The sequence below is a fragment of the Chitinophaga horti genome (genome assembly GCF_022867795.2).
GTDB lineage: Bacteria > Bacteroidota > Bacteroidia > Chitinophagales > Chitinophagaceae > Chitinophaga > Chitinophaga horti.
Map to the genome: position 1 here is coordinate 2,594,420 of NZ_CP107006.1, position 57,671 is coordinate 2,652,090.

Genomic DNA, 57,671 nt, shown 5'->3' on the forward strand with positions numbered 1-57,671 from the left:
AGGTCATGTACCATGATTTACCCTGCTTAAACACAGACGGACAATCCGCCAGCCGACCACTGTCGGGTGCGATTACCAATCCATACTTAAAAGGCGTTTTCACCTCCTCGTACACCTCCTGCATTCTTTCCAGGGACACGTCCCGGTGCTGGCCCTGGGCGCCTGCCATGAAAAACAGGCAAATGATCGTCCAATATCTTCTCATGTTCATCGCTTTAAAGGTAACCAAACTGCCATATCCGACCGTCCCCTGTTTGCCCAGGCATAATACGGAATAAGTGTGACGCTGACAGGTTGCAGGCTGGTATTCAATTCCCGATACAAAGTTTCCCTCCAGTTATCGGCCGGGCGGCGTTGTGCCCTGCCTACCAATGACATCACCGACCCATTTTCGATACGCGCGGGCTTTACCTCAAATTTAATATCAGCCGGGATAATAATGTCTGCCACCTTCACCTCCTGCTGATCCACAGATTCAACGCAATAAACGACAGGGCCACGTTTCACCGCTACCTGGTTACGGGTTTCTTCTACGAGCGGATGCGATTCGATGAGCGTTGCAGGCATCTCCATCACCAGCTCTATCCGCTTCGCCCGGCTTCCAGCGCCGTTTTAACGCCTGGTACCCGTTCGATACCTGTTTGGGCTGCGCCTGTCCGTTTACCCGTAAGCTATACTGCCTGCACCAGCCCGGAATCCGGAATAACACACTGTATTCTTTGGCAGGCGCGTCTTTGACATCCAGACTAACTTTTCCATCCCAGGGATAATTACTCACCTGCTCCAACCGCATGCCGGTGGATTTATCGTTGAATATATTGCCGCCATACAGATTCACGTACAGCTCATTCTCCCCTACGCTGTATACATAATCATTCACCTCCGCGATCGTGCGCACCGTATTGGGCGGGCAGCAATTCGATTTGCTGATGTAGGGAATGCGGCCGCCCTCCCAACGCAAATGGTAGGGATAGTCAGCCGATGCGGCCAGGGGATTGGTGTAGAAGTACTTTCCGCCATCCAAACTCACGCCGCTCAACACGCTGTTATATAATGCCAGTTCCAATACGTCGATATACTTTGCGTCCCCTGTAACGAGGAACATGCGCCAGTTCCAGAGCATGTTGCCGATATTGGCACAGGTCTCGTTATGGGCACTATGATTAGGGAGCTGGAAATCTCGTCCATAGGCCTGGTGTACACGTTGTACTGTGTCGGGATTGTACGCCGTACCATCCACCGAAACGCCATCATACAAAGCGCCGCAGCCTCCGGTCACATACATTTTACTGTTCACGACATTATGCCACATCTTCTCGAGCGGCCGCCAAAGGCTGCTGTCGCCGGTTTCTGCGAAGACGTCGGCCACACCGGCGAACAGGTAGTTTGCTCTTACAGCGTGCCCTACCACCTTTTGCATATCCCGGAAAGGCGCGCGATCGCTGTTATCGTCCGTACCTTCCACCGTGCCGCGAATGTCGATGAGTTTAACGACCAGGTCAAGGTATCGTTTATCGTTCGTGGTGCGGTAAAGTTCTGTTAAGCCCATGTAGTGTGAGGGGCAGATGGCATTGCGGGCTTGCTCAGGACTTGCCGTGTTGTAGAACCCGATGAGGAAGTCAGCCGCTTTGCGGGCGACCGTAAGCAAGGACGTGTCGCTTGTGGCGCGGTAATGCACACAGGCGGCCGTCATCAGGTGACCAAAATTATAGGCCTCGAAACTCAGCTTATCATCGAACGATTGCTGTTTGCCTGTTTTTCTTTGCTCAATGATGTTCTTCGTGTAAATGTACCCGTTATCCCGCTGCGCTTTTGCAATCACTGATATCGCCGTATCCATCCAGGACTTGAGGCGATTGTCGCGGGTGACCGCATATACCGCGGCTACCGATTCCAATGTCTTATAAAAGTCGCCATCGTGAAAGGACGGGCCGCGAAACCGGCCGGTATCCAAGCCGGCAGCTACCTTGAAATTTTTAAACGCATAACACATCGTTTCGCTGGTATACGTTTGCCACAGCTGGGGCATCATGGCGTCGCGGCATACGGCGAAACGGTCGGCCCAAAAGCCTTTCGTCCACCTCACAGCCTGCATATCAGGGGAATGCAGTTTAGCGTGCGGGCTGGCGCTTGTATTCACCAACCCTCCCTGCGCGAGGCTCGTGAGGCCATAGCAGCACATCATCACTGTTATCATGTATCTTCTCATCATGGCATTGCTGTATATTTCACTACATAATCCCGTCCCGGCGCCACGGGTATTTCGTACCAGTTACCTGCTTTGGCAACCGCATTCACCTCTATCCCGGAAGGTTTTGTCTTACTCCTGATACGTAAAGTGCCCTGGCCGAAAGGCGCCTTTACCTTCACTTCGCGTGTGCTTACGTATAAATCGATCTCACCACCAGGTACCGGCACCTTGCCCTGCATCCATTGCAATCCGCCCAGCACCGGCTCGATTACGTAGGTGGCATATCCTGCGGTAAGCGGTTTCACGCCGAGGTAATACTTACCCAGCAGGTAGATGGGACTGGCACCCCAGGCGTGGCAAAGGCTTTTACCGAAGTCACGGCCGTACATGGCGTAATGTTCCACGCCTTTTTTTGAAGGATCATATTCTTCCCAGAAGCTGGTGGCGCCTAGTTTTAACATGCCTCCCCAGTAGTTCTTCATTTCGTTCAGTACGTAATTTTGTTCGCCCATCGCGCACAGGGCTTCCAGTTCGTAGAAGCGCATGTACGGTGTAGTGATCTTTGGGATGCGGTCGTTCAGCAGCACAGACGTCTTCACGGCCTGCTGTTGCTCCGGGCTGAAGTATCCAAAGAAGATGGCGAACATATTGGCATAGCGGGTTACGTTTTCCGTTGGGCGGCCGTGAACGCGGCTGTGGACGAGTGCTTTTTTATCGTCATTCCAATAAATGGCAAACAGTTTTTGTTTCAAATCCGCTGCCAGTGATTTGTAACGAACAGCACCTTCTGCATCGCCTACCAGGTCGGCGCAGATGGACAAAGCCTCCAGGCTCCTGGCAAACAGCAATTGTTCGAAGCTTACTTCGCCTTCTTTGCTAAGTCCGGCCGCCCAGTCGATGAAGATCCAATCACCTGGTAATCCGGCGAGCAGCCCGTCCTTATTACGCCTGCCCAATACATAGTCGGCGAGGCTTTTCATACGATCGTAATTCTGCCGCATAAAATGTTTATCACCTGTGTAAAGGTAGTAATCATAAATGCCCAGGAACCAGTAGAACGTATAATCCATGATCGTATTGATGTGGCTCGTCACCGGATCTTTGCCACGTAAGGCGTACAGGGTGCGCGTCACGCTTTCATTATCGTTCATCAGGTAATAATTCATCAAATTGCTCTGGTACGCATCACCGCTCCATATCCAGCGATCGCGTTTGATACCGTCGATGAAAAATTCGCGGCTACAGAGGTGCAGTGTATACTTTGCTACGTCGTATATCTGGTTGATCGTCGCATCGTTGCAGGTGAAACTGCCTTTATCCGGGATATCGGCGTACTCAAACAGCATTGATACGGAGTCGAGCGATACGTTGTTGTCGGTTACAATATTCACATAGCGGAACGCTTTAGATAACGGCATGATGGAATCGCGTTTGCCGGGGAGATTCACGATCAGCCGGTCGAGCGTTTCTGCGCGCTGTTCACTCAATGCTTCTTCCTTACTTTCTCCGTAATAGATGCTCAATTTACCGTTGCCAGAGAGGCCGTGCAGTACGACGAAGCCGAAGGTTTCTTTGCCGAAATCCACCAAGCGGGAGTTGCCGTTTACCTGCGTAGTACGGGCAAACTCGGGGCGAACGGGCAGCCTGTAAGCCGATGGCAGCTGATCGGGATCGGCAAACGAACTAAAATCCGCCTGCAGCCAGCGAGTAGCCGATACATCAGACGCTTTGCCCGTTTCATCGATCCATTCCTTGTCCTCAAAGGTTACAAGCCAGCTGCTATCACTCACAATCGTCTTGCCTTTCACATAGATGGCAGGCACTGTCGCCTGTGAAAACACTTTGATATTGATCTTATGTTTGCCGGCGGGAATGGTTACCCGATCAGGCTTTCCCTCCAGCAGCTTACCGTCGAGTTTCACCTGGTACTCCCCTTCCACGGCGATGTCCAGGTCTTCGGGCTGCTGCAATTGAATGATTTTGTGGAAGTCCATTAATACGTAGTGACTGTCCATCTTCCAGAAGACAGGCAAAAAGGTGCCGCGCTCCGTACGGCGGTTCTGGAACTTGTTGCTTAGCCAGATGTCATAATCACCGGGATACCAGATCCAGCGGGCCTGCTGCCCCTGCGTGGCAAGCGCGGCTAAAAGGGGCGCAATAAGGCAAAACAGGACGAACGTTCTTTTCATATGTGGAAGATGTAATTAGAATCCGTTAAAGAAAATATACAGGCTAATCATCACAACAATCAGGGCTATCCAGACTGTCCATACCAGGCGGGTAGGCTTTTTCAGCATGGCGGCCGTATTACCCACGGGGGCAGGTGCAGGCTGACCTAACCGCGAAATCAACACCGCGAGCAAAAGGAGCACTACGAAAATATAAAATGATAGCAATAGGTAGTGCGGCCACTGTGGGTATTGATCTTTCGGGAATATCCACAAATAGCAAATGCCCGTACCCAAACTAATAGCCGATCCCCACGACAACGTGAAGTTCACTGCCTTCGTCGTCGTCCCTCTCCAGAATACTGCCAATAGAAACACCACCGACAAAGAAGGCGCGATAAAGCCCAATACTGCCTGGAATACATCAAACAAGTTCAGGCCCTTAATACTATCGATGGCGATGGCCATGCCTACGGCGAACAGGCAACCCGCTAATACCGTCATGCGGCCCATACGCACGACCTGCCGGTTATCGGCCGCAGGATGAATCTTCTTCACGTAAATATCACTCGTAAATACAGTACTTAACGCATTCAACGAAGAACCAATGGTACCCACGAGCACCGCGATCAATACGACGATCACAAGGCCGTTCAGCCCGGGCGGGAACAGTTGTGTCACCAAGGTCATATAGGCTTCGCTGGGGTCTTTTAATCCTGGGTACAATTCATAACAAATGATGCCGGGAATGATAAACAGCGGCAGTGACAAAATCTTCAGCCAACCGATGAAACTCACGCCCAGCTGACCTTGTTCCAGGTTGCGCGCGCCCAATACAGACTGCACCATCGCCTGGTCCGTACAAAAGAAGGCGATGGCCGAAACAGGGTAGCCCAGCAGGATCGCGTGCCAGGGATAACTCGCATCTGTGGCGGGATGAACCAGGTTCCAGTATTCCGGCGGGGCCTTTTCGAACAATGCGGTAATCCCCCCTACTTTATGGATACCCATCACCGTCAGCATGAGCGACACGGCGATCAGCAATATCATTTGAAATACGTTCACACGGGCAATGGCCTTTAGCCCACCGGCAAAGGTGAACAAGCCCGCAAACAGCACCAGTGCGATCACGGACTGCCACATTGGAATGCCCAGTATCTGCCGTACCAGGAAGCCGCCCGCAAACAAGCCGAGCGACAACCAGGATATCAGGATCTTGATCAAAGCATACCAGGCCAGTATGTTACGGGTACCGTCGCCGAAACGCTGGCCCATGAACTCCGGCATGGTGGTCACTTTACTGGCAATGTATCGCGGTGCAAATACCATCGCCAACAGGAAGAGGAACACGAAGGCATACCATTCGAAGTTGCCCGCTACAATGCCGGTGCTGTAACCAATACTTGCGAAGGCCAGTAACATGGACGGACCAACGTTCGTGCCCCACATGTTAAACCCGATGCTGTACCAGTTCAGCGATTTGCCGGCCAGGAACATGTCTTCGCCCGACTTACGCGCGCCAATACTGGCCCTGTAACCGATGTATAACAATACCAGGAGGTACAGTCCTACGATACCGTAGTCGAGATAATGCAGGCGGATTAGCATACGACGTTGCTTGTATCATGTAATAAAGATGCGGGCAGTCCAAACCGCGCGAGTATGTCCTTCACTTTGACAGGCAGCCCCGTAGCCAGACTCTCATCCATGGCCTGCAGTAAAGCGATCGTACCAATGCCTTCCTGTAAGTTGGGATAGGCGGTGAAGTCTTGTTCTATGGAGTCGACGAAATATTCAATATAATTCTGATACTCGCCTGCGTGGTGCTTTTGGCCTTCAAAACGGAAATAGTAATTCAGCTGCTCGTCGCCCCAGGTGATCGTCCGCTTTTCGCCGGCAGCGTCGGTTACGGCATATCGCAACTCGTGATAGTCTGCCTGGCTAGCCCCAACGGTACCCCGAAGGATACAACTCATGCCACTGTCGCGGCTCGTCGGCTGCACCGGACCTGTATACGCGCCACTCACGCGGGCAATGCGACCATCCGCAGCACGAAAGATGAAGTGCATCGTATCCTCGTTTTTCAGTCCGGCCGTTTGTCCGTTTTTACTGATCATGCCATACCCCATCACCTCTTCGATCTCGGGCAGGTACCAGCGTATGAAGTCCACCGGGTGGCTTAAGCCGCCGTACAGCCATTTGAAAGAGGCCTCCAGCGCCCATTTCTTTTCCAGGAACCAACGATGATCGGCATGGTAGTAGCTTTCGATCGTCATCAGTTCGCCGATAACGCCCTGTTCGAAGTCGGCGCGTTGTTTCCTGAACGGCTCGAAGAAACGGGAGCTTTGTCCGACAAATACTTTTTTGCCTGTTTGCTTTTGCAGGTTGATGAGCTCCGCCGCGTCGGCCAGGTTATCGATAAAGGGTTTTGTGCAGATGACGTGTTTGTTATGTAACAGCGCTCTCTTTACATGTTCGGCATGCAGGTGATCGGGCGTGTAAATGGCAATGATGTCAATGCCTTTATCGTCCAGCATTTCCTGGTAATCGGTCGTATAGTCGTAGGCTTGAAACTCGTCTGCCCGCTTACGGCATAACGCAATGTCGCGGTCGCAAATAGTTTTAAGCTTTACTTTTTCACTGTGTATGGCAGCGGAAATGGTGCTGCTGCCTTCGCCTAATCCTAAAATACCAATGGTTAGCATACGTGAAATATTAATGATGAACTGCCTGGCCCGTGGCGGCCGGCTTTATTGCTTTTAGCAGGTGTTGATACGCAGGTTGCAATCCCGCAGCGGATTTTATGCTATCTGCCACTGCCGGACCGTTATTCTCCCACACATTACCCGGCCCATTCGCGTTGCGCATTACCTTTTCGGACGGGCTCCAGTTGTTTTTCACGGTGATGTAACCGGAACCTTCGTCGAGGTAGTAGTAAAACCAATGATTGGGATCGTGCGGGTAAGGTGCTTTATAAATGGAATCGATATAGTTTTCGCTGATGACGCTGCCGGGCATGGCAGAGAGCGTGTACACCCCACCTACATCATACACGTGTTTCGCATAATGATGGACTTTATTCGCACGCACGATATTATTCCGCATCGCATTCACGGCTTTCGTCCAGCCCCAACCGACGCAGATGCCGGAATACGGCACTTCGTTTACTTCATTATGAAGGATGTGGATGTTGCGTACATAACCTGCGCTGATGCCGACACAGCCCCAGTCTTCATTCGCGACGGAGGTGATCAGGTTGTTCGTCAGCAACACATGACTGCACAACTCACGCTCATCTGCAGGATCGTATGGCAGGTGCGTTTCGAAGGCGGGATCAGAGAATACGCCGGCTTGTATGCCGGTGCCGGCGATGTCGCGGAACAGGCAGCCGGTAATCGTATCGTATTGGGTGCCTTTCTCCAAGTCCAGGCCAGTGCCTGCCAGGTGTTCAAAGCGGCAATCTTTGATGTTGATGCGATGTGCGTACGACAGTTCCACCGCGCCAGGCTGGCGCCCAATCCACGCCTGGTTTTCTAAGCCGGCTTTTGCGGGAGTACCCGATGTGTGCAGTTTATAGGCATCCAGTAAAAACATCCCCGCCTGCAGCGGCACGTGGCCCTCACGGGATGGGCGCATCCAGCCTGTATGTTGGAACGCAATGCCACTGATCGTCACATTCGCTACCGGGTTTTCAGCCGTGCCGGTGATGCGCAGCAGCGTTTCCCGGACGGGCGCGATTATTTCAGAGGAGGCGAGGTCCTGCCCTGCCTTCGGCCAGTAGTAAAGACGTCTGGCTTTCGTATCATAATACCATTCGCCCGGCTCATCCAGCAATTGGATGGCATTACTCAGGAAGAACGGAGAATTACCCGTTTCCTTTGATAGCCATGGTGCCGGCCAGGGATGTTCACTTTGTAGTTTGCTTTCGGGTTGATAAAAATGCAGCACGGCGCTGTCACCCCGAACGTCTGCCTTGCGGATACGCAGGTAAGCGATGGCCCACCATTGCTGGATGCACATCTCCAACCCATCCAGATTGCCCGCTGCCAGCGCCTTCGGGAACGGGATCACGCAGGTTTCTGCCGGCTTGTGCCAGTTAAGAATACGGTTCATGCTGTCGCCATTGCGGTCTCTCGCCCTTATGGCTTTTTCTCCGTTCACCCACAACTGGCGGAAACCATCTGCGTGTACATCGCCGTAAGGAACGTCGGCTATCCATACTTTTCCGCGGGCAATGGATGGCAATCCGGATACAGTGCTTGTCAGCTTCTTCCAGCTGGTGATGGACTGTCCGCCACTGATGACGGGCTTTTCGCCAGCGGCCGCGCGAATGAAAGTCGGGCTTTCCGGTGTACCGGCATCTTCAGGGCGCAGCCAAACGGGCTCGTATACACGATAAATGCCGTCATGTAAAATAATGTGAATACCACCTTGTATTGAAGGATCATGTAAGCGCCGTAGTTCCCGGGCCTGCCGTAATGCTGCCGCAGGTGTAGCCAGCGGGCGTTCCAGGGTGCCGGGGTTCGTGTCGGAACCTTTCGGACTAACGTGGATTTCAGTTGCATATACGCGGAATTGGCTCAGTATACCTACGGCCAACAGGAATAAACGCAATCGTTTCATCTTTGCTGTACCAGTTTAGAATACAGTTAAATATAGTTTGACTGGCCTTCCCGGAAAATGTTAGTACTGGTTATAATGATGGAGGATTTTACTATTTATCCTGGAACACGCGCTTCAGGTAAGCGGTGTTTGCACCGTAGTTGTAACGGGTGTCTTGTGGTTTGCGGGCATCGCGGCTGCGTTCTATAACCAGCCATCCGCGCCAGTTCATTTCATCCAGGGTTTGTTTCACTTTGTACAGGTCGAGCTGCGGATCATTTTGCAGCCATACGCTGTCTTTATTCGTCGCATGGATCATGGCGATGCGGTCGCGGCCGAGGGTTTTCAATTCGCTGATCAGGTTACGCCCTTCTTTCAGGGGGTTCGAAAAATTAAAATAGATCTTGATCGCAGGCGAGCCGATCTCTTTCAGTAGTTTCACTTCTTCGCTAGCGGATAATGCCGTTTCTATCGCGATCACAACACCTGCCTGCTCGGCCATGCGGCCGGCTACGCGCAGCCTGGCCACTACCGAGTCCCTCACCGCAGGCTGTTGACGTAAGTCGCATTGCACACCTAAAGGCAGGAAAGCTGTTTTCACATTCATCAGTTGCATGGTGCGGATGCAGTCGGCTATCGAACGCTGGTATTCCGCCCGTCCGCAGAAGGATTGCGCATAATAACCCGTCATCGCCAAAGAAAATATCTCTATGTCGTTCTCCTTCGCTAATTGCAAAAAGCGCTGACGTACGGAATCTATTAATAACTGGTTATCGAAAGTGGGCCTGTTGCCAAGTCCACCCATATCTACTTCTACCCCATCTGCGCCCAGTTCGGCCGTAAGTGTGATCGCACCTGTCTTTTGGCGTTTAAGCAACATCAGGTCGACGAGGCCAATTTTGTAACGCTGGTCTTGTTTCGCGCGTTGAATTTCGGCGTTGAAAACTTTTTCCAACTGCTCAAATCCTTTAACGGCATGCGCTGGTAGTCGTTCACCTTTATCGCCGAACACGTACATCGCCTGTTCCGGTTCTATAGTAATTGTGCTTTCGTCTGCTTTGGCCGTATCCAGGCGCAGATGTTTCGCCATAAAGGCATAAACGGCTGCTCTTTTATTAACGCCGAAGTCGTGCTTTTCGGTGGCCAGGTGTACGTTTTCTACGTTACCTTGTTTACCGTACCAGTTGTATATCTTTTGCAGATAAGGGAAATCATGTTCTGGCATCTTGTCTGTCCAGTCGCCGCCGTCACTTACCACCAGCTGTGGTCTTGGTGCAGCCATGGCCGCTATTTCTACGTTATCGGTGCGGCCGCCGCAGCTATGGATGGGCATGCCGCTTTCACAGGGGCATCCGCCGTAGAAATAAGAAGACAGTGATACCACAGGTGCCGATACTTTGATACGTGGATCAACAGCCGTCATCAGTACAGTGTGAGAGCCCGCGCCAGAGCCGCCCGTCATCGCCACACGGCTCGTATCTGCATCCTTCAGCGACAGCAGGTAATCGAGAATACGAATGCTACCCAATGCCTGGATCGTCATCGACAAGCTCCGGCGATGGTCCTCCGTTTTAAATTGCAGCAAGGATTCTCCCCAGGCGAAGAGGTCGTAACTAAAGGCCATAGCCCCCATTTTTGCCATTGCAGCGCAGCGATACTGGCAGTCGGCCCGGTAACGTTGTGCGGCCCAATGACCATCAGGATTTAAGATAACCGGGATTTTGCCCCTGTACTTCGCAGGCTTGTACAACGAGCCGTTGATCCAAACGCCCGGTAATATTTCGATCGCGATGTTCTCTACGGTATAACCATTGAACTTCCGCTTTGCGGTAATGATCGGTTTGGCGCCGGGCGATGCGGGCAACGGCGAGAGTTGCAGGGCTTCGCGCAAGCAGGGTTGCAATTGCGTTTTGCGTTGTTCCCATTCCGCCAGCGAACTGTATTGCGAAGCGATACGGTCCAGCTCCGCCCAGCCTTCAGCTACCGGCCAGCGATAATACTCATAGTTACTGATCTTGTACTGATTGCCGTCTTTCTTCACCTTCATTTCGAGCGGTTGCAGAATAGCGTTCAGCGTCACTTCCGCGTCCGGACGATATTTCCAGTCGGGGTAGTTCACCCATTTATCGGCTACCATCGAATCTGCATAACGAACTTTAACACTATACTTCTTCTCTATTTCGGTGAGGACTTGCTTCAATGGTTTACGATAGGCATTGTCGGAGTTCTGTGCCAACACAGGTGCAGCCAACAGCAGACAGGCAATATAAAAAACAAAGGTCTTCATCATCTCCATCTTAATTAAGTATTACTCCTCCGTGCCACCACTGGCAGCTACGGCGGCTCCCGGCCATTGCTCCTGTATGATCGGTTTGGTGTCGAGTTTCGCGGGATCGATCACTACATGTTTAATGCGTTCGCGCCGCCAGGTATACACAATATGCACCAGCCCATCGCTGGTTTGTATCACGGAAGGGTACGAATACTGGCTTACCGGCGAATCTTCCAACACCAGCGCGGCGTGCCAGTTTTTGCCATCATCCGATATGGCGACGTTTAGCGGTGTTCGGGCCCCCTTGCCGTTCTTGAGTTCCGGCGCCGGTTTAACGTGATTGTACAATAACAACTGGCGGCCGTCCTTCAAGGTCACCGCATCCGTACCGGAATTATTATTAGGCAACGCCGACGCCGTCATCGGACTCCAGGTCTTTCCCTGGTCTGTGCTCCAGCTTTCGTTTACGGTCCTGTTTTTACTGCGGCACAGCACCTGCCAGCTACCATTCGCATGTGTGAGCAACGATGGCTGAATAGCTGTAATCGTTTTGCCATCGTTGATGGGGGCCGATTTCGTCCATGTTTTCCCGAAGTCAGGCGTCATTTCAAAATGCACTTTCCAGCCTTCTTTTTCCGTGCTGGACGGACAAACCAACACGCCGTTTAACAGCAGCGGCTTGTTCTTGATCGGCCCCAGGAAACCCGCTGGTAACGCCTCCCGTTTACTCCAGGTTTTTCCATTATCCCGGGAGCGGATCAGCCAGCCGGTCCAGCCGGCGACGTTGGGACCTATCTTGTAAAATAAGAGTAATTCTTTATTCGGTGCATAAAACAATACCGGGTTATAGCAGGCGTAACGCGTAGTGTCGTTCAGCACGCCATCCGCCACCATCACAGGGGCCGTCCATTTACCTTTAACGAGATGACTGGTCCAGATGCATACATCCTTGTTCGCCTCCTTTGTGCCTCCAAACCAGGAAGCGATCAGTCCGTCCGGCGTTTCCGCGATCGTGGCGGCGTGGCTTTCGGGGAATGATGCACGATCGAAGATAAATTCATCGGTCACGATGCCGTTCTTAAACGACCACGTAGAACGGAAATCATAATTACCGGAGCCGATTTCCATTACTGCGTAACGGCCTTCCATCCGCAGGAACCTGACGCCGACGGCTGCGTTCAAAGGCCTGCCACTCTCCAGGATGCCTGCACTATCGGAAGCAGGCAGGTAAACAGTTGCGCGCGTATTGGCGGGCACCTGTATCTTCCAGTCAAAACCATTGTGAGACCGCTTCCAGGCACTGCTGATCTTACCGTACACAGAATTGTAAGTGGCGTTTACGAAGGTGAGCCCATCAATGTTCTCAGGCTTCATGACGATCCTTTTGAATGCCACTTCCTGGTTATCCGAACGGATGCCCGCTGCGTTCTCGTATAACCATATCAGTAAGTCACCCAGCAACATCACATGGTTCTGCGAGTTCATTTCCGGCCGGGCAGTGTTGCCGTTCCACAGCTCCCAGATGGTAGTCGCGCCCTGGTTGGCCATGTAGCCCCAGGACGGATACGTATTGTTGGAGGCAAGTGTGAACGCGATATCGGAACGTTGCCCGTCACTTAAGCCCCGCAGCAGCCACTGCGTTCCTATTACGCCGGTGCTGATATGCATTTTGTCGGTGATGCGGATGCGGGTATACAAGTTATTGAAAACCGCTTCCCGCAGACTGTCGGGTGTTATGCCAAAATACAATGGCAGCAGGTTGGCGGTGACCGTATTATTGTCGTAGTATTTTTTACCGGCATTATAGAAACGCTGCTGGAAAGCCTGTCGCAGTTGAGAGCGCAACGTGCTGTAAGCGGCGATGTCGGACTCATTGCGGGAGATCACCGCAAATTGTTCCATCAGTCCGAGTAAGTAATAGTAGGTCGCGCTGGCAATCAGCACCCCGTTGGTCGTGCGTGTGCTGTCCGTCGTTTTGATCATTTTCAGATCTTCGGGCGGCACGCACCAATCACCGTATTTGTCCTTCGTCATCAGGCCATCCTTCAAATACTTGCCCTTCATATAATAGATCCACTTCTTCATGGACGGATAATGCCGGATGATAGACTGCCGATCGCCGTACTGGCGGTGCAGCATGTCGGCCACCATCAGGAACGTGCCAGGCCAGGTGACGTTATCGCTGTAATAATTCCAGAAAGCCGGTGCTACGTCAGGAATAGCGCCTTGCGGAGTTTGGGAATCCGCTATGTCGTTGAGCCATTTAGCGTACAGCGCCGCATTGTTAAACAGGAAGGCCTCCCCCGCAGCACCCGTCGCCCGATCGCCTAACCAGGGCTGGCGTTCGTTACGTTGCGGACAATCGACCGGCATGCCCTTGTAATTGGACGCAATGCCCCACCAGGCATTCCTGTAAACGGCGTTGATCGTGGAATCCGAACAGATGAACGACCCGGTCGTCTCCATATCATCGTATAACATTTGTCCTTCGAAGTCCCGCAGCTGCGGCGTGCCGGGATAACCGGTTATTTCTGCGTATCGAAATCCATGGTACACAAAAGCGGGCTGCCAACTTTCTGCGCCGCCGCCTTTGAGGGTGTACACGTCCGTTACCTTCGCATCGCGGAGGTTGGCCACGTACAGGGAGCCGTCGGGCAGCAGGCTCTCGGCAAAGCGCAGTTTCACCTGGCTACCGCGCGGACCGGTAACATTCATCTTTAGCCAACCTGAAAAATTCTGACCCATATCCAGGATATACCGGCCATTACTCAACGCCTTGATGGCCACCGGCCGTATCGTCTTCATCACGTTTACGGGCGGTATTTGCTGTTCCGTAAGCGCACCCGCAGGTGCGGCCACCAGTTCAGGCGTTAACCAGTTGCGGTCATCGAAGCCGGCAACCTGCCAACCTTTCCACTCCTTTGTTGCATCGTATTCTTCACCATCATATTCATTATTCGTGCGAATCGGCCCATCCACGTTCAGCTTCCAGGTTTGATCGCTTAACACGATTTCGGTTTGACCGTTGGTGTACTCAATCTCCAGCTGCAGCAGCATTTTCGGAAAACCGAATGTGTTATGCTTTTGCGTTTTGTAGTGCTGGCGCATGGTAAAAAAGCGACCATTGCCCAGTATCGTAGTAATCACGTTATTGCCGGCTTTGATATCCTGCGTAACGTCGTACGAATTGTACAGCACTGTTTTGCGATAGTCCGTCGGCGCAGGAGTTAATGTGTAGCCCCCAATGCGTTTTCCGTTGAGGTACAAGGCATGCAGTCCGAGCCCCGACATGTACACGGTGGCGCGCTTTACAGAAGCTTTGCTGGTAAAGGCTTTACGAAAATAGCGGGCAGAAAGTGCGACCATTGCGTTACACTATCAAATGGAGAAGCTTTGTCCCAGCCGATCCAGGAGGCTTTCCAGTCGGTAAGTTCCAGTAAGCCGACACTCCAGGCAGCGGGCGCACTCCAGGAAGAAATACCCTTGTTCGTCCAAACCTTCACTTTCCAAAAGCAGGCCTGGCGGCTACTGAGCGCGACGCCGGCGTATGGAACGTTGAGCGATTGTTCACTTTTAACGACTTTGCTATTCCAGAGATCCCCCTCATCGCGGGCGAGTTTTTCTTTACTGGAAGATACGATCACCTGGTAGGCCGTTTGCAGTACACCGCGCTCCTTCGATTCCAATTGCCAGCTCAACATCGGCTTTTCGGGCGATTCGCTACGAAGCGCGGTCACCTTTACCTGGGCGAAGGCCGCCGGTGCGGCGAGCAACCATATCAGTATGTAAATACATCTTTTCATTTGCCAGAAAAATCAAAATAGAGAATCATTTTCAGTGCACGAGCCGGTTCCTTTTCATAGTCATAAAAGCCATATCGTTGTCCCATAGGCCCCGTCGTTTCATTACGTTGTGTTTTAGTGCCAATGCTGCTGATCCCCTGCAGGAAAGAGATGTCCCCGGCGGGAAACAGCGGCTCGTAATTATGCCATTGGTCAGTTTTCCACGCAGGCGTAAACAACCGTAGGAACAGGTTTTCCGTGTCGGTGAATACGCGGAAGTGGTTGCCGTCCATGTTAAACTGCGCCCAGTAGAGATGCGCGTGATATCCTTTAAACTCCGGGTATACCCATGGATATTCGCCGGTTTCTGTGTTGTTGTATGTCTTTTCCCAAACGCCAAACTGCTGCCCCTTCATCCTGTTTTTCCAAACCCGGTACGGACCGTCACCCATATATTTCACAGAGCGCATCATTTTTTCCGGGAAATGGAAGTTGATGCCGGAGAAAAATGTAAAATAGGCTTCCGGGAAATAACGCAACTCCATCTTTAGTAAGCCAGAGGGATAGATCGTCCATCTGATGGTATTGTACGCCTTTGCGCGATCAAACGTCGATTCCACTACGAGCGTACTATCCTCCCGGTGGTAAGTCAGTTTGCTGAAATGATTTTCGCCATCCTGCAACAGCGGCCCGTTCGATAAGGGAATTGGCCCACGCTCGTTGCTGATATTTGTGAGACCGCCGTTACCCAGGTGGAACGATAGGCGAATATTGTTGGCGGTGACGTGCAACAATGAGTCGGCCTCTTTTACTTCGATACTTTTAGCACCAGCGGTCGTGATCATCCGTTGCGTCACCTCGGCCGGACGGCTGATCGGCCAGGTATGCGTGAACAATTCCCGGTCGGTGTGATCGATCACCTGCAAAGACACTACATCGTAATGATACCAATTACCAGGCAAATCCAGCTGCAATGAGCCGTTTTGCAGCGGTTTAATATCCGGGGCGGGCGCTGTGCCCGAGGCTGGGGCAAGTCCGGCGAAGCTTTTCAGCGACCAGCGAAACTTACAAGCCTTCAAATTGGTGTAGTGATACCGGTTCTCCAATGTAAATGATCCGCCTCCGCCAAGGCGCGTCACCTGCACGGGGCTCCATATTTCTTTAATAGCGAAATAGCTTCCTTCCTTTTCGTGATGCGGGCCTACGATGCCGTCTGCCCCACGATGTTTATCGGTGTCCAGCGAATCGTTTTTGTCTTTACGAACCACCGCCTGGTCGGCAAAGTCCCACAGGAAGCCGCCCGCGCTCAGCGGATCGCGCCACATCATTTCCCAATAATCCTGCAGGCCGGCGCCATGGCCGCCATCGAACTGGCCGTGCAAGAATTCCGTCGGCATTACGATCTCGTTCCCCTGGTTGTAATTACCGATCCCATATTGATATTCGCGGTAGTGCTGGGTTTCTACGCCATTGTATAACTCCCAGGGATGAACCACAGGGCGTTGCTGCGGATCGAATGCGCCGAAGAGGCTATCCAGCGCTATGTTGTGACCGCCCTCGTTACCATTCGCCCAAAAGATGATGGAGGGATGATTCCGGTCGTGGGCCATTAGCTCCTGCAACAATTTGGCCCCGGTGATGGAATCATAGTTGCCGTGCCAGCCTGCGAGTTCGTCCATAACAAACAGGCCCAGTGAATCGCAGGCGTCGAGGAAGTGATCATCGGGCGGATAGTGGCTCATGCGCACAGCATTCATGTTCATGTCTTTGATGAGCTGCACGTCTTCGATGCTGTTAAGCCTACTTAATGTGCGACCGGTTTCCGGGCGGAACGAGTGACGATTAACGCCTTTCATTTTCACCTTCACGCCGTTCACGTATATTCCATCCCGTTGTCGAAGTTGCACCGTTCTGAAGCCGAATCGCTCGTAGACGGTATGTTGAATTTTTCCGTTTTTATAGCGATCGAATACTACTTTGTAAAGAACCGGTGTTTCGGGGTTCCAGGGCTGTGCGGACGGGAAGTTGCCTTTTAAATGTTGCTGGCCGGACAGGCGGCCTTGCAGCGTACCAACAGCGTCGTAAACAGCCGCAACGATGCTATCAGCGCCCGGCGCTGTGAGGGACGCTTCGAACGTTCCATCCGCCAGGGCATTGATCCGTACATCGCTGATATGTTGCGCAGGCAATACTTCCAGCCAAACCGGGCGAAAAATACCGCCGAATATCCAGAAGTCGCCGCGCCTTTCGGCAGCGTTTACCGACTCATTTGCGGAATGTTTGGCGACTGTCACTTCCAGCAGGTTATCTCCTCCGTACCGAAGCAGCCGGGAAATATCATAACGGAATGCGTAGAAAGCACCCTGGTGAACGGCGCCGGCGAGTTTACCGTTTACCTTCACCTCAGCATCCGTCATCACCCCCCCGAAAACGATGTTGATCACTTTGCCTTTCCAGGCGGCGGGCGCCGCGAAGCGATGGCGGTATAAGCCCTTTTCCTTACCGCGTGCGCTATCCTTTGCAAAACCATAATTGTATTTACCAAAGCCCTGCAACTCCCAGCACGAAGGCACAGGAATTGTCGTCCATTTGCCGGCGTTCATGCCATCTGTGCAGCGAAACTCCCAGTTCACCGCATCATCGCTGCCCGTTCCGCTCAGGTAACGTTTTTCTTTTTGCTGGCACAGGGCCACACATGGCAGCAATAACAGCAGGAACCATATGTTCAGTCGGTTACTCATAATTTAGCCGTTACGCGTTGCAGTGAGTTGGCGGCTGCCGCTTTCTTACCGTTGACCCAGACACTCAGTCCCTTTCCTTTCTTGTATTTAGTGCCGTCTTCGTCCCAGATGATGGTGATGATCTTACCGTGATACAATACATTATCAAGACAGAACCAGCGCCACTTACCGGCCGGCAGCAACGGATTTACGTCGAAGCTGTTTCCTGCCGCGGGGCGCAGGCCTACCAGTCCGGTGATGATGAGATCATTGAAGGTAGAGTGATTGTAGTAGCGGCTACGCTCCTCGTCTCCTTTCAGCCAATAGCCGGTTTTCTCATCCAGGTACTCGCCGATGTAAGGCCGGCCGCGATAGTACTGCGACTCTACATAGGTCTGCATCAGCTTAAAATAAGCACTGTCTGCGATATAGGATTGCCGTTGATCATTTAACAGGTTGCCCAATGCAGTCAGCGTCTGTGCAGTGGCAAAAGGCCACACGGCGCCATCCCATTCGCATTTACAGCAACCATGGCTGCGAAACGCGGGATGACTTCTGTCGGCGGTAGTAATACCGAACGGGGCGCAGAATGTTTTCGTATCCAGGAGGCTCGTCCACGCACTATTAAAGGCAGGATCCGGCATATGGAAATACCAGGGAATAAAACCGATTTCCTCTTTTACGTTGGATAAGGTGTCGGCCTCTTTCAGCACTTCGAAAAAGGCGTGCTCGTTGTTCCAAAGCTTCGTTGCTACCAGTTGTTTTAAGGTATCGGCCTTGCGGTTGTACAAGGTAGATTTTTCTGCAAGCCCCGCCAGCTTTGCTATTTGCGACAACGCATTTGCATTGCCATACATGTAGGCGTTGATGGAGGGGCGGGCATTTTTTTCTTTACGGCCACCACTGATCGTTTCTTCCATCGCATCACGCACATCGTATTGCCAGAAGAGGCCCGAAGGTAAACGGCGCTCCTGCTCCCAGGCGGCGTAATCCTTTTCCAGGTCGGGCAGCATATCGATGAGAAATTTCGCATCGCGGTTTACAAGGTAGCGGTTATACATCGCGTCGATGTTCCAGCTGCTGTAGAAGCGCAACTTTTTCATGGGAGCACCGTCGTTACCGCGATACCATACTTGCAGGTTGTCGTTGAGATAACGCTGATCGTGCAGCCAGCGGGCCTCGTAAATATGGTGTCCCAGTGCACTGGAGATCAGGTTGTACTTATCTGCATAACTGCGTTGCACGAGAAACTCGGTCAGCACAAATCCCTTTTCGGTCTTTTTGATATGTTTGCGTAAAGTCCACCAGCGATAATAAAACAGCTCCTCGAAATTCTGTTGCGGGCAGGCAAAAAGCGGCACATTGCGTTGCATCCAGACCCAGGCACTATCGTTGGGATAAGCCTGTGCGATGTTCTCGTCCTCCATGCTGTTAAAGTACGCAACGTAATGCCGGAAGTCGGCATGCCGCAGCACGAGCTGCGCCGATGTATTTACCGACGCCACCAATATCATTGTTATCACAAGTACGCAGCGCATATCAGGGCAATAGAGCTGTTTTAAGGTAATGAATAAGATAAGCCGCCTCTTTGTTGCGTAATTCCGCACCCGGCAAATCATAATCCTGGTCTGTTGGTGTGTCGGCGTTCGGGAACCTTACGGTCTGGCCTGTACGGAACACTATTCGCGCTACACTGGCCACCGGCGCAAAACAAATATTCAGCACCGGCTTTTGATCGTTGATCGATACATTGTAAAACCGGTTGCCTGTATTCAGTTCGATATTAATTTTCACCTGCTCACCAGCTTTATACTTACCTAGCGAACGGTTCCGGTATCCCTGTTTGGTGAGGATCGAGCCGGTGGAATCGAACAGCAATCGCAGGCAGGGCGTACCTTTCGCATCAACGACTTCTATTTCGAGCTGACCGGCATCCTGCTGCTTCGGCGTTATGGCAAACGACAGCTGCACCTTCTTCGATTCCGGGAAAACACGTTCTGCCCTGGCGTAATCGAAGGGATCACTGTCCTGCAACTGAAGCGCGTTTTCCCGCACCGCTACCTTACACCACAACGGGCTATAAATATTCCAGTATTGCAAAGCATCGCCTGCTGTAAAATTTTCGTCAACGTGATGCAGCTGCTCGTGCCGCACAGGCACCGGTATCTTACTCACCCACATGTCTTCCTTATTCATGCTGTACGTCACCCACATATGGCCGCCGGGAGGCGTACCGTCCATCTCCTGGATGCCGCGTACATATTGCGGGCCGTAGCTTTTATAGGCACCACCGTACCGCATGGCAGTAATTTCGCCATTGACCAGCAGGAGGTCCTGATAACGGAGGCCGTCAGCGCTGGTACTCACTGCCAGTGGCCAGCGAAATTCTGAAGGATTGTATACTGCAGCATACTTGCCATCCGTCGTACGCTGCGCCCAGAACTTCGCATTGGCGTTCACAAAACCGGGTGCCCGCGTAGGATTGTACTGCCAGGTTTTGCCTTCATCTGTACTGATACTGGTGAGTGCATACTTCCAGAAGCCCGCCACGCGGCCGTCAGGGAGGTGGTAATAACTAAATGCTTTAAAGTCTTTCTTAAGCGGGATGAGCGGATCGTTACGGTCAGCCTCTTCCACCATCTGCTGCATCAGCAAAGGCGTGGCCAGTAATTCCTCGCAGGCCGCGATCAGTCCTTTATCTTTCGACCGTTTATAGAATGGGAAACTTGTCGTCTTTTCATCGAACCCGTGATTGAACCGCAGGAAATACACCGGGCCAAAGGATCCATCGCTTTTGATCTCGCGAATCACCCGGCCGATGCCATTACCATCATTCGGATCATCCTTCTCTCCCAGCGCGATGCCGTAGTAGCCGAGCGCGAACAGGCGTTTGGAGCGGGAGGTATAAAAACCAATACGCTGGTGCATAACGGCAACATTGTTTCGGGCCGTATCTTTCTTACCAGGTTTTACAAACCCATCCGGGATCTTGTATTCGGGAAATACGATTACCGGTGCGTTCCACTGGTAGCCGTCCTTCGAGCTTTGCAACAGCGTCCTGCCCGGCGCCACGTGCTCACCAACCGGGTTGCTGAGGTATTCCAGGTAAAAAGTGCCGTTGTGACAGGCGAGCATCGGCGCATGATTGTAGGTCCAGTTGTTCACGCCCGTATCGGAACGCAGCGCGCGCATCGTCTGGATATTATGCACGCCAATGGCCGGCGACAGTTGTCCGTGGTGGTAGTCCACGTTAGACAAAGTTGTGCCGGTGTAACGCACCGTATCCTGCGCCTGCAGGGCGAACGGCGTAATGCAAAGTAAGAGGTAGAAACAAATCCGCATCATGTCTTCTCAAAATGTTTTAACAGCGACTTTATTACTTTTCGCTTCACCGGTACGATGGTGCCGTGCTTATGGTCTGCAGGCACCTGCACCGCCGACTTTTCAAAATGAATAAAGTCCTTCGTTTGCACGGCTTCATACGTTTTGGTCTGATATGCATCGAAGTAGATCAGCCAATGATCCTGCAGCCTCACCACCGACGGCCCCTCTGTGAATTGCGCTGTAAATGGCGCCGATACCTGTTTCCAGGGCCCGGTCGCTGTTTCGCCGAAAGCAACTTTCAGGTTACGCTCAGGCCGTGTATTGTCTTTCAGCACCAGCACATAATCGTTGACTGCCCGGGGTACGATCACCGCATCTATCACACTAAAACCCGGATCGAGAAACAATGTGGGGGGCGTAAATGATTGAAAGTCGCTGGTAGCCGTATAATATAGGCGATGGTTATTACTGTCATCCTCCTGCCCTTTTTCGAAGCGACCGGGAATGCAGGAGGCCCACACGATCAGATATCTAGCGGTGGCTTCATCATAAAAAAGCTCCGGCGCCCATACGTTCACTGCCGCTTCACTTTGCATAGCAGGTATCCATCGCGGTGTACTCCAATGCACCAGGTCTTTTGAGGAGGCATAGCCGAAACCCTTGTCTTGGCGCCAGCTGCTCGTCCATACCAGGTGAAACGTACCATCGGGGCCCTGCACCATCGACGGGTCCCGCATTACCTGCTGTACACCCACAGACGGGCGCAACAGCACCGTATCGAGATCCGACCAGCGGCGACCATCGTAGCTGTACAGCATGCGCAGTCCTTCGTTCGCAGGTTCGTGAAACGAAGTAAACACATAGGCCTGTCTGCCGCAGGAAGTCAGCAGCAATATCAAACAGCTATATAAAACCAGTATTCTCATATCTATCTTTCCAGGACCAGCACCCAATCTTCCTTACTCACCGGCGGCTCAAACTTCGTGACGCCCTTTAGGGCCGGCATCACAAAACTCGTCGTTTCCCCCGTTGCTGGCTTAAACCAGGCTGCTTTGCCCACATTAAAACCTAATTTCGACAGATCTACGTCGAACGCCTGCCCCGTAAACGTGTACACCAACGCATAATCTTTGGCTTTTGTGGCCAACAGGTAGTCATAACGGCGGCCTGTATTAGTGGGCAATATCTCTTGCGCGGGTTTGCGGTCGAAATAAGGACGTTGTTCTAAGAGTTTCTTCAGGTATTGCATCTGCTGCGCGCCGGGCGATCCGATCGCAGTTTTCCAATCGGTCGTTACGCCATAATTGGCACCTGCGTCTCCCTGATGATGAAACTGCATTACCGCATTCTCTCCATAGGTAAAGCCTGCGCCACCCGCAAACACGCTCCAATAGGCATACCGGCGAAGGTCAGCGGCATTCCACCGCACCTCCAGGCTGTCGTGCAAACCATGCGGAATATTTTCGTAAGAAGGCTCACCATCAAACACCGGCTTCACCGGGCGACGATTATAATCGGCCTGCACGTAACGCCAGTTATCTTCTCCATAAAAGTGCAGATCATTTTTGCTGGTATCCTGCGCATATGTGCGATGGCCACTCTGGAAGATGTTAAAATCCAGCCAGGCAGCATTGTGAAACCAGTCGGAAGATGAGTAGCGCCCACGCGGATGGTACGTAACCAGGTGTTGCGGATCATGCTTCTTTAGCGTAGTGCCGATCTTTTGCCATACCGCCAGACCTTCCGAGCCACGTACATCGCCACCATTCATCCACACTACGTTCGACTTCCCTTTAAACCGTGTAGCCAGGAACGTTGCATACGCTTCCGCCTGCGACACGCTTACATGGCCACCCTTCACATTACTTCCCCAAACCGGCACTAAGGCCATATAGATCCCGCGTTTCGCGGCTTCGTCCACGATAAACTCCACATGATCCCAATAGTCGTAACCGTCTTTTACGTACGGCTTCGATACATCGCCATTCACCAGGGCCGAATCACCATATACATTCTTCGCACTTTTCAGTTCATGCAGCACCATTACCTGGATGACGTTAAAACCTTGTGCCTTACGGCCATCCAGGTATTGCAGGGCATCTTCGCGATTACATTTCACAAAGAGCAGCCAGCCGGTATCGCCGAGCCAGAAGAAGGGCTTTCCATCTGCCGTGCAGAAGAAACGTTTATTGGGCGATACTTTGATAGCGGGCAGTGACTGCCCGTTCGCCAGACATGCCCATACGATCAGCCATCCTGTGAGTAATACTTTCATTGCTTATACTTTTTTGAGCCAGAGCACCCAGTTACCACCGCCAGGCGGCGTGAACGAGGCCACTTTTCCACCCTGGGCCGTTTGCTTTACATGTTTAATTTCGCCGGAACCACTGCTGATCCATTGCACACTAAACTTCCCGGAGTAGTCTGATAGATCTGCCTTTACCTCGTTCCCGGAAAGCGGGTAAACAATAAGGCCTGTTTGCACGTTCTCCAATATCCACTGTCCTTCCGCATTCACCGGGCGCATTGTGGCCGCCGCCTGCAGGAAGGCTTCGTCTTTCACTTTAACAGCCGGTAGCGAGCCACCGGCCATTAATACGGCCCAGCCGTGTTTATCCCAGTCATTGGCGGAATAGATGACGGCCTTTTCGGGGAAGCGGCTTGTATATTCCAGTACCGCGCGGTACACCTGCTGCGCCGACGTGCTTTTGGGCTTCAGTAACCGTGCATGCTGCCTGGGCGCAAGATGCTGCCCGCCCTGTGGTGCATAAGCCGAGCCATCTGCCTGGTAATACCAGTAGCGGATGTCGATGACATCCACCGACGCGGCGTATCGTTTATCGTTCAATATGGCATCCTGCACATCCTTCGTCGTACTCAGTCCGATCAATGCATCATTGCCCGTTTCTTTTTCCCATGCAGCGGCGATGTTCAACCAAAACTGCACGAAATGCAAAGGGCCTGTAAACTCCTCGCCGATCAGCTGGATCACGTTGTGGTTGCCCGCAAAATTGTTCAGGCACTGGCGGATGTAGGATTGGTGCAACTGACTGCGGATGGCGTGCGCTGTATCATAGAACTGTTCGTCCATAAAAATGCGCTTGTCACCTGCGTACGGCACCGGTTCCGGGAAGCCGACGTTGTTGATGTTGTTGGCCGTGCGCCAGGGGAAGTCGGCATAGTGAGCGCCCGCTTCCAGTATGTTGTGCTGGAAGTACTGCTGATGCACCAATACGAGGCCTTTCTCATCAGCCAGGCCGGCGAACTGTTGCAGGCGACGCCAGTACCAATCGTTGTACTTTGTCAGGTCATACTTGCTCAATCCATCCCAGGCAGTGTCTTTGCCGCTGCGCGCGAAGGGCAGTTCGTAAAACGGCGTCCATACGTCGCCGTCTATACGACGAATGCGTTCATGATCGTCGCGGCGGCGGTCGTACCAAAGCCCGTAGTTTTGTTCGATGGCTGCCACGTGGCGGGCGAGCATCGTATCGGCGACGGCGTGGAGGTCATCTGTCAGACCGGTACCTGTTCTGCCGGGTACGAAACGAGTGAGTGCGGGGGCGCTTTTCTGGAGTGCGTATGGCCTGGCGCTGCCATTCCACCACGGAACGCTTTGCCGGCTGCCTGTTACCAAAGTTTTGGCCGCGAGCAGGCGGCCGTGTTGTAATTGCAGCAGCTTACTTGTTTTCGGCTGCCCTCTTTTATCTGGAATGGATGAAAGTTGATCAATAGTTTTAGCGTCGCCCGTAATGGGGATTTGATGACGCGATGGGGCTTCGGAGATAAATTGTAAGAGTGTATTTGCTGGTGTGACAGCGAGCGCGGCCAGTTTGGCGGCTGTTTCCACGGAAGGGCTACTGCTCGCTTCCGTCGGTACTTCCATTAGTTCACGGTCGCCTGTTCGTCCCGTACGTTCATTTAATTGTGCATAATACAGGCTGCGCGGCTCAATGCTGTTATTGGATTCTCCCCAGTAACCATTTCCTGAAAACTGGCTCCAGCTGCCGAACGACCAGTTTTGCGCGGTAGGCGGCATGTAACAATCGATACGGGCAGCGCTGCAATTCCATAACACGCTGTTCGCATTGTTCCATCCTGCCCCTTGTCCGTCCTGGCCGCGATTCATCAGGCTGATCGCATTGCCGTCTACGTTCACTACATCATACAACACACCGGCCGACCAGCTGTCGATGCCGCCACTAAAACTGTAAGGCTGTTTAGCTTCGCACTGCACGAAAGCATTCGGACCTGGTGCACAAAAGCCAGTCGCGAAATCATGTATGCCGTTTTCTGCATAACAGCGTTGGAAAAGCGTTTGCTGTCCGGCAGTAAAGAAAGTATTCCGACGCTCTCCGCCGATTTCCGAAACAGGCTGTTGGGAGATGCAGTCTTCGACCGTCACCCGTGAGGCATTCCCGTAGACAGCCACCGCACTGCCGGCAAAGTGTGCGAAACGCACCTGCCGAACCCACGCATCTGCTGCATTGTCGATGATGATGGCCATCCAGCGGTGGTCTTCATCTTTCGGGTTGTTGCGGTCATAGGCGGATACGATTTGCAGGTTTTCTACACCGCAATTCGTAACACGCCCCTGCCACGTGAAAGCCGCTATAGTAGCGCCCCCATAGGCTTGTGACAAAGCAGTTGTGACAGGCGCATCAAACGTAACCGCCTGCCCGTCCGCCGCTGTAACGGTACGCACCCAGTTAAGTGTGCGCTGACCGGGTTTCCAGCCGAGCGAGGCGATTCCTCCACCAAAATGATCGGTACCTAGCGCGGCAATCCATTCGGCTGTACAGGGGCGTGTAATGATTACCTGGTCGCCTTTCTTAAAGACACGTGCATCGCGCAAAGAGATACGATTGGCGTTCACCGGCACGTAAACATCCGTTATTTCCACGGCACGCTGAACAACACGATCATCCTTTCCCAGGATGCTGATCACTGTTTCGCGATGTTTGCCGGTGGCGTGCAGTGTGGTCTGCGAACCGCTGCCGCGCAGGATGACGCCGGAGGTGTGTAAGGACAGGCTGCCTGTCACTTCAAAGTCGCCAGCAGCCAGTAATACAGCCCCGCGCCATCCCTCTTTGGACAAAGGCAGCCGGCTCACATAGTCAATGGCCGCCTGTATACGGGAAGTAGCGTCGCCTGGTTTAACAGGTACTGTTACCTTTACCGGCACATCCGGAATTGTCGTTTCTCCTGCTTTGTAGCCGCACCACGAAAAGTCAGGGATGCGGTTGCCCAGGGAGTCGGGCGCGTATTGTAGTTTACCGTTCGCGAAAGATAGCGGTGGTATCGGTTTCGGTTTCTTTTGGGCATAGCTGGCTACTGGCTGTAACAGGCAGCAGCCTGCTATCAACGTTAACCCGCCAATGCGGCGCCATTCGGATAGTATACGGACCATCAACATCGCTCGTTTGGTAAAAGAACATCTTCTTACGGTTTCACTTTGGCCAGCGGCACTACACTATCGAGATACTCTTCGATGTTGGTATACCCCGAACGGGATTTGGAATACTCGGCTGCATCCGCACTGTTGTTAGGATTGAGGCCTTTCTTTTTCTCGTAATCGTCGGGTAAGCCGTCGTTGTCGCTGTCCTTGTAAGGCGTTCCTTTGTAATCAGGATAACCGCCCACCTGGTTAATATCGGTAATTATCCCGATCTTATAAGAATCAAGTGGTAAACGGCGGTGTTTAAATTGTGTTTCCGGCGCTTTTACTGACGGGTCGATCTCTATCTTGCCGGTGCTTACCTGTTTCACGATCCTGGTATCTACTGCATCCCGCTTTGGCAGTATCGCCCCGGCGTTGGCCAGCACATAGGTTTTCGCTGCCTCGGCGCTTAGGACGGTTACCGGTGCCATTGGCAAAGGTTGCGTCCAGCGGATGCGTTGCAGGTACTCGCCCGTATTCTTCTCTTCCTCTACCTGCACCCCACCGTTCCAATTATCCTTCGTAATCTCCGGGTAACCTTCCATGATATTGCCTGCTACATATGCCCTGCCGTACACCTTGTACTTCAGTTTACTGCGGCCGCTTTCCGGCTTCAGGATGCGGTGGCCTACATTGTTTTTAGGCGTGGCCGGACCTGGTTTAAAATAGTTATTGATGATGTTGAATTGTGCCCGGTAATCACCGCCGTCTATACTGCGATGCACCCAGTTAAACACTACGTTGTTTACAAAATTGAATACGCCATTCCAGCCTACGGATGGATTACGACCAGCGTTATTCGCCCAGAGGTTGCGCATAAACGTGCAGTTCTCCCCACCGAGGGTGCTGCCGAAAGCGTGGTTCCAGGTATCGAGTGCTTCGCCGAAAATGGAGTTCTGGATGGTGATATTCACGGTCGGAAACTTATCTTCGATCTTACCGGTGCTGTCGTTATACATGTGCCGATACATACTCATGTTTTCATCCAGCCCCCAGGTTGCGCTTACATGGTCGATCATGATGTTGCCGATAGGATTACCGCCGATGGCATCGTCCCTGCGACCTACCCATGTTTCGCCGCGACGGAAGCGCATAAACCGGATGATTACGTCATGGGTATTGATCCACACGCTTTCTCCCGCTACACATACCCCGTCGCCCGGAGCGGTTTGTCCGGCAATGGTGATGTAAGGTGCCCGGATGATCAGCGGCGTTTTCAGCCGGATAATACCGGCCACGTTGAATACGATTGTTCTGGCGCCGCCTTGTTCACAGGCCCGGCGCAAACTTCCCGGTCCGTCGTCGTTCAGGTTCGTTACTACGTATACTTTACCGCCACGTCCGCCGAATGAAAATTTACCGCCACCTTCTGCGCCTTTAAATGCGGGGATCGATGCCTGCGGCAACTCATCCACCCGCGAAGCCCAGGGAATAAAGGGCCGGCCATTTTTAGCTTCGGCGTCAATAATCGGCCAGGCGGCTACCCAGGCAGAATCAGAATGCGCGTTCGCCGCCTTCATCAGAGAATCAGCCGACCGCTGCACCTCACTGGGAATCTGAGGATATTGTGCAAATACATTCGACGCAACACATAAGCTTACAGTTGTCATCAATGCCAAACGAAGTCCTTCTTTTTTCAATACGCTTATTTTCATCTCTCCCGGAAATTATAGTATTTATCGCTCTATTTTAACATCTACATTCACATAACTGCTCATGGCCGGTGTAGTACCGTTCGCATAATTGATGATCAGGCAGCCGGCTTTACCGGATGCTGTGCGGAAAAACACGAGGCTATTCGCCGCCAGCTGCGTTACTTTGTTCGACGTGCCGGAGGCCAGGTTGGTACGCGCCGCTGCCCGCAGCGAACCAGCAGACATCAGGGTGTTGAAGCCTGGCGAGGTCGCCTTTTTCATCACGGTCGCATTCTTCGTCCAGGTACTGATGTCGTAGAATGGAATTTGTCCCTGGGGGGCCGACAGCGCATACAGGCAGAAACGCAGGTCATCTGTCGCTACTGTAGACGCGGCACCGGTCGTATCGTACATGATACCGAAATCGATCAGGGCGCTTTTTGCACCGCCGGTCGTATAGCTGAATACCTCGCCGGTAGTGGCCGACATATAGCAGGTATTGGTCTTAGCAGTGGTATCCGGCACCCGGAGGAAACGATAGGTAAAGAAGTCGAAATCCGCCTTGACTGTAACGACCAGGTCCTGCGAGCCGATGTAAACGCCGGATGTATCATGCGCTACGATGCGGTAGCGATAAGTACCGTTGGCGGTATCTGCCTTTAACCGTTTAGTAGTACTGTAGCTCAGCTCCGACGTCTTCAGCGTATCTCGTGTTACAAAGCCGGTTTGATTCACGGGGTTTTTCTGGATGCCGACAAACTTCATCGGTCTTTTTGCCGTGATGGTGAAATTAAAGAAGATACTATCACCCGGGTTTACTGACACATCGCCCGTAACAAATTTCTCCCCGCTACTCAGCATCACCGTGGCGTCATTCGTGCCCACCGGCTCTGCATCCTTGTGACAGGCGGACAATCCCGCTATACAAAGTGCTGCAACTGCAACTATTTTTTTCATATCGAAATGAATTTAACTGTCATGAATTATTGATACGGATCAAAGGTGCCGCCAGACCATCCGATGGTTTGCTGGATTACGGAAGTACGTGTAAAGGTGTTCGGTAATGGATACACGTAATATTTATCAGGCAGGCTGATGGTATTGGCGCCTTCCAGGGAATTGATCTCTGCGTTGAACATAGCTGAATAAACGGCCAGGTTGTCCAGATTAGCTGTATCCCTGTTCTTCAGGCCGTTTGCCCCTACCCTGTCCAGGTAAATTTTGGTAGCATCATTACCTGTGCCGGCTACATATGGTGACCGTGGCGCAAGAATATAGGACTGACGAGCCGTGAGTAAGCCGAGATTACGCGTGCGGCGGAGGTCATAATTGCGCATACCTTCGAACGCAAACTCGATCTGGCGTTCGTTCAGTAACAGGCTACGCATGCTGGCTACATCTGTGGCGAGCGCCAGGCCGTAGTCGAAAGCGCCTTCCACGATGCCTGCACGTTTGCGTACTTCGCGTACCATGGTTTTAGCCTCGTCCATCTTGCCGGTTTCATTGGCCGCTTCGGCCAGGTTGAGCATTACCTCTGCAAAACGCATCTCGATCCAGTCGATGCCGCTGCCGCCGCCGGAGTTGGAGTTATATACAGCCTGCGTAGGTGTTAAGGACACATTCACCAGGCGTTTACAATAAAATCCGGTAGCGATAGAGCCACCTGCTTCGTCAGGCACACCTTTGTAAGACCATTGTTTGCGGCCTGCTTTTCCGCTTAACGGCCACACATCGCCGTTAAAGGCTATTGTCGCATTAAAACGCGGGTCCCTGTCCTTCCAGAACTGTATGGCGTTGTAGCCAGAGCTGCCGTGCGTGATCGGTAAACCGTTCTTCATCAGGTACGCCTGTACAAGGTTCCAGGTAGGCTGATTAGACCCGCCGCCTGTAATAGTTTCAGAGAACGGACGCGTAGAATGTTCTACGTTGTTGCCCATATCTTTGGAGGCGTTGTATTTACGTACAATCAGCACTTCTTTATTATCCTCGGCAAAGAAAATATTACCATAGTTCGCCAGCAAGCCGTAACCGTCGGCAACGCCCTGGTCATAGGCCGCTTTACAGGCGGTATAAGCTGATTCCCAACGAGCGGTGTTATTGGTCGGGTTGAATTGCGGGCTGGCCCAGTACAGGAAGGCTTTGGCCTTTACCGCCAACGCAGCGGCGCGGGTAGCACGACCAATGTCGTTGCCGGTCCAGGCAGCAGGCAGGTAAGCAGCGGCAGAATCCATATCGGCACCGATTTGTGCAATACATTCACTTGTCTTTGCACGTGGCACTGCCAGATCGTTATCGCCCTGTCCTTGTGCTTTTAACACCAATGGCACACCGCCATAGAGGCGAACGAATTTAAAGTAGCTGAAACCTCTGAGGAAGAAAAACTGTCCCTTCAGCGTTTTACGCGCGGCTTCCGATAAAGTGGCGCTGCTATTAATACCTTCAATCGCCGTATTACACCTGCGCACATCTGCATAACGGTTATTGGTAATACTGGCCGATGTACCAATATCTGTTACAGAGTTTTCCAGCAACTGACCGTACAAGAACGCGGTGTTCGCATTATTCAGTTCATCAGAAGTATTATGAATACTGCCGAGAACAGGCCACTGCGGCATGACCAGGCCGTACGTCCTGTTAAGGAAAAGCCCGATAGCCCCTTCATCTTCCCAAATCTGGAAGTCTTCAATACCGCTCGGGTCTTCAATTTCGAAGAAGTCAGGATTACACGCAGAGAGCAGCAATGTGGTGCATAAGCCTGCGGCAACCGATGACAATTTAATATGTTTCAAAAATCTCATAATCGTGGTTATTATTCGAGTTTTTATGATCAATTAGAGGCTTGCACCAACACCGATAGAAATCGTTCTCAGTGTCGGGTAGTTGGCGAAGTTGGTGGTGTATGGATCTTTATAATCGAATGGATTGATAATGTTCCATAAGTTAGTGCCCGTCAGCATCACCCGCAGATCTGGAATTTTATGCCTGGTCACAAACTCCTTTGGTAATGAGTATGACAATACAGCATTGTTGATACGGCACTGTGTAGCATTCAGCGCCCAGAAGGTTGAATTCTCCTTCGCCAGCGGTGCATCTGCCCTTGGATACTTCGCATTTGGGTTTTCCGGCGTCCAGTGATCGTTCCAGAACTTCAGCGCATTCTGGTTGTTGGTAGGCACTTTACGCGCCTCACTGTCGTAGAAGGTTTTACCACCCACTGACAAGTTAAGGTTGGTTTGTAAGCGGAATGATTTATAGGTAGCGCCGAGGGTGATACCAAATCCAACGACCGGCGTAGTACGATCGTACATCAGCGTTACGTCATTATCATCGATTTTACCATCACCATTCACGTCTTTAAAGGTCATATATCCTACCTGTGGTTTCTTGCCATCGATCATGTAGTTCGGATTCTCCTTTAACAGAGCGTCCACTTCTGCCTGCGACCGGAGAATACCAGTAGAAATGTAGCCGAAGTTATTGCCATTGTAGCGGCGTGGATCCAAACCGATGGGAATACCCAGTGCTTCAGAACCGAACAGGCCTAATACGCTCGGGTTATAATATTGCTGCAGGATAGTGCTATTCGTAAACGCAAAGTTCACGTCGGCACTAATGCCCCAATCGCGACCGATGTTGGAACGATAGCCCAGTGCAAACTCCGCCCCCCATGCTTCTACTTTACCATAGTTTTTCACCGCGGTGATCAGGCCGGAGCTCATGGGCACCACGCTCACGTCGAGTGAATTGAAGGCGTCGTAAGTGTAACGATTGTAAATATCGGCTGTGAGGGTCAGTTTGTTCTTGAGCAAAGCCAGGTCGAAGCCTACGTTAATGGTGCGCGCCTTTTCCCAGGTAGCTTCCGGGTTAGGATACAGGTTCGGGTCCAGGCCGTTGGTAAAGGCGTTACCGAACAGGATACCACCGGTTTGAGTAAAGCGGTTTACGTAGGTTTTGTTTGCCACGCGGTCTTCACCCACAATACCCCAGGTAGCACGCAGTTTCAGGTCGTCGATAAACCGCACATTATCCATGAAAAACGCTTCCTGGCTGATGCGCCAGCCCAATCCCACAGTCGGAAAAAAGCCCCAGCGGTGATCGGGCGCGAAGTTGGACGACGCATCGAAGCGACCTACAAACTCGAACAGGTATTTATCGTCGAAGTTGTAACCCGCGCGGCTGATGAAAGAACGTTTCTTTGACTGGCTGAATTGCGGATTACGAATTATGTCCGTCAGTGAACCTACCGTGGTAGGATCATTGCTGAATGCCCAGAACTCGTCTACCCCGCTCACCAGTTGCTGGTTTTTCGTCAGGAAGATGTTACGGCTCTGTGCTTCCATCTGGTCGCCCGCAAACATCACGCTGATATCATGTTTACCGATGCTGCGGTTGTAGTTAAGGGTACCGATCAGCTGGTAGCTGTTACCAATAGTTGATCCCTCAGACAGCTGGTTGTTGTTCTGAATCGTGGTCCAGGGCGTATTAGCATTGATGGAATCGGAGTACAACAAACCGTTGTTGCTGTAACCGGCATTTACGACGTTGGCTACGCGGTAGGGCGGATAGTACTGTTTGTCGGCATTGTTACGGTTCAGCAGGCCGAACTGTACTTTTGCTGACAAGCCTTTCAGCCAGGTAGGTTTATATTCCAACGATGCATTGGTGCTAAGCCCCTGCGACTTACCGCGGGTATAGTTACCGGAATTGAACAGTCCCAGGATGCTCCAGTTGCCCGGAGGGTTAGGTCCGTTGAATGCCACAGGCAAACCGTTCACGGAAGTTGGCACCCATTTGGGCGTCAGGTACAATGCGCGAATGGTCTGATCGTCTGTTTCACCGTTCGCTCCTTTCAGGGTACCACGCTCTTCGCGGTTCAGGTCCGAGGAGAAGCTGAGGTTAGCGGTCAAACCGTCGATAATCTTCGCATCTACCGAGGCGCGAATGCTGTATTTCTCGGCTTCAATGCCGCCATAGTTACCTTTCTCTTTATAATAGCTGCCGCCGGCGAAGAAGGTGATCCTTTCAGAACCGCCGGACACGTTCAGTACGTGGCGCATGATCTTACCGGCATTCCAGAACTCGTCGTGCCAGTCGCGGTCGGGCATGGCCTTCAGTTTTTCCAGGTCGGCCGGGGCAAAATAGTTGCTGTAAGCGGAGTTATTCAGTTCGAAACCGTCGTTCAGCATTTTTGCATGCTCGTACGCGGTCATCGTTTTTGTTTTTACCGATTCGTTGGTCTGCCCGAAATAGCCGTTGTACGTAATTTTCGGTTTACCGATCTTTCCTTTTTTGGTGGTGATCAACACCACACCCTTGGCGCCCGCAGCACCGTAAACGGCGGCGGATGCATCTTTCAGGAAAGTAATGTCTTCAATCTGGCTGGCATCCAGGTTCTCGAAAAAGTCGGGATTGGGTGACTGCGAAAAGGTGATAGGGTTTACGATGATACCGTCCACTACATAAAGCGGCTGTGTGGTGGCCGACAGCGTTCCGGGGAAGGTGATGGAGTTACGGATGTTGATGTTCGTGGTAGAACCAGGTTTACCGGAACTAAAGTTCACGCTAACGCCCGGCAGCCTGTTCACCAGGGCCGAACCGAGGTTGGCCACGGGCAGGTCTTCCACTTCGGAGCCTTTTACGTTGGCGATAGCACCCAGTACATCACGTTTACTTTTGGTACCGTAACCTACTACGATTACCTCTCCCACTGCGCGGTCCAGCGGCACGAGTGCGATCACTGCAGGTGCATTGGCCGCTTTGATCTCGTATACGCCGTATCCTACGTGGGAAAAGCTCAGCACCGACTCGGATGACGATGCTTTAATGGAAAATTTACCGTCCGCCACCGAAAAGGTCGCGGTCGTGCTATTTTTTACTCTGATAGTCACCCCTTCCAGCCCTTTACCGGTTTTCTGGTCAGTGATGGTACCGGTAACGGTCCGCTCCTGCGCCATTGCAGGCACAGCGCATACCATTGTTAATAGCAGCATTAAAAGTGAAAAGTGTCGCATACAATTCATTGGCGTTTTAATAGCAGAGAGAATTGAGTTTTTGGTTGAGTACGTCCGCCTCCGGGGAAACTTTATCGGGCAGGGCGTCTATTTTTCATTCGTGGTCATTAAATAGTGGGGATCTGCGGCTATCGCTACGTAAATCCGCAGGAATACCCCTTGAACACAAGTGTTGTATATACATTCTTGATTGTCTGCATTGTATCAGTTACCTGGAATTAATCGTGGAAATAAATATGTTGTGGAATGGCGTTACGCCTATTTTTTGTTCTGCTGTTCTTTAATTCGCTGTTGCCAGGCGGCCGTTTCCTTTTTGAGATCGTATCCTTCGGCCGATAAATAATTGTTGATGCGCCCTTTATACTTCCCGAACATTTTATGCTTATCGTCCGATGAGCCTTCGTCCATTGCCAGCTCCCGCGCCTCTACCAGCCAGGTGTAAATACGTTCCTTTTGTTTCGCGGTGAGCGCAGGAATCATCTCCTGGAAGGCGGTGTAGGTTTTAGGCAGCACGCTGTAAGTCATACCATCTTTTACCTGTTCGAGTTGCCTGTCATTCAAATGTTGTCGTAATCCTTTGATGAACTGTTGGTGTAAAGTAGATAACGCGGCTGCCCGTCCATTGTTCTCTTTCGCTTCGTACTGCGCATGCACTGCCTTCAGATTTACGTATTGATGGACAATTTCGTTTAAAACCTGCCTGTACTGCACGCTGTCTGTAATACCCAGATTCTTCACGATCTTTTCCGACCGTTCGGTGGCTACCTTCACATAAGCGGCATCGTCCTGGCAAAAAGCCCGGAGCGGAAGAAACGCCATTGCCAATAAGAGAAATCCCCGCACAGAACTGGCAGAAAAATGGTCCAACAGGATGTCAGTAGCGAAAAGCCGACGTTTAGTAACGGCCGCAACGGCCCGAACCTGATCACGCAGTAACTTTTTCATATAACGGGAATTTAACTTTACCAATGAAAGGGTGTGTAGGAAACGCTCTTTCATTCACCGGATTAAAGATACCGGCAACTGCTTCCTTAACCAATGCAAGGTTTCACTATAAAGATGGAACATTTTACTATTTGCGGGGTTATTTATCTCCGGGAACGATTGCGTAAAACGTTCACTCCCCGCTCGTAAGGGTCAGGCTTGCAGCAGGTAGTCCCGGACTGGTTGCTTTCAGCCGGATCACGCCTTTGCGATCGCCCGTTTGCACGATGGCGAGCGCCATGCCTTTCCAGCATTTGCGGGCGGTGTTTTTCAGGGATACGGTGTCGGCCTGGTAGCCGTTGTCTGTGCCGGCAATGCTGCCCGGCCCCTCGATAGTAAACTGCAGGCGATTATCGGCATCCGGCACCAGATGACCAGCCGCGTCTACCACGGTTGCGGTCACGAAGGAGAGGTCGCGAACGCGGGCTTTTAGCTTCGCGCGGTCGGGTGTAAGGATAATACGAGCGGGTGTGCCGGCGGTATATATAGTTTTCTCCAGTACGACTTTTCCATTTCGTTTGGATACGGCTTTCAGGGCGCCGGGTGCAAACGGTACTTTCCAGGCGACGTGCAGGTCGTCGGCTCCTTTACGCTGCACGCCCAGCGAGCGGCCATTCAGGAACAGCTCCACTTCGTCGGCCTGGTTGTAATAGGCCCAAACGTCGACTACCTGGCCGGGCTGCCAGTTCCAGTGCGGAAACAGGTGCAGCATCGGCTTGCTGGTCCACTCCGACTGGTACATGTAATACGCATCTTTCGGAAAACCCGCCAGGTCAACGATGCCGTAGTAGGAACTGCGGGCCGGCCATGGGTACGGGATCGGCTCGCCCAGGAAGTCGAACCCGCTCCATACGAACAGGCCGGACAGAAACGCATGTTTGCGGATCAGCTTCCAGGTGGCTTCATGGGTACTGCCCCAGTATGCCGACACCTGGTCGTAAGCGGAAACGGTGTAATCAGGATTCCCTTTTTCCACGATCTTCTGCGGCGATTTAGCCGGCCAGAAATAGCTGCTATCCGCCGGCATATCATAATGGCCACGGGTGGCGAAGGCCGACATCTGTTCGCTGCCAAGAAACACCTGTCCGGGATAATGTTTATGAAAGTCCTCGTACACCTCATGATGATAATTGAGGGCGACCAGGTCCAGCGCGCCAGACTTCCAGATAAAGTTTTTCTCCGGGTTCCATTCACTGAGGGCGCAGATCACCGGGCGGGTACTGTCCACTGCTTTTACGATCGATACCAGTTCGCGGGTGAGCCTGATGCCCGAACTATCGAACTGCTCGCGGATTTCGTTGCCAATGCTCCACATGAAGACAGACGGATGGTTGCGGTCACGTTTTACCATATCGATCAGGTCCTGGCGGTGCCAGGCATCGAAATCGGCATAATAGTCGAACTTGTTTTTCTTTTTCCGCCACATATCAAAAGCCTCTACCATCACGAGAAAACCCATCCGGTCGCAGAGTTCGAGCAACTCGGGGGCGGGCGGATTGTGAGCCGTGCGGATCGCGTTACAACCCATCGCTTTGAGTATTTCCAGCTGCCGTTCGATAGCGCGGATGTTCACCGCAGCGCCCAGTGCGCCCAGGTCGTGGTGCAGGCACACACCTTTTATTTTGGTTGATACATTATTCAGGAAGAAACCGCGGTTCTCATCAAAATAGAAACTACGTATGCCGGTGAACGTTACCACGCTGTCTAATACGGCACTCCCTTGCCTTATTTCAGATACCACACGGTAACGATACGGATCTTCAATTGACCACAAATGCAGACGGTCCACCGACATATCCGCGGCAAACGTTACACCTGTATCGCCGGCGTTGAGTTGCAGCGGTGTAACGGCGGCTTGTTGTACCAGGCGGCCGCTAGCATCATACAGCTTATGCAGCACGGTAATACGGGCAGCCTTTGCCGTATGATTATGCAATGCTCCCGTGATATACATTTCGCCGGCAGCATTACCACGGATAAAAATACTTTGATGTGCAAATGCCACCTTGGGCTTCATCACCAGCCGTACGTGGCGATAGATGCCCGATCCGCTGTACCAGCGTGAGTTAGGCTGTCGGCTGTTGTCCACCTTCACGGCCAGCACGTTTACGCCCGCCTTCGTGTAAGGCGTAATGTCGTATGCGAAAGAGACATAACCGTTCGGACGTTTCCCTAAATAGTGACCATTGATCCACACTTCGCTGTCACGGTAAATGCCATCGAACTCCACGCGCACATCTTTGTCAGTAGCTGGCAACCGGAAGGTTTTCCTGTACCAGCCAATACCGGCGGGCAGTGCGCCGCCCTGTGTGGTGGCCGGGTGGGTGGGTGAAAAATCGCCTGCTATGCTCCAGTCGTGCGGCAGGTCGAGTTTGCGCCAACCGGCATCTTTATAGTCCGGGCGGCTCGCCAGGCTATCATCACCCAGCCTAAACCGCCAGTCACGGTCAAACGCAGATTGTGCCAGGCTTACCTGAACACCTAACAACAACATCAAACCAAACAGGTATCGCATGTCAATTCCGTTTTAATCCTGAACACTAAATGAATAAGCACCGGAGCCGATGTTCAACACCGCGCGGCCGTTTTCGATCGTCACTTTATTCAACCCTATACCGTCCTGCAAAACTTTTGCACTTGCAGTGGCTGGCAGGTATACGGTCGCCTTCGTATTTACAGGCACTGTCACCCGTAGTTCAAAGCGGCCAGGCTGTTTACTCCAGGCACTTTCTATCTTACCGTATAGCGATTGATAAGTGGCTTTCACCTCCTTCACATCGCCCACTATCTCGGGTCTTATTTCTATGTGCTGATAACCGACAGCGCCTGCCGTTTGGCCAATGCCGGCTAATCCCGCATAAAACCACTCCATCAGGTGCCCGAGCATAAAGTGATTATTCGACACGGAGGGATAAGCCTGCCAGCTTTCGGTGAGCGCAGTGGCACCGTGCTTTAGCTGGTAACCGTAGCCTGGCACGTCGTCGCGGTAGTTCATGTCGAAGATTACGTCGCTGCGACCGGCATCTTCCAGCGCGCGCAGTACGTAACGGTAGCCGATATCGCCGGCGGTGAGTGCATTGTTACGGCCGCGAATATCGCGTACTAAAGCAGCTACTACGTCGTCGTGTGTTTCGGGCGTTGTGAGGCCCATATAGAGCGCCATCGCATTGGCGGTCTGACTGGCAGAGTCGTACTGGCGGCGTTGCGTATCGAAATAGGCATCGTTAAACTTCTTTTTTACGTCGGATGCCAGCTGCTCGTAATACGCTGCATCTTCGTCCTTCTTCAGGAGTCTGGCCGCCTTCGCCATGATCGACAGGTCGTAATAAAACGTAGCCGTACCCGTTACCCCCATCTTCGTCATCTGTGCGAAGCCAGATTTATTCGGGCCGATGTCGAACCAATCGCCCAGGCCATGGGTGAGCAAACCGTTATTGCTTTTGCGATGAAGGTAACCCGTGTACTGTTTCATCATGTGATACGCGCTGTCCAGCGTTTGCAGGTCGCCGTACCAGCGATAGTTATACCAGGGCAGGATGATGGCCGCACTCCCCCACTCCGGCGACTCGTCAAACGGCGGCGTGAACTTTGTAAACTCCGGCGCAATTTCAGGAATCTTACCGTCCGGGTATTGCGCCTGGATCATGTCACGGATCGCTTTGCGGAACAACGGCGCGGCGGCGTAGTTGAAATGGACAGATGCGCCCATGAGGTGTGTTTGTTCCAGCCAGCCGAGCTTTTCGCGATGCGGGCAGTCGGTGAACACGCTGACGGTGTTACTTTTGATCGCCCAGTCGATCAGTTTATAGGTTTGATTAAATAGTTCGTTGGAGCAATGGAAGCTGCCTGTCTTTTCAGCAGCATTCCGGATGTGTAGGCCTGCGATCTGCGTTAGCACAGGGGAACCGACTGTTTCCACCTGCAGGTAGCGGAAGCCATAGTACGTAAAACGTGGCTGCCAGCTTTCTTCTTCGCCGCCTTTCAGGATGTAGGTGAAATAGGATGGCGACCCGGAAGCCTTCTGGTTCACAGAGCCGTCTTCATTTAACAGTTCCCCGGGGATGATGCGCACACTGTCGCCACGGTTGCCACGTACGCGGATGGCGGGGATGCCTGAGAAGTTTTGCCCCAGGTCATATATTGTCACCCCTGTGCGCAGTTCGTTCGACTTCACAGGTGTAAACTGTTCCATCACTTTCACCGGTTCCGCCATCTGCGAAGCCAGGGCCGGTCCATCAGTAATCAACGCCGCCTTCCATCCGGTGGATGATTCCAGTCGCGCATCGTAATCCTCTCCGCCGTAAATGCTGGAAAACACTACCGGCGAAGGCGCGGTTTGCCAGCTGTCGTCGCTGACGATGTTTTCGCTCGTGCCGTCTGCATAATCGACGGCGATCCGCATGATCATTTTTGGCAGCCCGTAAGCACCGGTCATCTTACGGTAGCGTTGTCCGGGTATGTAGTAGAAGCCATTGCCCAGCAGCATGCCTACGGCATTTTCACCCTGGCGGCATTGGCGGGTAATGTCGAACGTTACGTATAAGGCTTCCCGTTGGTAGTTGGTCCACCCGGGATCGAGAAAGTGGTCGCCTGTCTTGGCCCCGTTCACCTGCATCTCGAAATGACCGAGGCCGGAAACGAAGGCCGTCACCGACTTTACAGGTTTAGCGATCGTAAACGACTTGCGAAACCGGGGCAATACATTGCGGCGTGCCCCCCAGGCCTTTTTGCCGTTGAGGTGTACATGTGGTGCAATGATCGCCGTATCGTGAATCGTTTCATAAGCAATCCATTTCGCACCGGCCCAGTCAGCGGCTTTTAATAAACCCATCTGCCAGGAGGCCGGTCTGCTCCACGGCCAGGCGCGGCGTTTATTATCCCACACCCGTACTTTCCACCAATATTTTTTGCCTCCGCTTAAGGTGGGGCCTTTGTAAACGACTTGCTGCGACGGGCTGCCCGTCTTCCCGGAATCCCACACGATTGACGTCATCAACGAATCGTTCGCTACGATCAACTGATAGCCTGCCTGCGTGATGTTTCGCTGATCATCTTCTAACACCCAGCTAAGCAACGGCGCAGCGTTATCGACGCCCAACGGATTGATGCGGTACTCACAACGCAAACCGGCAATGAGCGTGCGTTGTGCCGAAACAGGCAACGCGAGACTAAACAACAGGCCAACCAGCAAATATCTCATGCGATCAAAGCTTTTGAAGGATGTTATTGAACTCGTACACGCCATTCTTCACCGTAGCAAGATTTACCACCTTTTCGCGATAACGTAATGCTAACGGCTGGCCTGCTTTGGACAATACACGCAGGTACGTAAGCTCACCCGACTTCCAGCGCATATTGATCTCAAAACCGCCACGGGCGCATAATCCACGGATATCGCCTTCGGGAACAGCACTTGGTAAAGCTGGCAGTATATCTACATAATTCGTATGACTTTGCAACAGCATTTCCGCCATGCCGGCGCCACCGCCAAAGTTGCCATCAATCTGGAACGGCGGATGCGCATCGAACAGGTTGGGATAACTGCCTGCCCCGCTGCTGGCCGGACTTAACAACATCTGCACCATCTTGTACGTATGTTCCCCCTCCCGGAAACGAGCCCAAAAGTTGATCTTCCAGGCCAGGCTCCAGCCGGTAGCCGCGTCGCCGCGGAACAATAAGGATTGCATGGCAGCATTCACCAGCTCGGGGCGCTCATCAAAGTTGATTTCACTGCCCGGGTAAACCGCCCATAAATGCGATACATGGCGATGTTTGTTTTTCGGATCGTCCACATCCTTGATCCACTCCTGCAACTGTCCATGTTTGCCGACCTGATCTGGCGCAATCTGTTTGTAACGCAAGGCCAATGTATCCCGCAACGCCGCATCCACCTTTAACACCTCACTAGCAGCGATGACATTTTTAAATAACTGCCGGATGATCTGGTGATCCATGGCTGGCCCTGCCACTAATCCCCCCTGCTCAGGTGAGTTGGACGGCACGCTGATCAGCCAGCCCGTTTGCGGATCTTTCGTGAGAAAGGACAGGAAGAACAACGCCGCCTGTTTCATTGCCGGGTAACCACGCGTTTTCAGGAACTGCCGATCTTGTGTAAACAGGTAATGCTCCCACAAGTGCTGGCACAACCAGGCACCACCGGTTACCCATATGCCATGATTCGCAGCGTTGATAGGCGCCGTGCCCCGCCATAAGTCGGTGTTATGATGCAACACCCAGCCGGGTGCATTATAATAAGCCTTCGCAGTCTCTTTACCGGTTACCGTCAGCTCATCGATCATGTCAAATAATGGCTGATGCAGCAGCGAAAGGTTCAGCAACTCCGCCGGCCAGTAGTTCATTTCCAGGTTGATGTTCGTGGTGTATTTACTGCCCCAGGGCGGCGACAACAGGTCGTTCCAGATGCCCTGCAAATTCGCCGGGCGTGTACCCGGACGGGAAGATGCGATGAGCAGGTAGCGTGCATATTGCATGTACAATGCCATGAACGGCGCATCGGAAAAAGTGCCGAACTTGATGATGCGCTCGTCCGTCGGCAGATGCTCGTTCGCCGAAACCCCAAAGTTCACGGCAAACGTATTGTAGTATTTCGCATATTCCTGCAAGTGCGCCGCTTTCAGCTGTGCGTAGGCTTTACCTGTCAGCCCCTTTAACGTATTCACACAGGCCGTGGCCGGGTTGGCAGACACATCCCGGTAATTGCGATAGTTCGTACCTGCCGTAAGCGCCACATCTGCTTCATCTGCATTCGTGATCTCTACACGATCGGCGAACACCTGGACTTTACCGCCTTTCACCTGCACCCGCAAATAACTCTCGCCGCGTAACGCGCCATGGCGCACCTTTACGGACAAGGCCAATGTGTTGTTATCCAGCTTACGTACCTGGTAGTTTTTATGCGGGCTGGTTAACCGTAATGCCGAATTGATCTGTCCTTTACGCGAGGCAGCCAGGTGTACGAGCAGCGCCTGGTTGGGCTGACTCACGAGATACTCGCGGGTAAAGTCGGTACCGTCAGCAGTGTAAGAAGTGGTAGCAGTAGCTGTGGGAAGATCGAGCTGCCGCCTGTAATTTGTAGCCTCCCCGTTATGCTTAAACTCCATGAACAAATCTCCGAATGGCTGGTAGTCTGCCTGGTAGCGCCCCACCGCAGGCGGCTCATCCTGCTGTACCCAGTAACGCCACTGACCATTCAGCGAAAGGATCGAGCTGGCCTGCCCGTCCGGGTAAACGCCTATGTGCCGGGTCGTATCCTTGTAACCGGTTACGCCGCCTTTGTCCGCGAAGTTCAATACTTGTATGGCAATGATGTTGCGACCGGCACGCAGTTTGGCGGCGGGTATTTTATACAGCCTTGCTTCAGTGTTATCCTGTGTGCCGATCAGTTCACCGTTTACGAACGTGCGATCGTAGTCGCGGATGCGGTTCAGGTCGAGGATGAGGTCTTTGCCGGACCAGGCGGCCGGTAACTCAAAGCTGGTACGCAGCCATACGGCGCCGTCCAATCCTTCATGGCCTACAGCTTCCCATCCGTCGAACGATGGCACCTGCATGGTTTTCCAGGTTTGATCATCGAACGAAGCGGCGGCGGGCGCATTGGTGGAGAGTACAGACTTTAACCATTCTTCGCGTTTGCCTTCGTTGCTTTTCAGGCCCATAAATTGTTTCTCGGCCAGTGCTTCCGCGGCTTTCTGCTGACCATTGAAGATCAGCTGACGAATGGTGTCCAGGTAACGGTAAGCACCCGGACGGTTGTAACTACGCGGTTCGCCTGTCCAGAGCGTTTCTTCGTTAAACTGGATACGGTCTTGCTTCACGCCGCCGAATACCATAGCGCCGATGCGGCCGTTGCCGAGTGGCAGGGCTTCTGTCCATTTTACGGCTGGCTGCCTGTACCACAACTGCTGCTCCTGTGCCACGAGCGAGCCGCTGCCTAACAGCAACAGCCCGGCTAAGCTAAATAGTTTGTTTCGCATATGTTTAATTACTGGCGTTCGAACAGCCAGTCGATGTTTTTAGATTTGGCATCGCCGGATAACATAGCGTCGTATACCGGCACTGCTTGTGCCCCGTCGATGAAGCCAATAACCAGGCATATACCCTTGGGCAGTTTCAGCGTGTGGGTGCCTGCTTTAAAATGATACAGGTGTACGTTCACCGCCGGCAGCCCATCCACCGCCACCGCATTGGATATTTTCGCTTCGGCCTGGCCGTAATCGTCTGCACTCGCGTTGGTTTCAAGTTCGGGAGGTTTCGCGTACACCGTGTCCGTGACGAAGGCGCCGCGTTGTGTCTTGAAGAAGCCAACCGCTATTTTTACCGGTTTGTCTGTGGTAAACTGTATTTCGGTTGCACGGCTTAACTGCTGCCGATAGGACAACTGTACCGCTTTCATCCCCTCCAGTTCTGCCGCTATGGCTTTTACAACCAACGAGGTGTCGGTGAACAACCGGCTTCCCTTCGTAAGCATAAACGAAGTTTCGACCGTCCGCACCGCTGCCTGTTTAAACGGCCGGCGTTGCACCACTGTACCGCTGGCCGATTGCTTCAGCGAATCGATCTTGAAGCGGAATGTGTTCAGTTCCGCTTCGAACACCGGCAGCATTTCCGTCCAGTGTTTGTACGTAGCGTTTACACCGCGCATCGGGATTTTTCGTTGCTGCGTTTGCATACTGTTGGCATACAGGTAAGTACCTGCAGTCCGTTTCGCCAGCTCCCGGTACCATTGTACACTCACGGTTAACAGGGGTACCGCCGATTCCAGGTCGTTTACATTATTGGTGTACTTGTATTGCAAAAGCTGAGTCGCTGCCATCACCTTTGTACTGAAATGATGCGCCAGCGCGCGGTAGCAATGCATATCATTCCGCAATCGTTCAAATTCAGCACGATCTTTTGTTACACGTTGCGCTACTTCGTCCAGCAGCGCTGCCGCCTTATCGCCATGTAAGATTACCTCCTTCGCTACCTGCGGAGGCGTTTCTCCGACATGCGGCAGGCCTTTGGCGGCTTTATCAGCATAATCGATAATCATCTCTCCTTCCGGACTTTCGCCGTCGTACAACAGCGTAAATAATCCATACCGGAATGGATTGACCAACTGCGTCATCAACATGCCCAGCGTAAGCGTTTGCCGGTTACCGTCGGTGATACCGAAACGGCGTAACAGCTTCGGTGCGATTTCGCCGGATTCATCGTAGGCGGCGCGTATTTTATGGCCATCGGCTACACTGCAGCCGAACTTTGCGGCCAGCAGCTGCGCCCAGTATGCTTTTTCTTCCGATTGGGGACGATTGGCCTTCCAGGCGTAACGCGCCCAGGCATTGTACCATATCCAGTCACGCTCGATCTGTAACAGGCGTTGTCCTTTTACACTGTCGGCACTGTAGGGCCAGTCCCAGTAAGACGCTTGCGGGTACAGGTGTAAACCGTTTCCGCCCATCACTTCATGCATGCCTTTTACCGATTGCTGTATGAAATCAGGCGAGCCATAACGGAAAGGTTCCAGGTTCGCGAGGATGTGTACATTCTCGATCTGCACACTGCCCAACTTACTCAACGTTTGGTGCAGCTCGGCCCAGGAGCCGCGCGGACGTGGCGTCGTAAGTGCTTCGCCGTTAAACTTCGCTTCCGTGTAAAGGTTTTTATAAAGCGGTAACGCCGCTTTCATCACGGCCGGCGCATCGGTATCATGCGCCCGCAGCACGATCGGCGGCTCTTCTTTTTTACCAAGTGCCTGCAAGCCATCGCGTACACCCGGGATAATCGTTTTGGTAAACCATTCAATATCATCATTGCCTACCCCTTCCATCGCTTCGCCCAGGCACACCATCAGCCCGACGTTCGGGTACTTCTCCACGAAAGCAGCGATGGACTTACGTGTATAATCCGCAATGAGCGGCACGATCGGCCGTTCTCTTTCCTGCGTTTTGATGCCATGCCTTTCTGCGAAAGGTTTGGACACGATGATGTTGTAAAACATCTGTATCACCCAAATGCCTCTCTTATCTGCCTCACTGGTGATAAACGTGTAGATCTCCTCATTCTTGCGAAATGTCGCCTCATCCACTTCCAGCGCGTAGGGATAGTCTTTCAGTTTCACGAGTGATGCGAAGGGATGCCCGTTCCACAGAAACAGTGCGTTCATTCTATTCGTCGCCATGGAGTCGAGGTATTGCAGCCAGTGCTGTTTGTCGTACAACCAGGGAAATACTTCAGGCGTGTAAGGATATTCATACACGGTCCTTCCGGGCAGGTAATACGGTTTCTGCACGCCGATGCAGGCGCCGCGTAATACCATTTCGGGTTGATCGGTTTCATCTAACACAGCAGGCAGCCGCTTTGTAGCTTGCAGGCGGTCGCGGAGGGACAGGCAGCCATACAACACGCCTGAATCATCCGCACCAGCGATAACTACAGTTCCCTTATCCGCCCGTAAAATAAACCCTTCCTTACCGGGTGATGCGATCGTAGCAGGCAATGATGCCCGCACTTCGTTTACCTTGCCAACAACGATCAACTGCTGGGCAGGCGACTGTTGCTTACCACTCACCACCTGGTAACCTGCAGCCTTTAACGCCGTCGTCAACTGCTGCACCCCCAGGCCGCACGCGGCGAAGCAGGCAGCGACTGACGTATCACCACTTGTTTGCTTTGCGCCCACACTTGCTGACCGCATAACAACACCATCCAGAAAACAGGAAAAAACTTCTTCATTATACATCAGGCAGGGATACGCCACCCTGCTGGCTTGACAGATAGGCCGCTTCCACGCAGGCCATCGTGTAAATACAATCTTCAACGGAATTATCCGGTTTTTCAATACTGCCTTCCACGGCCAGCATCAGTTGCGCCATACTGCCGATGAACGCATGCGGGAACCAGGTGCCATCGACGGTAATCTCCTGCCAATGCACGTCCCCATCATGGTCGCGCAAAGCATATTCAAACTTATCCGGCACCCCGTCAGGATAGTTGATCAGCGCACCAAAACTGACACGGATCACACCTTTCTCGCCTTCCAGTTTGATGTACGACTGCTGGCGACTGGCACCGTAATCGTGGTTATGATTTGTATGAATACTCGCCCGGATGGCATGCCCGTAATCCATAATGATATTACTTTTCACCGATGCCAGTTGCGGCATCGCGGGGTGACCAACGGTCTTCGCGTATACAGATTTCGGATTGCCCATTAAATGGCGAATGAGGTCGATATAGTGAATGCTGTGATATAGTATTTCCACACGCGGCGCGCTGAACAGGAAATCCCACAGGTGCCAGGGCGTGTATACATTTACGTTTACCTCTACATCGTTAAGCGCGCCGATCAACCCTTCTGCAATCATCGTTTCTGCCACCAGCATAAACGGGGCATATCGCAGTTGGAAGTTAACGGCAGCGGTCATCTTTTTTTCCTTGTCAAGTCGCGGATTTGCCAGGCAGCGGTATAGTCTTCCCCCATCGGCTTCTGTAACAACACGGCTGTGCCATCTGGCAATTGCTCCAGGACCGACAACACCGCCTTTCCCGGCACCGCTATATCATACACGGCACCTGGCAGGGCATCGGCGATCATTTGTTCCAGGCTATCGAAAACATGCGGAATATTGAACGCATCGGCGGTGGCTTTGGCTTTATCGTAAGACAAGTCGTAGATCCCCTGCACGTCAAAGCCCGCCAGCTGGTAGGCGGGCAGGTGCGCGGAGTTAACGATGCCGCCGGCACCGATGATATAAACAGGATGTTTCTTTAAGGGCAAACGTGCTTTCATAACTTTTCATAACGTGATCAACAACTAAGCATCGAGGTAGTTCCCGTAGGTTAGTAGCAGGATGGCTGCGACCAACACGACCATCGCACTCCACAACACCCGCATCGTACGTGGACCGCAAAGTTTCCACTCCCGCATGATCAATCCGGCCAGGGCGCTGAGTAATACCAGCATGATCATATGGATCGCCCAACTGGAAAAGCTGAACTGGCCCATGCGTACATGCCCGAGGCCGTAAAAGAAAAATTGTCCGTACCACAACAGGCCCGTCAGCGCCGCCATGGCGTAGTTGAGTGGCAGGTTGCTGCCGGGTGAAATAGCGTATTGTGCGAATGTTTTTTGTTTAAGATGAAGGTAGAGGCAATACAGCAGTGTCGTGACGAATGCGCCGGTATTGGCGAACAGGTAAATCACGTTCCCCTGGAAGTGACCCGCACCATAACGGGCAGCCACGTCGGCCACGGGCTGGCCCTGGTCAAGTGAAAAGCCGTACAAGGCCGATAAGATGCCTGCGATCAAACAGAGCGGCAATCCTTTCGCGAGGGAGAAGGCGCCGGGATTATTATCCTGCGCCGCCAGGTCTTTTTCTTTGTACCGGCCTGCGAGCCCGCACAGCGCAATGCCCACAGCACCTAAAGCCACGCCGCCGATCAGGTAAGGAGCACCAGTCGCGCTAAGTACATCTCCCAAAACACCCCGCACCAGCGGTGGCAGCAAAGTGCCCAACACGCAGCTGATGCCTACAGAAATCGCGTACGTCAGTGAAAAGCCCACATAACGGATGGCGATACCGAAGGCTGTGCCACCTACGCCGTAAGCCATACCCAGGAAGAAAGAACGTTGCATCGCCGAAGTGGGTGCCTCCTGTAATACCTGCGACAAATGCGGGATCGTGAGCCAGGCCACTACTATCGGCAACAACAACCAGCACACGGCCGCCTGTAACAACCAGTACGTATGCCAGGCCCAGCCGCTCACCTTCTTTTGAGGCGTATAACACAGCGCCGCGCCCGAAGCGCCCACCGCATGAAAAAATATACCATTGATCACTTCCATGCGGGCTGATTTAAGTTGTAAAAACGAACGGCGTTACTGCCAAGAACCTGCTCCTGCTCCGGTGTGGACAATCCTGACAATGCCTGCCGTATCATCGACCACGTTTGCGCATACCCGTTAGCGAGCATCGACACCGGCCAATCGCCGCCACAAAAGCAGCGGGCCACACCAAAGTGCTCTATAGCAAAATCGACATAAGGCTGAATGTCTGCCGCGGTGCGTCCGGCAAAGCTGCCCGACGCAGTACCCAGACCGGATATTTTCGCGTAAAAGTTAGGATGCGCCGACGCTTCTTTCATTAATTCGCCCCACTTGCCAAACCGTTCGCGGGTGGCAATCGGTGGCTGATTGAGGTGATCGAACACCATGCGCAGCGCGGGTACCTGCTCCGCGACTTTCAATGCGGTTTCAATATGGGCGGGTAAAATACCCACCAGGTCGTACGGGATGTCGTGATCCGCCAGCAGTTGCAGGCTTTCCAATACGGTGGGCTGCAACAACCATTGGGCATCCGGCTCATCGTGTATTTGATGGCGAACACCTTTAAAACAGGGCTCCGACAGAAATGCTCCTTGTAATAAATCCGCTGTGCGGCGTGTATCCGTTAACGGCAGCCAGGCGACTACACCCTTTATCCAGGGCGTGTTACGGGCCGTTTCTAACATCAGTGCTGTATCTTCTAAATTACCTGCCGCCTGTACCAGCACACCGGCCGTTACACCAGCGTCGGCGGGGTCGAGTTCTTCGATTTGCCAGCTGCGGTTCAGGATAGACGTGTCACCCTGCAGCCAGGGATATTCCGCCCGGCTGAGATTCCATACGTGTACATGTGTGTCGATCAACATCATCGTCCTTCTATTGTGCTATTCACATCCCTGCGGGGATGGGGTTAATACGAAAGCCCGAACTGCCTGTCTATCGCTTCATTGTCTTCGCCCAGTAACGGTGCTCCTTTCGTGGAAGATAGTAATTTCCCGTCTACTCTAATAGGGCAACGGGTGGTTTTTATCGATAAGCCGTTACTCGTTTTTACGGTCAGCTCCATATTCAGTACGCGGTACGCCTCTTCGTTCATCAACCGGTCGTAGTCCATCACCGGCGCACACCAGATGTCGGCCTTCTCCAAAATATCCAGCCAGTGTACGGCAGATTGCGTTTCTAAGTGATCGGCCAGTATTTGTTTGATCTCGTCGCGACGGGTGAACCAGCTGCCCCGGTCGGCAAATTGCTGCAAGCCTTCGCAGCCAAGCAACTCCGCCAACACTAATATATTGCCCATGGCCAACGCCAGGTATCCTTCTTTCGTTTTGTAAATGCCATATGGGGCAGACACATAGGCGTGCCCGTTATTCACGCTGCTGCGTACCGGCAGTTCTTTCCCGTCGTTGTAGTAACAGGTCAGCACTTCAAACTGGAAGTCCAGCACACTCTCGAACATGCTCACCTGCACCAGCGCACCTTTCCCGGTTACGCCCTTTTTCACCAGCGCCGCCAGTATGCCCTGCGCCATGTGGGTGCCGGCCAGTATGTCGGCTACGGCTACGCCCATGGGGGTAGGATTCTCATCACTGTTATTACTCAGCCAGGTAAGCCCGGATGCCGCCTGTAACAGCAAGTCCTGACCGGGCAGATCGCGCCACGGACCTTCCTGCCCGAAACCACTCAGCTCTGCGTACACAATACCGGGATTAATTGCCTTCACGGTCGCGTAATCCAGCCCGATCCGCTCCATCACACCCGGACGGAAATTATGCATCATCACATCTGCCTTCGCGATCAGTTGTTTGATCTTTTCCAGGTCCTGCGCATCTTTCAGGTCGGCCACGTAACTCTTTTTGTTCCGGTTGATCGCATGAAAGATGGTCGATTCCTGCTCGATCATCACGTCCGACACATACAGCTGCCGGCAAATATCGCCGGTGCCGGGCTTCTCAATCTTGATCACCTGCGCGCCCATATCGGCCAGGCGTAAAGCCGCAGACGGCCCCGATAAGAACTGGCTGAAATCGATCACCAATATATCTTCTAATAACATGCTCAGATTTTTACTTGTTCCAGCTTATTCATTTCCTGTATCAGCTTCTCCGTATGCTCACCCACTTTCGGGGCGGGACGGTCAGAGAACAACCGCGCACCATTGAAACGGATGGGACAACGGGTCGTGATAATCTTTTTACCTTCGGCCTTCAGGGGCTGCTCCATTTGCAAGGCGCGATAAGACTCATGCGACGTCATCTGCGCCCAGTCAAACACTTCCATCGCCCAAAGCCCACGTTGCTGCAGGCGCGACAACCAATATTGCGTCGGCTGCTGTAATAAATGCCCTGACAATATCGATTTGATGCGGTCCCGTTCTGCAAAGGCCTGCTCGTTACAGAAAGCCGACAGTCCTTCACAGGCAATGGTTTCCGCCAATGCCGGCAAGTCCATCATAGCAAGCGCCAGGAAGCCATCTGCTGTTTTGTACACCCCGTACGGCGCGCCCAGTAAGGTATGCCCGCTGTTGGTATCGCTGCGCTTCGGCTGCTGGTGACTGTTATAATACGTCGTCAATAACTCAAACTGGAAATCCAGCAACGACTCCATCAGGCTAATCTCTACCAACGCGCCCACACCCCGTTTCTGCCGCCGGATCAACCCACCCAAAATACCCTGTACCAATTGGGAGCCGCAAAGGATGTCCGCGATTGCAATCCCGAAAGGCACAGGCCCGTTTGCGCGGTTGCCCGTCGTGAACGCAAGGCCGGTAATAGATTGCAGCAATAAGTCCTGCCCGGGCTTCTCCTTCCACGGGCCGCGGGTACCGTAACCGGTGATTTCCGCGTACACCAGGCGGGGATTCAACTGTTGCACAGACGCGTAGTCCAGCCCCATCTTCTGCATCACACCCGGACGAAAATTATGTATCAGCACATCTGCTTTCGTCATCAGTTTTTTCACCAGCGCAAGGTCGTCGGGGTTCTTAAGGTCCGCCGCAAAGCTTTCTTTATTGCGGTTGATGGTATGGAACAGTAACGAACTATCGTCCACCCACAAGTTCTTGATGGACAATTTTCTCCCCGCCTCCCCTTCCTCCGGCCGCTCGATCTTAATGACCCGCGCACCCAGGTCGGCCAGCCGCAAACCTGCGGAGGGACCGGATAAATACTGGCTGAACTCCAACACGGTAATTCCTTCTAAAGGCAAATCCATCATACAGTAGTAGTCGTTTGGTGAGTAACAAAGCTGGCGCGGTAGATGCGGTCCATCTCCTCCAGCGTATGCAGGATGCTGAGCGTGCCCTGTAAACATTGCTGAACAGGCAAGCCGGCATGGTCCTGGAAATGCAGGTACCCGTTGTAACGCGGACGGATGTAACCGTTGTCCATCAACGGCAGCACGGCTTTGAAGTAATTATTCGTAAGTGTATTGGCGGCTTCGTCCAGCCAGGCAGCACGATGGCCGGGCTGTCCGCCGTTTTGTACGTATAAAGTGCGTTGTATTTTCTCAGACACTACCCAGGCCGCGAAATCTAAAGCCACCTGCTGATGTTCGCTGAAGGCAGATACCGCCAGGCCAGTACCACCAACGGTCGTCCGTAGAGGCGTTCCTTCGTAGGACACTACGGAAGTGTACTGCAACAGGTGATCTGCATAACCGAAGCGCGAATAGTTCGAATAACCATACGCGAACGGGCAGTACCAGTAGTCATCGGTACGCGTCATCAATTCCGCCACCGCAATCGGGTTGCAGGTGAACATGCGTTTATCGACAAGACTGTACAACTGTTTCATCGTTTCCAGCGCGCGGATGCCCGTCTCCCGGCCGACCACCGTATCCTGTTGCAAAAACGGCGTTTGCCCGTTCGCGATACAGAAGGTGTAAAAGTTCATCAGCAGGTCGATAGGAATAGCGGGTACGGCTACCTTGCCTTTGGCGGCGAGGGCTAATACCTCCTCCCAGGTGGTGGGTGGTGCAGCCAGTAAATCTTTACGATAACTCGCCGCAGGCGTGGCCGCGTCGATGGCCAGCGCCCATTGGCCGCCGTCGTACATATAACTTGGATGCGACTCACCTGTAGAATTGGCCGCCTGTTCGGCGAGATACGGCGCCGGCAGGTATTCATTCAAGGGCAGTACACATTTCGTGGCAGCGGCGCAACCTACCCAGGGATGATCGATGATGAGCAGGTCGTAATGATGCGTAAGCGCCTCGATGGGCATGTCCGCAAATTCCTGCAACGAGCGTTTCTTCCACTGGATCTCTACCTCCGGATGCAGCTCCTGGTAGCGCTGTGCAGCCGCCAGCAGCGGCGTTATACCGCGGCTATGGTTCCATGTAATTCCTTGCAAAACAGTGCGGTGCATCAGGCTTCTTTTTTGTGAACGAGTAGAATATGATCGCAAACCATTACCAGCTGGCCCGACTGATTAAAGGCCTGCACGAGTTCCGTCACCAGGCCGAAGCCCGGTTTCTTATGGTCTTTCATTTCTTTGATAGATACTTCCACGTGCAGCGTATCGCCGATAAACACCGGTGCCAGGAAGCGCAGGCGGTCGTATCCGTAAGTCATCGATACTTCATTGACCAGTTCTGCGGTAAGACCAATGGCTACGGTAAAGATCAGCGTACCATGCGCGATCCGTTTTTTGAACGGCTGGGTTTTACACCACTCTTCATCCATATGATGCGGAAAAAAGTCGCCCGACTGCCCGGCGTGAATGACAATATCAGTTTCTGTGATGGTGCGGCCTTTCGTTTCCCGTACCTCGTCCGTGGAGAATTGCTCGAAATATTTCTTTATAAACATAACATCCAATCACTGGCTGTTGATCAATAACGCGGGGATTCTATCTATGCAAAAACCATCAGCGAATCCAGGCTTTAAATTAGTTTACCCCCGGCGGGAGGCCAATGACACGTTTTACTGTAATGATGGAGTATTTTACTGGACACCTGCCATTCTGTTATAAAAGGCTGATGGATATTTCTATCTTTAGCGCTGACTACTATCATCTATCATGAAAAGACTCAGTACGCTACTCTTATGTACCGCGGCCCTGCCCGTTATGGCGGCCGACACGACGATCACCATTACCAAACGTTACCTGAACCTGCCCGTATCGCACCAGCAGCAACGCTACAACATGCGCTATGACATCGGTGGCAAAAGAGAACAACAGTTCGTGATCCGCCTTAGTGATAAACCTGAATACTGGGTATTTTCTGATGTAAGCGCTTATAAAGGCAAAAAGCTGCGCATCCACTTCGACGGCGATGCTGCAGGATTGAAACTGGTATACCAGGACGACCGCATCACCGGGCAGGACTCCCTATACCGCGAGCAACGCCGTCCCCAGTACCACTTCTCCACCCGCCGTGGCTGGATCAACGATCCGAACGGTATGATCTACTACGAAGGCGAATACCACCTGTTCTATCAACATAACCCCTTCGAACGTGAATGGGAGAATATGTCGTGGGGACATGCAGTGAGCAAAGACATGATCCACTGGGAAGAGCTCCCCGTAGCCCTGCACCCCGACGAAAGCGGCACGATGTTCTCCGGTTCCACGGTGATCGACTATGCCAATACCTCGGGCTTCGGCAAACCGGACAAGCCGGCCATGGTAGCGTTGTATACGGTGGATAGTCCGGACAGGCAGGTGCAGAGCCTTGCCTACAGCCTGGATAAAGGCCGTACCTGGACCAAATACAAAAACAACCCGCTGATCGACTCGAAAGAGAAATGGAACAGTAAAGATACCCGTGACCCGCGCGTTTTCTGGTACGGACCCGGCAAACATTGGGTAATGGTGCTGAATGAGCGTGACGGCCATTCGATTTATACCTCCGGTAACCTGAAAGACTGGCAATACCAGAGCCACGTGACCGGCTTCTGGGAATGCCCCGACCTGTTTGAATTGCCGGTGCAGGGCGGGAACGGACAAAAGAAATGGGTGTTATACGGTGCCTCGAATACCTATATGATCGGCAGCTTCGACGGTAAAACCTTTACACCGGAAAGCGGTAAACACTACTTCTCTGCCGGCTCCATTTACGCCGCACAAACCTTTACCAATATTCCCGAAAGCGACGGCCGCCGCATCCAGATCGGCTGGGGACGCATTACACAGCGGAATATGCCGTTTAATAATATGATGCTGTTGCCGACGGAGCTGACCTTGCGCAAAACGAAAGATGGCATCCGCCTGTTCAGCGTGCCGGTGAAAGAAACAGAGCAACTGTTCACCTCCGCCGGCAAATGGGAAAACCTGGCCGCTGCGCAGGCCGACAAACACCTGGAGTCCTTCCGCGACGCCAGCGGCGTACGCATCAAAGCGAAGATAAAATTATCACACGCCACCGATGCAGGTCTGAGCCTGTATGGTCAGCGCCTGATCAATTACGATATGAACTATAATGTGCTGAATGGCATGTTCTATTCCCCGCAGGACCCGACGAGTATGGAACTGTCGGCCGATATTTACATCGACCGCAGCTCCGTGGAAGTGTTTATCGACGGCGGCGCTTATTCCTATTCGATGGAGCGCCGGGCAGATCATAACAACCGCGAAGGCTTCCGTTTCTGGGGAAACAATATTACCGTGCTCTCGCTGGAAGTATTCAATACTAAATCCATCTGGCCGTAAATCACACCGGGAGGCCCGGTTACGCCGCGCCTCCCGTATCCGTAAGCGCCATTATTGCGGAAACTTGCCTAATTTTGGCCGATTCAACATTACGCGACGCTACAATGGGTTATAGAAGCTTACAAGATTGTATCAACGACCTGGAACAACATGGACATTTAATCCGCATCCGGCAGGAAGTGGATCCCTACCTCGAAATGGCCGCAATCCATTTGCGGGTGTACGAGCATGGTGGTCCGGCCCTGCTGTTCGAAAATGTAAAAGGCAGCCGGTTCCCCGCAGTGTCCAACCTGTTTGGCACCCTCGACCGCTCGAAGTTCATGTTCCGCGATACACTGGAGAAGATCAAAACCCTCGTCGATATCAAAGGCGACCCCGTAAAGGCGATCAAAAACCCTTTCCGGTACCTGAACGTGGCGGCCACCGCCATCTCCGCCCTGCCGATGAAAACCGGCAAAAGCGCGCCGATCAACTTTGGCCGCACCCGCATCAGCGAATTACCGCAAATCGTGAACTGGCCCATGGATGGAGGCCCGTTTGTGACCATGCCGCAGGTGTATACGGAAGATCCTGACAAGCCGGGCATCATGAATGCCAACCTCGGCATGTATCGCATCCAGTTAGGCGGTAACGATTACATCCAGGATAAAGAGATTGGTTTGCACTACCAGCTGCACCGTGGCATTGGTATTCATCAAACCAAAGCGAATGCAAAAGGCCAACCGTTGAAAGTGAGCATTTTCGTGGGCGGCCCTCCGTCTCACCCGCTGTCGGCCGTGATGCCTTTGCCGGAAGGCCTGTCCGAAATGACCTTTGCAGGCGCGTTGGGCAACCGCCGGTTCCGGTATTTTTATGATGAAGAAGGCTATTGCATTTCTGCGGATGCCGACTTCGTGATTACCGGCACCGTGATGCCGCACGAGAATAAACCTGAGGGTCCGTTTGGCGATCACCTGGGTTATTACAGCCTCACACATCCTTTCCCCCTGCTGAAAGTAAATAAAGTATATCACCGTAAGAATCCGACCTGGTCGTTCACTGTTGTGGGCCGCCCCCCGCAGGAGGATACCAGTTTTGGGGCGTTGATACATGAGATTACGGGCAACGCCATCCCGCAGGAAATACCCGGCGTGCGGGAGATCCACGCGGTAGATGCTGCCGGCGTGCATCCGTTACTGTTTGCCATCGGCAGCGAGCGGTACACTCCTTACCTGAAAGAGCGCAAACCCCAGGAAATACTGACCATCGCGAACCACATACTGGGCAGTAACCAGCTCAGCCTGGCCAAATACCTGTTCATCTGTGCCCGGGAAGATGACCCGTCCCTGCACACGCACGACATCGAACGTTTCCTCATGCATATGCTGGAACGCATTGATCCCACACGAGATTTGCATTTTCATACCAATACCACTATCGATACCCTCGACTACACCGGCAGCGACCTGAATGCGGGTAGCAAAGTCGCCATCGCAGCCGCCGGCGACAAACGCCGCGACCTCTGGCGCGAATTGCCTGCGGGCTTCACCTTGCCCAGGCAGTTTACCGGCTTTAAGATGGCATTGCCGGGCGTACTGGCCGTTGAGTCTCCGGATAAAGACGCCGTTGAGATGCTGGATGCACATCTGCGCGACGCCAACCTCGAAGGCCTGCCCCTGATCGTATTATGCGACGATGCCGGCTTCACCGCCGCATCCATTAACAACTTTGTATGGGTAACCTTCACGCGAAGCAATCCATCGCACGATGTGCATGGCATCAACAGCTTCATTTCCCATAAACACTGGGGATGCCGGGGGCCGATCATCATCGATGCGCGTATTAAACCGCACCACGCGCCACCGTTGATTAAGGACGCTGCCGTAGAGAAGCGCGTGGACGAAATGGCGAAACAGGGCGGCGTATTACATGGAATTATTTAGTTTTGATTGCGCGAACTGAACAATAAGGTTCGTAATTTGTTGGAGACTGAAGCGGAAGTTTGCTTCGCTATGATACCGCTGACGATGAGAAAAGCATCACCCTCGCCGTCATTGGTAATGAAATGAAGCAAACCTTCGCTACGGTCTCAGCGTTTGCGAACATATGATAATGAGTTGAGGTCGCCTGGTCTTCGTGCAAAACCATTGACAGGACACTTAAATAATAAATCTATAAACCTCCAACATGAAACGTACCCTAACGACCCTGCTGGGCATCCTGTTCACTTTCACCCTGTTTGCCCAGGCGAAGCCTGACGTTATCATCAAATTAAATGGTGATGAAATGAAGGGCAAAGTCCTGGAAATGAACGAGGATGCGGTTAAATTCACTTACACAGGAGAAACCCTGGTGTATAACATTAAGAAGTCAGAAATCCTGAAAATCACCTTTGCCTCTGGCCGTGAGGAAATCATTACCAAGCCAGGCAACACCGCCGTAGCGGCTACTCCCGCCGTGGCTCCGGAAGATCACCGGAACAAAATCGCGATCCTGCCATTTGCCCTCATCCGTGACGGACAGTCAGTGGCCGATCAGCTGAGCGAAAGAGCGCAGGGCGAATGTTACGGTATGCTGAGTAAACATGCCGGGCTGAACACGATCCTCGATCCCCGTACGACAAACGCATTGCTGCTGAAAGCAGGTATCACGCCGGATAACATCAAAGCACATACGATGGATGACATCTGTAACATCCTGGGCGTGGAATACGTAGTGAACGCGGTGGTAACCGTGGATAAAACCACACAAACCTCTTACTCCTCGTCTTCCGGCAGCAGCACGACCAAAACAGACTCAAAGAACCCGAATAAAACGAACGATCGTTACAGCGGTTCTACCTATGCTACCAACACCCAGGCTTACAAAAGCGTGGTGTTGCTCAACGTTTACAACGACCAGGGCGCAAGCGTTTTCTCACAGGAAAGGCAGTCTTTCTTCAATACCGATGACGCCTACAAAAACGCACTGGAATACCTGTTGAAGCGCACTCCCATCTACCATAAATAACGCCTATGCGTATTGCTACCCTGCTGACCATACTATTCGCGCTGCTCACCGGTAGCGGATCGTATGGTCAGTCTGTTTC

General features: G+C 52.7%; 37 protein-coding genes (2 of these 37 running past the window's edge). 4 read left to right on the forward strand and 33 right to left on the reverse strand.

Features of this window, described 5'->3' with window-relative positions; genetic code table 11:
- The 33 genes from MKQ68_RS10510 to MKQ68_RS10670 all read right to left on the reverse strand — a co-directional run.
- A protein-coding gene (locus MKQ68_RS10510; protein ID WP_264283254.1) for a glycoside hydrolase family protein crosses the window boundary here: on the reverse strand, window positions 1-205 show its 5' portion. It extends 428 nt beyond the left edge of the window; 205 of the gene's 633 nt are visible here — the first part of the coding sequence; its start codon is at window positions 203-205; its stop codon lies off the left edge, out of view.
- Between the two features lie 2 nt (window positions 206-207).
- Window positions 208-567, reverse strand: a complete 360-nt coding sequence (locus MKQ68_RS10515; protein ID WP_264283255.1) for a hypothetical protein — start codon at window positions 565-567, stop codon at window positions 208-210.
- Window positions 518-2,212: a glycoside hydrolase family 127 protein gene (locus MKQ68_RS10520; protein ID WP_264283256.1), complete on the reverse strand. Its 1,695-nt coding sequence runs from the start codon at window positions 2,210-2,212 to the stop codon at window positions 518-520. Before MKQ68_RS10520 ends, MKQ68_RS10515 begins: the two co-directional genes overlap by 50 nt.
- Window positions 2,209-4,380 (reverse strand): alpha-L-rhamnosidase-related protein, encoded by a 2,172-nt coding sequence (locus MKQ68_RS10525; RefSeq protein WP_264283257.1) that lies wholly within the window; start codon window positions 4,378-4,380, stop codon window positions 2,209-2,211. The genes MKQ68_RS10520 and MKQ68_RS10525 overlap by 4 nt, the downstream gene beginning before the upstream one ends.
- A gap of 15 nt (window positions 4,381-4,395) precedes the next feature.
- A complete protein-coding gene (locus tag MKQ68_RS10530; RefSeq protein WP_264283258.1) occupies window positions 4,396-5,967 on the reverse strand; it encodes a sodium:solute symporter family transporter in 1,572 nt (523 codons plus the stop codon).
- Entirely contained in the window at window positions 5,961-7,064 is a 1,104-nt protein-coding gene (locus MKQ68_RS10535) for a Gfo/Idh/MocA family protein (protein ID WP_264283259.1), read from the reverse strand. Before MKQ68_RS10535 ends, MKQ68_RS10530 begins: the two co-directional genes overlap by 7 nt.
- Window positions 7,065-7,074: 10 nt before the next feature.
- On the reverse strand, window positions 7,075-8,982 hold the full coding sequence (locus MKQ68_RS10540) for a right-handed parallel beta-helix repeat-containing protein (RefSeq protein ID WP_264283260.1): 1,908 nt from the start codon (window positions 8,980-8,982) through the stop codon (window positions 7,075-7,077).
- A gap of 91 nt (window positions 8,983-9,073) precedes the next feature.
- On the reverse strand, window positions 9,074-11,251 hold the full coding sequence (locus MKQ68_RS10545) for a TIM barrel protein (RefSeq protein ID WP_264283261.1): 2,178 nt from the start codon (window positions 11,249-11,251) through the stop codon (window positions 9,074-9,076).
- An 18-nt stretch (window positions 11,252-11,269) separates the two neighbouring features.
- A complete protein-coding gene (locus tag MKQ68_RS10550) occupies window positions 11,270-14,599 on the reverse strand; it encodes a family 78 glycoside hydrolase catalytic domain (protein WP_264283262.1) in 3,330 nt (1,109 codons plus the stop codon).
- On the reverse strand, window positions 14,542-15,036 hold the full coding sequence (locus MKQ68_RS10555; protein WP_264283263.1) for a glycoside hydrolase family 78 protein: 495 nt from the start codon (window positions 15,034-15,036) through the stop codon (window positions 14,542-14,544). The genes MKQ68_RS10550 and MKQ68_RS10555 overlap by 58 nt, the downstream gene beginning before the upstream one ends.
- Window positions 15,033-17,756, reverse strand: a complete 2,724-nt coding sequence (locus tag MKQ68_RS10560) for a glycoside hydrolase family 2 protein (protein WP_264283264.1) — start codon at window positions 17,754-17,756, stop codon at window positions 15,033-15,035. Before MKQ68_RS10560 ends, MKQ68_RS10555 begins: the two co-directional genes overlap by 4 nt.
- Window positions 17,753-19,273 (reverse strand): MGH1-like glycoside hydrolase domain-containing protein, encoded by a 1,521-nt coding sequence (locus MKQ68_RS10565; RefSeq protein ID WP_264283265.1) that lies wholly within the window; start codon window positions 19,271-19,273, stop codon window positions 17,753-17,755. The genes MKQ68_RS10560 and MKQ68_RS10565 overlap by 4 nt, the downstream gene beginning before the upstream one ends.
- A gap of 1 nt (window position 19,274) precedes the next feature.
- A complete protein-coding gene (locus tag MKQ68_RS10570) occupies window positions 19,275-21,080 on the reverse strand; it encodes an exo-alpha-sialidase (protein WP_264283266.1) in 1,806 nt (601 codons plus the stop codon).
- Window positions 21,077-21,985, reverse strand: a complete 909-nt coding sequence (locus MKQ68_RS10575) for a glycoside hydrolase family 43 protein (RefSeq protein WP_264283267.1) — start codon at window positions 21,983-21,985, stop codon at window positions 21,077-21,079. The genes MKQ68_RS10570 and MKQ68_RS10575 overlap by 4 nt, the downstream gene beginning before the upstream one ends.
- Window positions 21,986-21,987: 2 nt before the next feature.
- Window positions 21,988-23,334, reverse strand: coding sequence for a glycoside hydrolase family 140 protein (locus tag MKQ68_RS10580; RefSeq protein WP_264283268.1), 1,347 nt, complete (start codon window positions 23,332-23,334; stop codon window positions 21,988-21,990).
- A 3-nt stretch (window positions 23,335-23,337) separates the two neighbouring features.
- Window positions 23,338-26,466, reverse strand: a complete 3,129-nt coding sequence (locus MKQ68_RS10585) for a DUF6298 domain-containing protein (protein WP_264283269.1) — start codon at window positions 26,464-26,466, stop codon at window positions 23,338-23,340.
- Window positions 26,467-26,498: 32 nt separating this feature from the next.
- Window positions 26,499-28,106 (reverse strand): polysaccharide lyase, encoded by a 1,608-nt coding sequence (locus MKQ68_RS10590; RefSeq protein ID WP_432803741.1) that lies wholly within the window; start codon window positions 28,104-28,106, stop codon window positions 26,499-26,501.
- Window positions 28,107-28,172: 66 nt separating this feature from the next.
- On the reverse strand, window positions 28,173-29,087 hold the full coding sequence (locus MKQ68_RS10595) for a hypothetical protein (protein WP_264283271.1): 915 nt from the start codon (window positions 29,085-29,087) through the stop codon (window positions 28,173-28,175).
- A 26-nt stretch (window positions 29,088-29,113) separates the two neighbouring features.
- A complete protein-coding gene (locus MKQ68_RS10600; protein WP_264283272.1) occupies window positions 29,114-30,928 on the reverse strand; it encodes a RagB/SusD family nutrient uptake outer membrane protein in 1,815 nt (604 codons plus the stop codon).
- A 33-nt stretch (window positions 30,929-30,961) separates the two neighbouring features.
- Window positions 30,962-34,141 carry a SusC/RagA family TonB-linked outer membrane protein gene (locus tag MKQ68_RS10605; protein WP_264283273.1) on the reverse strand — a complete coding sequence of 1,060 codons (3,180 nt, stop codon included), beginning with the start codon at window positions 34,139-34,141 and terminating at the stop codon, window positions 30,962-30,964.
- Window positions 34,142-34,399: 258 nt separating this feature from the next.
- Window positions 34,400-35,086 carry a DUF3826 domain-containing protein gene (locus MKQ68_RS10610; protein WP_264283274.1) on the reverse strand — a complete coding sequence of 229 codons (687 nt, stop codon included), beginning with the start codon at window positions 35,084-35,086 and terminating at the stop codon, window positions 34,400-34,402.
- Window positions 35,087-35,258: 172 nt separating this feature from the next.
- Complete coding sequence (locus tag MKQ68_RS10615) at window positions 35,259-37,640, reverse strand: glycoside hydrolase family 2 TIM barrel-domain containing protein (protein ID WP_264283275.1); 2,382 nt, start codon at window positions 37,638-37,640, stop codon at window positions 35,259-35,261.
- A 12-nt stretch (window positions 37,641-37,652) separates the two neighbouring features.
- Entirely contained in the window at window positions 37,653-40,325 is a 2,673-nt protein-coding gene (locus MKQ68_RS10620; protein WP_264283276.1) for an alpha-L-rhamnosidase, read from the reverse strand.
- A gap of 4 nt (window positions 40,326-40,329) precedes the next feature.
- A complete protein-coding gene (locus MKQ68_RS10625; protein WP_264283277.1) occupies window positions 40,330-43,119 on the reverse strand; it encodes a glycoside hydrolase family 95 protein in 2,790 nt (929 codons plus the stop codon).
- Window positions 43,120-43,127: 8 nt separating this feature from the next.
- Window positions 43,128-45,806, reverse strand: coding sequence for an alpha-d-galacturonidase (locus tag MKQ68_RS10630; RefSeq protein WP_264283278.1), 2,679 nt, complete (start codon window positions 45,804-45,806; stop codon window positions 43,128-43,130).
- Between the two features lie 52 nt (window positions 45,807-45,858).
- Window positions 45,859-46,551, reverse strand: a complete 693-nt coding sequence (locus MKQ68_RS10635; protein ID WP_264283279.1) for a Gfo/Idh/MocA family oxidoreductase — start codon at window positions 46,549-46,551, stop codon at window positions 45,859-45,861.
- Window positions 46,548-46,916 carry a Gfo/Idh/MocA family oxidoreductase gene (locus tag MKQ68_RS10640; protein WP_264283280.1) on the reverse strand — a complete coding sequence of 123 codons (369 nt, stop codon included), beginning with the start codon at window positions 46,914-46,916 and terminating at the stop codon, window positions 46,548-46,550. The genes MKQ68_RS10635 and MKQ68_RS10640 overlap by 4 nt, the downstream gene beginning before the upstream one ends.
- 24 nt (window positions 46,917-46,940) lie before the next feature.
- Window positions 46,941-47,972 (reverse strand): L-rhamnose/proton symporter RhaT, encoded by a 1,032-nt coding sequence (locus tag MKQ68_RS10645; protein ID WP_264283281.1) that lies wholly within the window; start codon window positions 47,970-47,972, stop codon window positions 46,941-46,943.
- A complete protein-coding gene (locus MKQ68_RS10650) occupies window positions 47,963-48,820 on the reverse strand; it encodes an amidohydrolase family protein (protein ID WP_244838795.1) in 858 nt (285 codons plus the stop codon). The genes MKQ68_RS10645 and MKQ68_RS10650 overlap by 10 nt, the downstream gene beginning before the upstream one ends.
- A 41-nt stretch (window positions 48,821-48,861) precedes the next feature.
- On the reverse strand, window positions 48,862-50,007 hold the full coding sequence (locus MKQ68_RS10655) for a CaiB/BaiF CoA transferase family protein (protein ID WP_264283282.1): 1,146 nt from the start codon (window positions 50,005-50,007) through the stop codon (window positions 48,862-48,864).
- A gap of 2 nt (window positions 50,008-50,009) precedes the next feature.
- Window positions 50,010-51,167, reverse strand: coding sequence for a CaiB/BaiF CoA transferase family protein (locus MKQ68_RS10660; RefSeq protein ID WP_264283283.1), 1,158 nt, complete (start codon window positions 51,165-51,167; stop codon window positions 50,010-50,012).
- Window positions 51,164-52,318 (reverse strand): ABC transporter substrate-binding protein, encoded by a 1,155-nt coding sequence (locus MKQ68_RS10665; RefSeq protein ID WP_264283284.1) that lies wholly within the window; start codon window positions 52,316-52,318, stop codon window positions 51,164-51,166. The genes MKQ68_RS10660 and MKQ68_RS10665 overlap by 4 nt, the downstream gene beginning before the upstream one ends.
- Window positions 52,318-52,761, reverse strand: a complete 444-nt coding sequence (locus tag MKQ68_RS10670; RefSeq protein WP_264283285.1) for a MaoC family dehydratase — start codon at window positions 52,759-52,761, stop codon at window positions 52,318-52,320. Before MKQ68_RS10670 ends, MKQ68_RS10665 begins: the two co-directional genes overlap by 1 nt.
- 211 nt (window positions 52,762-52,972) lie before the next feature.
- Between MKQ68_RS10670 and MKQ68_RS10675 the strand changes: the two genes are divergently transcribed.
- From MKQ68_RS10675 to MKQ68_RS10690, 4 genes are all read left to right on the forward strand, one after another.
- Entirely contained in the window at window positions 52,973-54,604 is a 1,632-nt protein-coding gene (locus MKQ68_RS10675) for a glycoside hydrolase family 32 protein (protein WP_264283286.1), read from the forward strand.
- 104 nt (window positions 54,605-54,708) lie between these two features.
- The gene (locus MKQ68_RS10680; protein ID WP_264283287.1) at window positions 54,709-56,526 is read left to right on the forward strand and encodes a UbiD family decarboxylase; all 1,818 of its coding nucleotides are present in this window, start codon (window positions 54,709-54,711) and stop codon (window positions 56,524-56,526) included.
- A 244-nt stretch (window positions 56,527-56,770) separates the two neighbouring features.
- On the forward strand, window positions 56,771-57,592 hold the full coding sequence (locus MKQ68_RS10685; protein WP_264283288.1) for a hypothetical protein: 822 nt from the start codon (window positions 56,771-56,773) through the stop codon (window positions 57,590-57,592).
- Between the two features lie 5 nt (window positions 57,593-57,597).
- On the forward strand, window positions 57,598-57,671 hold the start of the coding sequence (locus MKQ68_RS10690; protein ID WP_264283289.1) for a mechanosensitive ion channel domain-containing protein. It continues 2,095 nt past the right edge of the window; the window shows 74 of its 2,169 coding nt (coding positions 1-74); its start codon is at window positions 57,598-57,600; its stop codon lies beyond the right edge, outside the window.

Coding starts and splice junctions, on each gene's coding strand:
- MKQ68_RS10515 (WP_264283255.1), bottom strand. CDS start 567: ATGCCTGCAACGCTCATCGAATCGCATCCGCTCGTAGAAGAAACCCGT.
- MKQ68_RS10520 (WP_264283256.1), bottom strand. CDS start 2,212: ATGATGAGAAGATACATGATAACAGTGATGATGTGCTGCTATGGCCTC.
- MKQ68_RS10525 (WP_264283257.1), bottom strand. CDS start 4,380: ATGAAAAGAACGTTCGTCCTGTTTTGCCTTATTGCGCCCCTTTTAGCC.
- MKQ68_RS10530 (WP_264283258.1), bottom strand. CDS start 5,967: ATGCTAATCCGCCTGCATTATCTCGACTACGGTATCGTAGGACTGTAC.
- MKQ68_RS10535 (WP_264283259.1), bottom strand. CDS start 7,064: ATGCTAACCATTGGTATTTTAGGATTAGGCGAAGGCAGCAGCACCATT.
- MKQ68_RS10540 (WP_264283260.1), bottom strand. CDS start 8,982: ATGAAACGATTGCGTTTATTCCTGTTGGCCGTAGGTATACTGAGCCAA.
- MKQ68_RS10545 (WP_264283261.1), bottom strand. CDS start 11,251: ATGATGAAGACCTTTGTTTTTTATATTGCCTGTCTGCTGTTGGCTGCA.
- MKQ68_RS10550 (WP_264283262.1), bottom strand. CDS start 14,599: ATGGTCGCACTTTCTGCCCGCTATTTTCGTAAAGCCTTTACCAGCAAA.
- MKQ68_RS10555 (WP_264283263.1), bottom strand. CDS start 15,036: ATGAAAAGATGTATTTACATACTGATATGGTTGCTCGCCGCACCGGCG.
- MKQ68_RS10560 (WP_264283264.1), bottom strand. CDS start 17,756: ATGAGTAACCGACTGAACATATGGTTCCTGCTGTTATTGCTGCCATGT.
- MKQ68_RS10565 (WP_264283265.1), bottom strand. CDS start 19,273: ATGCGCTGCGTACTTGTGATAACAATGATATTGGTGGCGTCGGTAAAT.
- MKQ68_RS10570 (WP_264283266.1), bottom strand. CDS start 21,080: ATGATGCGGATTTGTTTCTACCTCTTACTTTGCATTACGCCGTTCGCC.
- MKQ68_RS10575 (WP_264283267.1), bottom strand. CDS start 21,985: ATGAGAATACTGGTTTTATATAGCTGTTTGATATTGCTGCTGACTTCC.
- MKQ68_RS10580 (WP_264283268.1), bottom strand. CDS start 23,334: ATGAAAGTATTACTCACAGGATGGCTGATCGTATGGGCATGTCTGGCG.
- MKQ68_RS10585 (WP_264283269.1), bottom strand. CDS start 26,466: ATGGTCCGTATACTATCCGAATGGCGCCGCATTGGCGGGTTAACGTTG.
- MKQ68_RS10590 (WP_432803741.1), bottom strand. CDS start 28,106: ATGACAACTGTAAGCTTATGTGTTGCGTCGAATGTATTTGCACAATAT.
- MKQ68_RS10595 (WP_264283271.1), bottom strand. CDS start 29,087: ATGAAAAAAATAGTTGCAGTTGCAGCACTTTGTATAGCGGGATTGTCC.
- MKQ68_RS10600 (WP_264283272.1), bottom strand. CDS start 30,928: ATGAGATTTTTGAAACATATTAAATTGTCATCGGTTGCCGCAGGCTTA.
- MKQ68_RS10605 (WP_264283273.1), bottom strand. CDS start 34,141: ATGCGACACTTTTCACTTTTAATGCTGCTATTAACAATGGTATGCGCT.
- MKQ68_RS10610 (WP_264283274.1), bottom strand. CDS start 35,086: ATGAAAAAGTTACTGCGTGATCAGGTTCGGGCCGTTGCGGCCGTTACT.
- MKQ68_RS10615 (WP_264283275.1), bottom strand. CDS start 37,640: ATGCGATACCTGTTTGGTTTGATGTTGTTGTTAGGTGTTCAGGTAAGC.
- MKQ68_RS10620 (WP_264283276.1), bottom strand. CDS start 40,325: ATGAGATATTTGCTGGTTGGCCTGTTGTTTAGTCTCGCGTTGCCTGTT.
- MKQ68_RS10625 (WP_264283277.1), bottom strand. CDS start 43,119: ATGCGAAACAAACTATTTAGCTTAGCCGGGCTGTTGCTGTTAGGCAGC.
- MKQ68_RS10635 (WP_264283279.1), bottom strand. CDS start 46,551: ATGACCGCTGCCGTTAACTTCCAACTGCGATATGCCCCGTTTATGCTG.
- MKQ68_RS10640 (WP_264283280.1), bottom strand. CDS start 46,916: ATGAAAGCACGTTTGCCCTTAAAGAAACATCCTGTTTATATCATCGGT.
- MKQ68_RS10645 (WP_264283281.1), bottom strand. CDS start 47,972: ATGGAAGTGATCAATGGTATATTTTTTCATGCGGTGGGCGCTTCGGGC.
- MKQ68_RS10650 (WP_244838795.1), bottom strand. CDS start 48,820: ATGATGTTGATCGACACACATGTACACGTATGGAATCTCAGCCGGGCG.
- MKQ68_RS10655 (WP_264283282.1), bottom strand. CDS start 50,007: ATGTTATTAGAAGATATATTGGTGATCGATTTCAGCCAGTTCTTATCG.
- MKQ68_RS10660 (WP_264283283.1), bottom strand. CDS start 51,167: ATGATGGATTTGCCTTTAGAAGGAATTACCGTGTTGGAGTTCAGCCAG.
- MKQ68_RS10665 (WP_264283284.1), bottom strand. CDS start 52,318: ATGCACCGCACTGTTTTGCAAGGAATTACATGGAACCATAGCCGCGGT.
- MKQ68_RS10670 (WP_264283285.1), bottom strand. CDS start 52,761: ATGTTTATAAAGAAATATTTCGAGCAATTCTCCACGGACGAGGTACGG.
- MKQ68_RS10675 (WP_264283286.1), top strand. CDS start 52,973: ATGAAAAGACTCAGTACGCTACTCTTATGTACCGCGGCCCTGCCCGTT.
- MKQ68_RS10680 (WP_264283287.1), top strand. CDS start 54,709: ATGGGTTATAGAAGCTTACAAGATTGTATCAACGACCTGGAACAACAT.
- MKQ68_RS10685 (WP_264283288.1), top strand. CDS start 56,771: ATGAAACGTACCCTAACGACCCTGCTGGGCATCCTGTTCACTTTCACC.